55 protein-coding genes (2 of these 55 only partly in view) are annotated in these 56,235 nt (G+C 65.9%); 32 read left to right on the top strand and 23 right to left on the bottom strand.

The window, feature by feature from the left end:
• Positions 1 to 225, top strand: partial view of a hypothetical protein gene (locus AC56KZ_RS05565; protein ID WP_497161121.1) — the final stretch only. 615 nt of this gene lie to the left of the window's left edge; the window shows 225 of its 840 coding nt (coding positions 616–840); the start codon falls outside the window, past its left edge; its stop codon occupies positions 223 to 225.
• 4 nt (positions 226 to 229) lie between these two features.
• On the opposite strand, the gene AC56KZ_RS05570 is transcribed toward AC56KZ_RS05565, so the two are convergent.
• Genes AC56KZ_RS05570 through AC56KZ_RS05600 form a run of 7 tightly spaced genes read right to left on the bottom strand, consistent with a single transcriptional unit; the run spans position 230 to position 6,452 of the window.
• The gene (locus tag AC56KZ_RS05570; RefSeq protein WP_497161122.1) at positions 230 to 2,323 is read right to left on the bottom strand and encodes a flagellar biosynthesis protein FlhA; all 2,094 of its coding nucleotides are present in this window, start codon (positions 2,321 to 2,323) and stop codon (positions 230 to 232) included.
• Positions 2,320 to 3,459, bottom strand: a complete 1,140-nt coding sequence (gene flhB, locus AC56KZ_RS05575) for a flagellar type III secretion system protein FlhB (protein ID WP_497161123.1) — start codon at positions 3,457 to 3,459, stop codon at positions 2,320 to 2,322. The genes AC56KZ_RS05570 and flhB overlap by 4 nt, the downstream gene beginning before the upstream one ends.
• Positions 3,452 to 4,228, bottom strand: coding sequence for a flagellar biosynthetic protein FliR (gene fliR / locus AC56KZ_RS05580; RefSeq protein ID WP_497161124.1), 777 nt, complete (start codon positions 4,226 to 4,228; stop codon positions 3,452 to 3,454). Before fliR ends, flhB begins: the two co-directional genes overlap by 8 nt.
• Positions 4,229 to 4,234: 6 nt before the next feature.
• The gene (gene fliQ, locus AC56KZ_RS05585; RefSeq protein ID WP_497161125.1) at positions 4,235 to 4,504 is read right to left on the bottom strand and encodes a flagellar biosynthesis protein FliQ; all 270 of its coding nucleotides are present in this window, start codon (positions 4,502 to 4,504) and stop codon (positions 4,235 to 4,237) included.
• A 15-nt stretch (positions 4,505 to 4,519) separates the two neighbouring features.
• On the bottom strand, positions 4,520 to 5,296 hold the full coding sequence (fliP, locus tag AC56KZ_RS05590; protein ID WP_497161126.1) for a flagellar type III secretion system pore protein FliP: 777 nt from the start codon (positions 5,294 to 5,296) through the stop codon (positions 4,520 to 4,522).
• On the bottom strand, positions 5,293 to 5,625 hold the full coding sequence (locus AC56KZ_RS05595; protein WP_497161127.1) for a FliM/FliN family flagellar motor switch protein: 333 nt from the start codon (positions 5,623 to 5,625) through the stop codon (positions 5,293 to 5,295). The genes fliP and AC56KZ_RS05595 overlap by 4 nt, the downstream gene beginning before the upstream one ends.
• Positions 5,626 to 5,630: 5 nt before the next feature.
• Positions 5,631 to 6,452 carry a FliM/FliN family flagellar motor switch protein gene (locus AC56KZ_RS05600; RefSeq protein ID WP_497161128.1) on the bottom strand — a complete coding sequence of 274 codons (822 nt, stop codon included), beginning with the start codon at positions 6,450 to 6,452 and terminating at the stop codon, positions 5,631 to 5,633.
• Between the two features lie 411 nt (positions 6,453 to 6,863).
• Here AC56KZ_RS05600 and fliE point away from each other — a divergent pair, with 411 nt between their 5' ends.
• Genes fliE through AC56KZ_RS05685 form a run of 17 tightly spaced genes read left to right on the top strand, consistent with a single transcriptional unit; the run spans position 6,864 to position 20,299 of the window.
• Positions 6,864 to 7,199: a flagellar hook-basal body complex protein FliE gene (gene fliE / locus AC56KZ_RS05605; protein ID WP_497161129.1), complete on the top strand. Its 336-nt coding sequence runs from the start codon at positions 6,864 to 6,866 to the stop codon at positions 7,197 to 7,199.
• A gap of 31 nt (positions 7,200 to 7,230) precedes the next feature.
• Positions 7,231 to 8,943: a flagellar basal-body MS-ring/collar protein FliF gene (gene fliF, locus AC56KZ_RS05610; protein WP_497161130.1), complete on the top strand. Its 1,713-nt coding sequence runs from the start codon at positions 7,231 to 7,233 to the stop codon at positions 8,941 to 8,943.
• The gene (locus tag AC56KZ_RS05615; protein WP_497161131.1) at positions 8,924 to 9,943 is read left to right on the top strand and encodes a flagellar motor switch protein FliG; all 1,020 of its coding nucleotides are present in this window, start codon (positions 8,924 to 8,926) and stop codon (positions 9,941 to 9,943) included. Before fliF ends, AC56KZ_RS05615 begins: the two co-directional genes overlap by 20 nt.
• Positions 9,940 to 10,623: a flagellar assembly protein FliH gene (fliH, locus tag AC56KZ_RS05620; RefSeq protein ID WP_497161132.1), complete on the top strand. Its 684-nt coding sequence runs from the start codon at positions 9,940 to 9,942 to the stop codon at positions 10,621 to 10,623. Before AC56KZ_RS05615 ends, fliH begins: the two co-directional genes overlap by 4 nt.
• Positions 10,620 to 11,936 (top strand): flagellar protein export ATPase FliI, encoded by a 1,317-nt coding sequence (gene fliI, locus AC56KZ_RS05625; protein WP_497161133.1) that lies wholly within the window; start codon positions 10,620 to 10,622, stop codon positions 11,934 to 11,936. The genes fliH and fliI overlap by 4 nt, the downstream gene beginning before the upstream one ends.
• Entirely contained in the window at positions 11,933 to 12,397 is a 465-nt protein-coding gene (locus AC56KZ_RS05630; RefSeq protein WP_497161134.1) for a flagellar FliJ family protein, read from the top strand. Before fliI ends, AC56KZ_RS05630 begins: the two co-directional genes overlap by 4 nt.
• 35 nt (positions 12,398 to 12,432) lie before the next feature.
• A complete protein-coding gene (fliD, locus tag AC56KZ_RS05635) occupies positions 12,433 to 13,788 on the top strand; it encodes a flagellar filament capping protein FliD (protein ID WP_497161135.1) in 1,356 nt (451 codons plus the stop codon).
• A 10-nt stretch (positions 13,789 to 13,798) separates the two neighbouring features.
• Positions 13,799 to 14,188 (top strand): flagellar export chaperone FliS, encoded by a 390-nt coding sequence (gene fliS / locus AC56KZ_RS05640; protein ID WP_497161136.1) that lies wholly within the window; start codon positions 13,799 to 13,801, stop codon positions 14,186 to 14,188.
• Positions 14,181 to 14,498, top strand: a complete 318-nt coding sequence (locus AC56KZ_RS05645; protein ID WP_497161137.1) for a hypothetical protein — start codon at positions 14,181 to 14,183, stop codon at positions 14,496 to 14,498. Before fliS ends, AC56KZ_RS05645 begins: the two co-directional genes overlap by 8 nt.
• Positions 14,495 to 15,670, top strand: a complete 1,176-nt coding sequence (locus AC56KZ_RS05650) for a flagellar hook-length control protein FliK (protein ID WP_497161138.1) — start codon at positions 14,495 to 14,497, stop codon at positions 15,668 to 15,670. Before AC56KZ_RS05645 ends, AC56KZ_RS05650 begins: the two co-directional genes overlap by 4 nt.
• A 17-nt stretch (positions 15,671 to 15,687) precedes the next feature.
• On the top strand, positions 15,688 to 16,164 hold the full coding sequence (locus tag AC56KZ_RS05655) for a flagellar basal body-associated FliL family protein (protein WP_497161139.1): 477 nt from the start codon (positions 15,688 to 15,690) through the stop codon (positions 16,162 to 16,164).
• A gap of 13 nt (positions 16,165 to 16,177) precedes the next feature.
• Complete coding sequence (locus AC56KZ_RS05660; RefSeq protein ID WP_497161140.1) at positions 16,178 to 16,918, top strand: FliA/WhiG family RNA polymerase sigma factor; 741 nt, start codon at positions 16,178 to 16,180, stop codon at positions 16,916 to 16,918.
• Positions 16,919 to 16,967: 49 nt separating this feature from the next.
• The gene (motA, locus tag AC56KZ_RS05665) at positions 16,968 to 17,879 is read left to right on the top strand and encodes a flagellar motor stator protein MotA (protein ID WP_497161141.1); all 912 of its coding nucleotides are present in this window, start codon (positions 16,968 to 16,970) and stop codon (positions 17,877 to 17,879) included.
• Between the two features lie 3 nt (positions 17,880 to 17,882).
• A complete protein-coding gene (locus AC56KZ_RS05670) occupies positions 17,883 to 18,842 on the top strand; it encodes a flagellar motor protein MotB (RefSeq protein WP_497161142.1) in 960 nt (319 codons plus the stop codon).
• Between the two features lie 29 nt (positions 18,843 to 18,871).
• Complete coding sequence (flgM, locus tag AC56KZ_RS05675; RefSeq protein WP_497161143.1) at positions 18,872 to 19,144, top strand: flagellar biosynthesis anti-sigma factor FlgM; 273 nt, start codon at positions 18,872 to 18,874, stop codon at positions 19,142 to 19,144.
• Entirely contained in the window at positions 19,144 to 19,587 is a 444-nt protein-coding gene (gene flgN, locus AC56KZ_RS05680; protein ID WP_497161144.1) for a flagellar export chaperone FlgN, read from the top strand. Before flgM ends, flgN begins: the two co-directional genes overlap by 1 nt.
• A complete protein-coding gene (locus tag AC56KZ_RS05685; RefSeq protein ID WP_497161145.1) occupies positions 19,574 to 20,299 on the top strand; it encodes a glucosaminidase domain-containing protein in 726 nt (241 codons plus the stop codon). Before flgN ends, AC56KZ_RS05685 begins: the two co-directional genes overlap by 14 nt.
• A 4-nt stretch (positions 20,300 to 20,303) precedes the next feature.
• Here AC56KZ_RS05685 and flgA read toward each other — a convergent pair whose 3' ends face one another.
• Positions 20,304 to 21,023, bottom strand: a complete 720-nt coding sequence (gene flgA, locus AC56KZ_RS05690) for a flagellar basal body P-ring formation chaperone FlgA (RefSeq protein ID WP_497161146.1) — start codon at positions 21,021 to 21,023, stop codon at positions 20,304 to 20,306.
• Between the two features lie 74 nt (positions 21,024 to 21,097).
• On the opposite strand from flgA, the gene flgB reads away from it, so the two are divergent.
• From flgB to AC56KZ_RS05750, 12 genes are read left to right on the top strand one after another with little or no spacing between them, the layout of a single operon-like run.
• Complete coding sequence (gene flgB / locus AC56KZ_RS05695) at positions 21,098 to 21,463, top strand: flagellar basal body rod protein FlgB (RefSeq protein ID WP_497161147.1); 366 nt, start codon at positions 21,098 to 21,100, stop codon at positions 21,461 to 21,463.
• A gap of 5 nt (positions 21,464 to 21,468) precedes the next feature.
• Positions 21,469 to 21,873, top strand: coding sequence for a flagellar basal body rod protein FlgC (gene flgC, locus AC56KZ_RS05700; RefSeq protein ID WP_497161148.1), 405 nt, complete (start codon positions 21,469 to 21,471; stop codon positions 21,871 to 21,873).
• A gap of 2 nt (positions 21,874 to 21,875) precedes the next feature.
• The gene (locus tag AC56KZ_RS05705; RefSeq protein ID WP_497161149.1) at positions 21,876 to 22,544 is read left to right on the top strand and encodes a flagellar hook capping FlgD N-terminal domain-containing protein; all 669 of its coding nucleotides are present in this window, start codon (positions 21,876 to 21,878) and stop codon (positions 22,542 to 22,544) included.
• A gap of 42 nt (positions 22,545 to 22,586) precedes the next feature.
• Entirely contained in the window at positions 22,587 to 23,777 is a 1,191-nt protein-coding gene (locus tag AC56KZ_RS05710; RefSeq protein WP_497161150.1) for a flagellar hook protein FlgE, read from the top strand.
• Between the two features lie 13 nt (positions 23,778 to 23,790).
• Entirely contained in the window at positions 23,791 to 24,516 is a 726-nt protein-coding gene (locus AC56KZ_RS05715; protein ID WP_497161151.1) for a flagellar basal body rod protein FlgF, read from the top strand.
• A gap of 21 nt (positions 24,517 to 24,537) precedes the next feature.
• Positions 24,538 to 25,323, top strand: coding sequence for a flagellar basal-body rod protein FlgG (flgG, locus tag AC56KZ_RS05720; RefSeq protein ID WP_497161152.1), 786 nt, complete (start codon positions 24,538 to 24,540; stop codon positions 25,321 to 25,323).
• Positions 25,323 to 25,976 (top strand): flagellar basal body L-ring protein FlgH, encoded by a 654-nt coding sequence (gene flgH / locus AC56KZ_RS05725; RefSeq protein WP_497161153.1) that lies wholly within the window; start codon positions 25,323 to 25,325, stop codon positions 25,974 to 25,976. The genes flgG and flgH overlap by 1 nt, the downstream gene beginning before the upstream one ends.
• Positions 25,977 to 25,987: 11 nt before the next feature.
• Positions 25,988 to 27,112 (top strand): flagellar basal body P-ring protein FlgI, encoded by a 1,125-nt coding sequence (locus AC56KZ_RS05730; protein ID WP_497161154.1) that lies wholly within the window; start codon positions 25,988 to 25,990, stop codon positions 27,110 to 27,112.
• Positions 27,112 to 27,495, top strand: a complete 384-nt coding sequence (locus AC56KZ_RS05735; protein ID WP_497161155.1) for a rod-binding protein — start codon at positions 27,112 to 27,114, stop codon at positions 27,493 to 27,495. Before AC56KZ_RS05730 ends, AC56KZ_RS05735 begins: the two co-directional genes overlap by 1 nt.
• A gap of 60 nt (positions 27,496 to 27,555) precedes the next feature.
• On the top strand, positions 27,556 to 28,968 hold the full coding sequence (gene flgK / locus AC56KZ_RS05740; RefSeq protein WP_497161156.1) for a flagellar hook-associated protein FlgK: 1,413 nt from the start codon (positions 27,556 to 27,558) through the stop codon (positions 28,966 to 28,968).
• Between the two features lie 9 nt (positions 28,969 to 28,977).
• Entirely contained in the window at positions 28,978 to 29,889 is a 912-nt protein-coding gene (gene flgL / locus AC56KZ_RS05745; protein ID WP_497161157.1) for a flagellar hook-associated protein FlgL, read from the top strand.
• Between the two features lie 3 nt (positions 29,890 to 29,892).
• Positions 29,893 to 30,912: a hypothetical protein gene (locus tag AC56KZ_RS05750; protein WP_497161158.1), complete on the top strand. Its 1,020-nt coding sequence runs from the start codon at positions 29,893 to 29,895 to the stop codon at positions 30,910 to 30,912.
• 5 nt (positions 30,913 to 30,917) lie between these two features.
• Here the strand turns inward: AC56KZ_RS05750 and AC56KZ_RS05755 are convergent, their stop codons facing one another.
• The 15 genes from AC56KZ_RS05755 to aroG form a co-directional block, all read right to left on the bottom strand.
• Positions 30,918 to 32,669 carry an ABC transporter ATP-binding protein gene (locus AC56KZ_RS05755; RefSeq protein WP_497161159.1) on the bottom strand — a complete coding sequence of 584 codons (1,752 nt, stop codon included), beginning with the start codon at positions 32,667 to 32,669 and terminating at the stop codon, positions 30,918 to 30,920.
• A gap of 101 nt (positions 32,670 to 32,770) precedes the next feature.
• Positions 32,771 to 34,603 (bottom strand): translational GTPase TypA, encoded by a 1,833-nt coding sequence (gene typA / locus AC56KZ_RS05760; protein ID WP_497161160.1) that lies wholly within the window; start codon positions 34,601 to 34,603, stop codon positions 32,771 to 32,773.
• Between the two features lie 113 nt (positions 34,604 to 34,716).
• Positions 34,717 to 35,640 (bottom strand): tRNA pseudouridine(55) synthase TruB, encoded by a 924-nt coding sequence (gene truB, locus AC56KZ_RS05765; RefSeq protein WP_497161161.1) that lies wholly within the window; start codon positions 35,638 to 35,640, stop codon positions 34,717 to 34,719.
• Positions 35,637 to 36,086 carry a 30S ribosome-binding factor RbfA gene (rbfA, locus tag AC56KZ_RS05770; protein ID WP_497161162.1) on the bottom strand — a complete coding sequence of 150 codons (450 nt, stop codon included), beginning with the start codon at positions 36,084 to 36,086 and terminating at the stop codon, positions 35,637 to 35,639. The genes truB and rbfA overlap by 4 nt, the downstream gene beginning before the upstream one ends.
• Positions 36,087 to 36,189: 103 nt before the next feature.
• On the bottom strand, positions 36,190 to 39,009 hold the full coding sequence (gene infB, locus AC56KZ_RS05775; RefSeq protein ID WP_497161163.1) for a translation initiation factor IF-2: 2,820 nt from the start codon (positions 39,007 to 39,009) through the stop codon (positions 36,190 to 36,192).
• A gap of 46 nt (positions 39,010 to 39,055) precedes the next feature.
• Positions 39,056 to 40,621 carry a transcription termination factor NusA gene (nusA, locus tag AC56KZ_RS05780; protein WP_497161164.1) on the bottom strand — a complete coding sequence of 522 codons (1,566 nt, stop codon included), beginning with the start codon at positions 40,619 to 40,621 and terminating at the stop codon, positions 39,056 to 39,058.
• Positions 40,618 to 41,106 (bottom strand): ribosome maturation factor RimP, encoded by a 489-nt coding sequence (gene rimP, locus AC56KZ_RS05785; RefSeq protein ID WP_497161165.1) that lies wholly within the window; start codon positions 41,104 to 41,106, stop codon positions 40,618 to 40,620. Before rimP ends, nusA begins: the two co-directional genes overlap by 4 nt.
• A gap of 259 nt (positions 41,107 to 41,365) precedes the next feature.
• Positions 41,366 to 43,291, bottom strand: coding sequence for a 23S rRNA pseudouridine(2605) synthase RluB (gene rluB, locus AC56KZ_RS05790; RefSeq protein WP_497161217.1), 1,926 nt, complete (start codon positions 43,289 to 43,291; stop codon positions 41,366 to 41,368).
• Entirely contained in the window at positions 43,278 to 44,024 is a 747-nt protein-coding gene (gene scpB, locus AC56KZ_RS05795; protein ID WP_497161166.1) for an SMC-Scp complex subunit ScpB, read from the bottom strand. Before scpB ends, rluB begins: the two co-directional genes overlap by 14 nt.
• A 389-nt stretch (positions 44,025 to 44,413) precedes the next feature.
• On the bottom strand, positions 44,414 to 45,427 hold the full coding sequence (locus AC56KZ_RS05800) for a glucokinase (protein ID WP_497161167.1): 1,014 nt from the start codon (positions 45,425 to 45,427) through the stop codon (positions 44,414 to 44,416).
• Positions 45,428 to 45,559: 132 nt separating this feature from the next.
• Positions 45,560 to 46,495 carry a VTT domain-containing protein gene (locus AC56KZ_RS05805; protein ID WP_497161168.1) on the bottom strand — a complete coding sequence of 312 codons (936 nt, stop codon included), beginning with the start codon at positions 46,493 to 46,495 and terminating at the stop codon, positions 45,560 to 45,562.
• Positions 46,496 to 46,540: 45 nt separating this feature from the next.
• Positions 46,541 to 48,235, bottom strand: a complete 1,695-nt coding sequence (locus tag AC56KZ_RS05810; protein WP_497161169.1) for an ABC transporter ATP-binding protein — start codon at positions 48,233 to 48,235, stop codon at positions 46,541 to 46,543.
• Positions 48,232 to 49,242 carry an ABC transporter permease gene (locus AC56KZ_RS05815; protein ID WP_497161170.1) on the bottom strand — a complete coding sequence of 337 codons (1,011 nt, stop codon included), beginning with the start codon at positions 49,240 to 49,242 and terminating at the stop codon, positions 48,232 to 48,234. Before AC56KZ_RS05815 ends, AC56KZ_RS05810 begins: the two co-directional genes overlap by 4 nt.
• Entirely contained in the window at positions 49,239 to 50,177 is a 939-nt protein-coding gene (locus AC56KZ_RS05820; RefSeq protein WP_497161171.1) for an ABC transporter permease, read from the bottom strand. Before AC56KZ_RS05820 ends, AC56KZ_RS05815 begins: the two co-directional genes overlap by 4 nt.
• Before the next feature lie 4 nt (positions 50,178 to 50,181).
• Positions 50,182 to 51,240, bottom strand: a complete 1,059-nt coding sequence (gene aroG, locus AC56KZ_RS05825) for a 3-deoxy-7-phosphoheptulonate synthase AroG (protein WP_497161172.1) — start codon at positions 51,238 to 51,240, stop codon at positions 50,182 to 50,184.
• A gap of 498 nt (positions 51,241 to 51,738) precedes the next feature.
• On the opposite strand from aroG, the gene AC56KZ_RS05830 reads away from it, so the two are divergent.
• Positions 51,739 to 54,600, top strand: coding sequence for a TonB-dependent receptor (locus tag AC56KZ_RS05830; protein ID WP_497161173.1), 2,862 nt, complete (start codon positions 51,739 to 51,741; stop codon positions 54,598 to 54,600).
• Between the two features lie 96 nt (positions 54,601 to 54,696).
• Positions 54,697 to 56,235, top strand: the 5' portion of a protein-coding gene (locus tag AC56KZ_RS05835) for a TonB-dependent receptor (RefSeq protein WP_497161174.1). The gene runs 1,128 nt beyond the window's last position; 1,539 of the gene's 2,667 nt are visible here — the first part of the coding sequence; its start codon is at positions 54,697 to 54,699; its stop codon lies beyond the right edge, outside the window.

The raw sequence follows: 56,235 nt of genomic DNA on the forward strand, positions 1-56,235 counted from the left end.
GCGGCGACGCTGGCGCGCATGCGCGCAATGCAGAGCGCCTTCGACGCGGCGGTGCAGCGCGCCGGCCTGGTCGTGCAGCGCTGGAGTTTTCTGCATGGGGTGCTGGCAGGCGGGTCGACCGCGGCGCACGCGGCGCTCACCGAAGAGGATGTGGCCGAGGTGTTGACGATGCCGGTGTTTCGGGCGGTGGCGGAGATGGCCTTGTTGTTGCCGGCGCAGGCGTAAAGGTTCAGCCCACCGTCCCCACGATCGCCACTTCCCGGTTCTCGGGAATCTCGTTATACGACAGCACATTCAGGCCCGGCGCGAAGAGCTTCGCGTACCTGGCCAGCAGCGGGCGCACCTGCGGCAGCACCAGCAGCAGCGGCGGCGTGTGCTGCCCTTTCATCTGCTCGCGCGCTACCGGCATGTTGATCTGCAGTTGCGACAGCAGCTGCGGGTCGATCGGGTAGTTGTCCAGCGCGACCTTGCCGCCGCCGCTCTGGCGTGCCTGGTTCAGGGAACCGAGCAGCATGTTCTCGAGTTCGGCCGACAGGTTAAAGGCCGGCATGTCCTTCTTCTTGCCGAACAAATTCGAGACGATCTGACGCCGCAGCGCGCAGCGCACTTCGGCCGCCAGCAGGATCGGGTCCTTGGTGGTCTCGGAGGCGTCCAGCAGCGTGGTGCCGATCGCGACGATGTCTTTCAGCGACACGCCCTCGGCCAGCAGCACCCGGAACACCCGCAGCAGCTGGGTGTGGTTCAGGGACTTTTCCAGGGCGCTTGAGAGTTTCGGCGACAGGGCCGTCAGGCGTTCCATCAGTGCCGGTACGTCTTCGTGGCGGAACAGCTCGTGCAGGTGGTCGCGAATCACTTTCGAGCAGTGGGTGGCGATCACGCTCGGCACTTCGACCACCTGGTAGCCCAGGCCCAGCGCATGCCCCTTCTGGTCGGGCGTGATCCAGGTCACGGCCATGCCGAAGGCCGGCTCCAGGCCGGGAATGCCATCGAGTTCGCCGTATACATTGGGCGACGGGATCGCCATCAGGTAGTCGGCTTGCACTTCGCCCTCGGCCACGACCACGCCCGACAGGCTGACCGAATACTGGGACGGGCGCAGCGCCAGGTCGTCGCGCACGCCGATGGCGGGGAGCAGCACGCCCATCGATTCGGACAGGCTCTGGCGAATGCCCTTGATGCGCTTGGTGAGCTGTTCGCCCTGCGCCTTGTCGACCATGCCGACCAGTTTGTAACCGACCGCCACCGAAATCGGCTGCACCACCGGCAGCTGTTCCCAGTCGAGATCGGGCGCACGGTCCTCGCGCAGCGCCGCCTCGATCGCGGCCACGCCGGCAGTATCGGCCGGCTGCACCCGGTTGTTCAGGCGCCAGCCCGAATAGATCAGGACGGCGGCGAAGATGAAGAACACCGGTTTCGGCATGCCCGGCACCAGGGCCAGGATGATCATCACGCCGGCGGCGGCGAACAGGGTCGTCGGCTGGGCCAGCAGCTGGCTGCCGACCTGCTTGTCGAGGTCGCCGGCTTCGCCGATACGCGTGACCAGGATCGCAGCGGCGGCCGACAGCAGCAGCGCCGGGATCTGCGCAACCAGGCCGTCGCCGATGGTGAGCAGCGCGTACACGCGGAAGGCGTCGCCCAGCGGCAGGTCGTACATCAGCGCGCCGATGGCGATACCGCCGATCAGGTTGATGACCAGGATCAGGATCGACGCGACGGCGTCGCCGCGTACGAACTTCGAGGCGCCGTCCATCGCGCCATAAAAATCGGCTTCGGCGGCGACGTCTTTCCTGCGCTGCTGCGCCTTGTCCTGGTTGATCAGGCCTGCGTTCAGGTCGGCATCGATCGCCATCTGCTTGCCGGGCAGCGCGTCGAGAGTGAAGCGCGCCGAGACTTCGGAAATACGCTCGGAACCCTTGGTCACCACCACGAAGTTGATGATCATCAGGATGATGAACACCACCAGGCCGACCACGAAATTGCCGCCGATGACGACGTTACCGAAGGCTTCGACGACGGCGCCGGCCGCATGCGTGCCTTCATGGCCGTGCAGCAGGACCACGCGGGTCGAGGCGACGTTCAGCGCTAGCCTCATCAGCGTGGTCCCGAGGATCACGGTCGGGAATACCGAAAAATCGAGCGGGCGCCGCGCCGAGACGGCCACGATGATCACGATCAGCGACAGCACGATGTTGAAGGTGAACAGGATGTCGAGCAGGATCGGCGGCAGCGGCAGCATGATCATCCCCAGCAGCAGCAGGAGGAAGACCGGAGCCGAGTATTTCTGGCGCCGCAGTTCGGCGACGAAAGCGTTCAGGGAGTTCATGAAGGGGTTACCTCGCTAAGATGAGATGGCACGGCCACGTCAATCGGGAACCGTGGGGGCGCACCGCGCCGGCCGTCACGGAAAGCATTCAATTGCAGCACGTAGTTCAGCACCTGCGACACGGCCTGGTAAAGCTGGGCCGGGATCTGCTGCTGCACCTGGCTGGTGTTGTAGATCGCGCGCGCCAGCGGCGGCAGCGAGACGGTTTCGATCTTGTGTTTCGCGGCGATGCCCTTGATGTACTGGGCCATTTCGTCGACGCCCTTGGCCACCACATAGGGCGCCTCTGCGCGGTTGGTGTCGTATTTCAGGGCCACCGCATAGTGTTCGGGATTGACGATCACCACGTCGGCCGTCGGCACCGTCTTGTTCACGCTGCGCTGGGCCAGCGCGCGCTGCAACTGGCGCACGCGCTGCTTGACTTCGGGCCGGCCTTCGCTGGTCTTGTGCTCTTCCTTCTGGTCCTGCTTGCTCATGCGCTGGTTCTTCGCGAACTGGAAGGCCTGGATCGGCACGTCGAGCACGGCAAAGATCACGAACACGGATACCAGCGCCATCAGGCCGTCGAACATCATGCCCGCACCCACCCCGATCGCGTCCATCAGGGGCATGCGCTGCAGCTCGATGTAGCTGTTCACGCTCGACTGCATCACGTGCACCAGCACGTAGCCCAGCACGGCCGCCTTCGCGATCGAGGTCGCCACGCCGATCGCGTGCTTTTGCGAGACCAGGTTGCCGAGGTTCTTCATCGGGTTCAAGCGCTCGAACTTGGGCGCCATGTTTTTACCGGACATGACCCAGCCGCCGGGAACCAGGCCGCCGAGAACGATGGCGACCGGGATGACCGCCAGCGGCAGCACCATCTTGATCAACAACATGGCGGCGGCCATGAACACCACCGACATCGCGTTCTCGATGGCGCCTGTCTCGCCCAGGGGCACGAACACCAGCCGGAACAGCGCGCGAAACGACGCCAGGTAATCGGGCAGCATCAGCGCGAACAGCTTCAGGCTGACCAGGATGCCAATCGCCGTGGCCAGGTCGCGCGAACGCACCACCTGCCCTTCCTGCCGCGCCTTTTTCAGTTTTTGCGCCGAGGCCTTTTCGGTCTTGTCGCCGGTGCTGCTGTCAGCCATGGGCGGCCCTCATCTGTTGCTGCAGCATCTCGAGCACCTGGTTGGTCAGGGCGATGTAGTGTTCCGGGATGAACTTCACCAGCTGCACCAGCATCAGCAGGCCGAAAATCGTCACCAGCGAAAACCCCAGCGAAAACAGGTTCAGCGACGGCGCCACCCGGTTCAGGAAGCCGAAGCCGATCTGCACCACCATCGTCGAGAACACGATCGGCAGCGCCAGCAGCATGGCCGCGGCGAACACCCAGCCCACGTTCAGGGCCACCGTCTGCAGCATCATCGGCCCCAGACCCTGCCCCACCGGCCAGGCCTTGAAACTCTGCCCGAGCACGCTGGTCAGCACCAGGTGGCCGTCGATCGCGAAGAAGACAAAGATCGCCACCAGCGCCAGCAGGCTCGAAATCACGTCGGACTGCTGGCCGTTGACCGGATCGTTCATCTGCGCCATCGAAAAGCCGATCTGGCTCGAGGCGAGGAAACCGAGCATCGAAATGGCGGCGGTGGCGAATTGCAGGGAAAATCCGAGCACGCCGCCGATCACCGCCTGCTCGAACATGGCGACGACGCCGGCCAGCGAAAACGGGTCGGGCATCGGCATGTTGCGGGTCACCGGCAGCATCAGGAAGGCGAGCACCAGCGACAGCAGCGCACGCACCGGAATCGGCACCATGCCGTCGCCGATGGCCGGGGCCAGCGACAACATCGCCATGATGCGGCAGAACGGCCACCACAGCGCGGCGATCAGGGGCAGCAGGAAGCCGACCAGTTCCATGCCGGCTCAGGCAGCCAGCGTGGCGGCGCGCTGGAACACCGAGACGCAATAGTCCATCAGGTAGCCGGTCATCCAGTGGCCCGCCAGGATCAGTGCGACCAGCGTCACCAGCAGGCGCGGCAGGAAGCTCAGGGTCTGCTCGTTGATCTGGGTCGCCGCCTGGAACAGCGCGACTAGCAGGCCCATGACCAGGCCCGGCACCACCAGCACCATCACCAGCAGCATCACCACGCGCAGCGCTTCGGCGACCAGGTCGACCGCGACATCAGGTGTCATGTTGATTCCAGCTCTCTAATAACCGTGGATACTGCCCACGAGCGTGTTGACGGTCAGGGTCCAGCCGTCGACCAGCACGAACAGCAGCAGCTTGAAGGGCAGCGAAATGACCAGCGGCGACAGCATCATCATGCCCATCGCCATCAGCACCGACGACACCACCAGGTCGATGATGAGGAAGGGGATGAACAGCATCGCGCCGATCTGGAAGGCGGTCTTCAGTTCGGACAGCACGAAGGCGGCCAGCTTCACGGTAAAGGCGCGCTGTTCCGGCTTCATGCCCGGGGCTTCGCCGGCCAGGTGCGCGACCTGGGCCAAGGCGCTCTTGCTGGTCTGGGCCAGCATGAAGCGCGACAGCGGCACTTCAGCCGTGCGCAAGGCCTGCTCGAGGCCGATCTTGTTCTGGTCGTAGGGCAGGAAGGCTTCGTTCCAGACCTGCACCCCGATCGGGCGCATCACCAGCATGGTCAGGATCAGGGCGATGCCGGTGATCACGCGGCTCGGCAGGCCCTGCTGCAGGCCGAGGGCCTGGCGCAGCAGCGACAGCACGATCACGAAACGCGTAAAGCTGGTCATCATCATGACCAGCACGGGCAGCAGCCCGAGCAGCGTCATCAGGACCAGGATCTGGGACTTGACGCTCATCCCGGAATTGGCGCCGGGGATGACGCCGGCCAGCACGTCCTGGGCGCCCGCGGGAGCGGCGCACATCAGGGCAGCGGCAAGACCGGCGATCGCGGCGCTCAGGCGCACACCGCGGCGCACGCCGGCGCCGCCCATCGTCACCGTCATGATGCGATCAGGTCCAGGTTCAAACCATCGAGATCGATCACCTTCAGGCCGTACTGCTCGCCAGCCACCACGACTTCGGCGCGGCCGATCGGGGCGCCGTTGACCTTGATGACGAGCGGCTCGCCGGCCAGCGAGTCGAGCGGCAGCACGCTGGCCGGGCCCAGGTCCATCAGGTCCTGCAGCGAGATGCGGACCGAACCCACTTCCAGCGTCAGCGTCACCGGGATGCGGCGCATCATCTGCGGCAGGCGCGGATTGCGTTGGGGCGCAGCGACTTCCACGTTGTCATCGAGGAGGACGTCGACAGCCAGTTGCTCGTTCAGGTTCATGTCCATTATTCAGCGTCTTCAAAAGAGGTTAAACACAGCTTGCCCTTGTGCTCGGCGACAGAGGCCGTGAACAGGCGGGCTTCGTCGAGCAGGACGTCGGCGCGGCCGACCGTGACCGGGATCACGTCGCCGACCTTCAGGCCGAACAGCGCTTCGAGCGTCATTTCATGGTTCACCAGGCGCCCCTCGAGCTTGAGCTTGAGGTGCGCGCCCAGCGGCTCGGGCTGGCGCTGGGTGCGCTGCGGACGTTCCGGCTGCAGCGCCTGCAGGATCAGTCCCATCAGCTGCGGATCGGGCGCGATGAAGCAGCGCGCCGTCCGTTCGCCCTGCGGTTCGCGCAGGGTCACCATCAGGGCCCAGGCATTCTTGCCCGGCGTCGCGGTCCCGTGCGGAGCCAGCGGCGCCGGCGGCAGTGCGAGGCCGGCGGCGCTGGCCGCCACCCGTACGCGCTGCGCCAGCGCGTCAAGCAGTTGCTGGGTCAGGGTCAGGGCGAGGCGCTCCTCGGTGGCGGTGATGCGCTCGCCCTCCGGATCGCGCAGCAGCCTGGCCTGCCCCTTGTTGTAGCGTGCTTCGAGCAGGCCAACGAGCAGCGCGCGCTCGAACGCGACGCCGGCGCTGCCGTGGGCGGCGCCGAAATTCAGCCAGCGCAGCGTGCCGCCTTCCGGCGCACGGGCGAACTCCACCCCGTGCAGCGCGAAGCCGCCCCAGTAACGGCGCCATAGCGGCGCGGCCAGCATGGCGGCCAGATCATCGGCAAAGGCGGCCGCAAAGGCCGGCAGCAGATGCACGGGCCGTCCCAACAGGGATGGATCAAGCACCTGGTGCATTTGCTCCTGAGCAGTTGAATTGTTAATTTCCATATGTCGTCGAAATGCTGTCGGGATGCGATCTTATGCAGTCGGAATATTGATAAGCAGGAATCGTGTTTTTCATTCATTCCCTAAGGCAACAATTATACCCGCTTAAATCTGCCGAATCACTTGATATTCCTCTTTCAATTCTCCGTTGCCGTACGGTAAGATCGTATCTTGAATTGCGTCGCTCCTTGGAGAAATCTGCTGTCGCTACAAGGGAAATCGTCAAATCCGGAGCAGTTTGGAAGCGCGTTTTGATGCAAGCATGACATGAGCATATTTAACATTTGTTGCAATGACAATGACGCTCCAGCTCGCGATTGTCGTAAAAATGCGACTCCAGCTGTCACTCATACGCAACATTGACCGTACGGGATTTAACAAATGCAAACTGAAATGGCTGGTCTGATCAAGGCTGATCTTGCTGCACTAACAAATGATGCGCAACGCCTGGCCATTGCGCCGGCGGCGGATTCGAGCGCACAAGCTGGCGGAAACAATTTCTCTTTCGCCCAGACCTTGACCAATGCGGTGCGCGGCGTGGACGCCGAAGACCGGGCCGCCGCAGTGAAAATGGCGGACGTCGAGACCGGCAAGAGCGACGACCTGGTCGGCGCAATGCTGGCCAGCCAGCAGGCCAGCCTGTCCTTCTCGATGCTGATGCAGGTGCGTAACAAGGTCATGGGCGCCGTCGACGAACTGATCAAGCTGCCCGTCTGACGCAGCGACCATTACAGCGAAAACCATTCACGTGATCTCCAAACTCAAGACACTGTTCAGCGGCGGCGCATCCGGCGCCAAGCTGAGCCTGCCGCCAGGCCTGCGCAACAACCTCACTCCCCTGCTGGTGCTGGCGGTCGTCATCACTGCCGCCGTCATGATGTTCATGTGGCAGGACCAGGCCAACTACAAGCCGGTGTTCGGCGCGCGCGAAAAGGTCGCCGCCAGCGACATGATGGGCGTGCTGGAAGCCGAACAGATTCCTTACCGCGTCCATCCCGACAGCGGCCAGGTGATGGTCCCGAGCGCGGAACTGGGCAAGGTGCGCATGCTGCTGGCCGCCAAGGGCGTGACCGCCCAGCTGCCGGCCGGCCTCGAACTGATGGACAAGAACGACCCGCTGGGCGTGTCGCAATTCGTGCAGGACGTGCGCTTCCGGCGCGGCCTGGAAGGCGAACTGGCGCAGAGCATCCTGACGCTCGACGCGATCGCCTCGGCGCGCGTGCACCTGGCCATTGCCAAGACCAATTCCTTCGTCTCGGGCAGCTCGGACCAGAGTTCGGCCTCGGTCATCATCGCCACCAAGCCGGGCCGCACGCTCGGCAACGAGCAGATCGCCGCGATCGTCAACATGGTCTCCGGCAGCGTCGCCAGCCTGTCCCCGGCGCGCGTGTCGCTGGTCGACCAGGCCGGCAACTACCTGTCGTCGCGCGTCGACCTCGCCGAAGGTTTCGACGGTGGCGCCCAGGGCGACGCCGCGGCGCAGCGCGTATCGAACGAAGTGCGCGCCAACGTCACCGAGCTGCTCGGCCCCGTGTTCGGGGCGAACAACTTCAAGGTCAGCGTCACTGCCGACATCGACAACGACAAGATCGAGGAAACCCAGGAAAAATACGGCGAAGCCCCGAAGGTCACGAGCGAAGCGATGCGCGAAGAGATGGAAAAGAGCCGCCTCGCGATGGGCGTGCCGGGCACGCTGTCGAACCGCCCGCCGGTGGCCGCGGAGCCGGCCGCCCCCGGCGCCGCACCCGACGCCGCCGCTGCCGCTGCCGCTGCCGCCGAGAAGGACAGCGGCAACTCGCGCAAGAACGCCACCACCCGCCAGTACGCCTACGACCGCGCGATCACCCAGATCAAGCGTTCGCGCGGCCGCCTGCGCAAGCTGTCGGTGGCGGTGGTGCTGAACAATGCCAGCGCAGCCAACGCCAAGGCCGGTTTCACCCCAGCCGAACTGGGCAACATCGAAAAAATGCTGCGCGGCGGCCTGGGCATCGACGAGGCGCGCGGCGACGTGCTGGCCGTCTCGGCGCTGAGCTTCCCGGCCGTGGCCGCGGCCGAACCGTGGTGGCAAGAGCGCGACACGGTCGTCGACGCCACCAATTATCTGCTCTGGATCGTCGGCGCCCTGCTCGCCTACCTGCTGCTGGCCCGGCCGCTGCTGCGCACGGTGACCCAGAAGCTGGCCCCGGCCCTGCCGGCGCCTGGCGCCGCGGCGGCAAGCCTGCCGAACGCGGTCGCCGTCGAGGGCGCGACCCCGGCCCTGGCCGGAACCGCAGCGCTGCCCGCCGGCGCCGGCGCCGCCGCGATGGTGCCGCTGCTCGAAAACTACGATCTGCCGCCGGCCGGTTCCGCCGTGGATGTGATGGTCGATCACCTCAGGGTGCTGGCCGGCAAAGAGCCGGAGCGCGTTGCCGAAGTCGTCAAACAATGGGTGCAGAAGAAACATGGCCGAATTGAACAATAACGGCGCCGAAGGCGTCCTCACCCCGGTCGAACAGGCCGCCATCGTCCTGCTGTCGATCGGCGAAGAGCCGGCCGCCGCCGTGCTGCGCTGCCTCGAGCGCGACGAGCTGATCGAACTGACGCAAGTGATGTCGCGCATGAGCGGCATCAAGGTCGACTCGGTCAAGTATGCGGTGCAGAACTTCTTCGACGACTACCGTCAGCAAAGCGGCCTGCACGGCGCCTCGCGCACTTACCTGAAGCGCTCGCTCGACCTGGCGCTGGGCAGCGACATCGCCAACAGCGTCCTGAACACGATTTATGGCGATGCGATCCGCCCGATGATGGCGCGCCTGCAGTACGCGTCGCCGAAGTGGCTGGCCGAATTCATCTCGCACGAGCACGTGCAGATGCAGGCGGTGTTCCTCGCCTTCCTGCCGCCAGCCCTGGCCGGCCAGATCATCGAAGGCCTGCCGGAAGCGAGCCGCGACGTGGTGCTGCTGAACCTGGCGCGCCTGGACGAGATCGACCGCGACCTGCTGCGCGAACTGGAAGAGCTGGTGGCGCGCTGCCTGGCGGCGCTCGACACGCAAAGCGCCAGCGTCGAAGGCGTGCGCCAGGTCGCCGAAATCCTGAACCGCCTGCCGAACAACCGCGCCGGCATGGTCGAACTGCTGCGCGCCCACGATCCGGACGTGGTGTCGCAGATCGAGATGTCGATGTACGACTTCTTCATCCTGTCGCGCCAGACCGAACAGGTCATTGCGCGCCTGCTCGACGACATCCCGCTCGAGCAGTGGGCGATTGCGCTGAAAGGCGCCGAGCCGGCCCTGCGCGACGCCATCCTGTCCGCGATGCCCAAGCGCCAGGCGCAAAGCTTCGAAGACCTGATGCGCCGTTCGGGCCCGGTGCCGATGTCGCGCATCGAGCAGACCCGCAAGGACATCATGGCATCGGTCAAGGCGCTGGCCGACGCCGGCGAGATCGACGTGCAGCTGTTTGCCGAGGCTACCGCCGAATGAAGCAGTTCCGGCCTTTCCACTTCCCTCCCCTGCACCAGGTGCGCCTGGCCAATGGCAACGCGCCGGCGGCCGGCAGCGGTGCGCCCTCGCAGGACGACTGGGACAGCGCCCTGGCCGCCGGTTACCGCCAGGGCCAGCAGGATGGCTACGACGCCGGCTATGAAGCAGCGCGCGCCGAGGGCTATGCCGCCGGCCAGGCGCAAGGACTGGCCGAGGGCCAGGAAGAAGGCCGCGCACAGGCGCTGGCGCACCTGGAGCAAATCGGCAAGCCGATCGACGCCGCCCTGAAAGCCCTGAAAAAACTGAAAAGCGATTTCAAGACCGCCCAGCGCAAGGAAGTCGTCGACCTGGTCGGCAAGATCGCGCGCCAGGTGATCCGCGCCGAACTGGCGCTGCAGCCGACCCAGCTGCTGGCCCTGGTCGACGAGGCGCTGGCCGCGATGCCGCCGGCGCGCGACGCGATCGAAGTGCTGATGAATCCGGAAGAACTGAAACGCGTGCTGGAGCTCGATCCGAAGCGCGCCAAGAAATGGACCCTGCTGGCCGATCCATCGCTGGCGCCGGGCGAAATCCGCGTGAAAGCCGGCGACCATGAAGTCGACGCCGGCTGCCAGGGACGGCTTGCCGCCTGCATGGACCAGGTGCGCGAGGCCCTCGCCCCCGAAGGGGACGGGGAATGACGGCGCTGCTCGACACCCTGCGTTCGCTCGACATCGATGCGGTGCCGGTGGCCACGCCCACCGGGCGCCTGGTCGGAGCCCAGGGCTTGCTGCTCGAGAGCGTGGGCTGCAAGCTGCACACCGGCCAGCGCTGCCGCGTCGAACTCAATGACGGCGGCTGGCTCGATGCGCAGGTCGTGGGCTTTCGCGACAAGGTCTCTTACCTGATGCCGTTCAAAAAGGCGAACGGCCTGGCGACCGGCGCACGCGTGCTGCCGGAAAAGACGGCGGCCAGCCTGATGATCGGTCCGTCCTGGCTGGGCCGCATGGTCAATGGTCTCGGTGAAGAGATCGACGGCCTTGGCCGCCTGGGCGGCGACCAGCCCCTGAATTTCACGCCGCCGAAGGTCAATCCCCTGCGCAAGACGCCGGTCGACGAGCCGCTCGACGTGGGAGTACGCGCGATCAATTCGATGCTCACGCTCGGCAAGGGCCAGCGCGTCGGCCTGATGGCCGGTTCCGGCGTCGGCAAGTCGGTGCTGCTCGGCCTGATCACGCGCCAGACCGTGGCCGACGTGGTCGTCGTCGGCCTGATCGGCGAGCGTAACCGCGAGGTGCGCGAATTCGTCGAAAAATCGCTCGGACCCGATGGCCTCAAGCGCGCTGTGCTGGTCGTGGCGCCGGCCGACGAGTCGCCGATGATGCGCGTCATGGCCACCGAGCTGTGTCATTCGGTGGCGGCGCATTTCCGCGACCGCGGCCAGAACGTGCTGCTGCTGGTCGATTCGCTGACCCGCTATGCGATGGCGCTGCGCGAAGTGGCGCTGTCGCTGGGCGAGCCGCCGGCCACGCGCGGCTATCCGCCGTCGGTGTTTTCGAATCTGCCGCAGCTGGTGGAATCGGCCGGCAACGGCGAGAACCCGAACGGCAGCATGAGCGCCATTTATACGGTGCTGGCCGAAGGCGACGACCAGCAGGACCCGGTAGTCGACACCGCCCGCGCGATCCTGGACGGCCACATCGTGCTCACCCGCGAACTGGCGGAGCAAGGCCACTATCCGGCAATCGACGTCGGCCAGTCGATCAGCCGCTGCATGGCGCAGGTGGTCTCGCCCGAGCACAGCAACGCTGCGCGCAAACTGAAAGCGACGCTGGCGCGCCACGCACGCGTGCGCGACCTGATCCCGCTCGGCGCCTATACCCCCGGCGCCGATCCCGAAACCGACCGCGCCGTGCGCCTGCAGCCGCATATCGAAGCCTTCCTGTGCCAGGGCACGCGCGAAGGCGCGCCGCTCGATGGCTGCGTGGCGCAACTGCAGGGGATCATGCAATGAACCGCCGCGACGCCATCCAGAGCCTCGACACGCTGGTCGAGCTGCGCAGCATCGAAGTGGACAAGCTGCAAACCGAACTGGCGCGCCAGGAATCGACGCGGGTGCGCTACCAGGCCAACCTCGCGCGCCTGGCCTCGCTGGCCGAAGGCAGCGGGGCATCAGGTAACAGCATGGCGGGACAAAGCGCGGCGGGCAAGCTGGCGCCGGCGCTGGCACTGAACTGCGGCCACTACAAACAGGCCGTGTTCGCGATGGCCGACCACCACCGGACCGACCTCCAGCTGCACGAGGCGAACATGGCGGTGTCGCAGCGCCACCTGGCGCAAGCCTGGACGCGGCGCGAACTGCTCGGCAAGGTGCTCGGGCAGCAGCAGGATGCGCTGGCACGTGAGCAGGAACGCGCCGCCCGCAAGCGCGAAGACGAGATCGCCACGCAATCGTGGCTGGCAGGACGGGCGTAAAGACCCCGGGTGTAAAGACCCCTCAAGGAGAACCCATGGCAACTATCGGCACCAACTATGATCCGGCAACGACGGCGCAGGCACTGGCGGAAAGCTTCACGGCCGGGCAGCAGCAGATCGTGACGCGCCAGAGCGAAACGGCCAAGGCCGTCGAAAAGGCCCTGGCCACGCTCGGCACGGCGCTCTCCACTTTCCAGACCAGCCTGGCCGCGCTCACCGGCGTCAACAAGACCCTGTCGGCCAACAGCGCCACCTTCAGCGACACCGCTTTTGCCAGCGCCAGCGCGACGCCGACGGCGGCCGCCGGCACCTATGCCTTTTTTGTCGAGCAGGTCGCGGCCAGCCACAAGATTTCGTACAGCGGCATGACCGACTTCGCCGGCAAGGGCTCGATGACGCTGGGCGTCGGCGCCGCTTCGTTCACGATCGACCTCACCACCAAGGCCACCTGGACCGTGCGCGACCTGGCGGCGGCGATCAACAGCGCGACGGGCAACACCAGCCTGTCGGCCTCGGTCGTCACCACCGGCACCACCTCGGAACTGGTGCTGACGTCGACCGTCACGGGCGCGGCCAACACCATCAGCGTCAGCACCTCCGGCAACGCCGACGGTCCCTTGAAGACGAAACTGAACGCGGCGCCGAACCTGCTGTCGGCGGCGCAGGATGCCATCGTGCGCATCGGTTCGAGCACCGGCACGACCATTACCCAAGCCACGAATACCCTGAACGTGATCGACGGCGTGACAATGACGCTGACGAAAGCGCAGGCCGCCGGCAGCGCGCCCCTCACGCTCACCGTCGGGGCGGATGCCTCGAAGACCACGGCCAACGTGCAGGCCTTTGTCGATGCCTACAACAAGCTGAAGTCGTCGGTGGACGCCCTGGTCAGTTCTGGCGACCCTGCGAACGGCGCAGCCGCCGGCGCCTTCAGCGCCGACAGCGGCGTCCGCGCCCTGCGCGACCGTCTGATCAGCCTGGTGCGCGGCACGGGCGCCACCAGCCTGGCCGTCTACGGCATCATCGCCAACCGCGAAGGCACGCTGTCGGTCGACAGCACCCGGCTCACCAAGGCGCTGGCGGCCAACCCGACCGGGCTCGACACCCTGATCGGCAGCAGCGCGGGCAGTGCGCCGACCGGCATCGCCGGCAAGCTCGACACCTACCTGAAGATGTGGACCAAATCGACCGGCGGCCAGCTCAGCAGCCGGAAGGATGCCGTCACCAAACTGCAGTCCAGCCTGACCGATCGCCAGGCTTCGCTCGACCGGCAGTACGACAGCGCGTACTCGCGCTACCTGGCGCAATTCACCCAGCTCCAGGCCGTTCAGAGCAGCATGTCCTATAACACCTCGCTGTTCGACAATTTGTTCGCCAGCAATAAAGACTAAACTCATAGCCATGTCCTATCAAGAAGCCTACGGCAATTATCACGCTGTCAACCTCGACTCCCAAACCTCGCGCGCGACCCCGGTCGAGCTGGTGTTGCTGCTGACCGACGGCTTGCTCGACGAGCTGGCGCGCGTGCGCGGCCACATCGTCGGCAAGCGCTACGAGCAAAAAGCCAAAAGCATCGACAAGTGCTGCGAGATCATCAATGGCCTGTCGAGCTCGCTGGATTTCGAAGGGGGCGGCGAAGTCGTCGCCAACCTGGCCGAGCTGTACGACTTCTGCACGGCACGCCTGCAGGGCGCCGGCATCAACATGGACCCGGCCCTGGTCGATGAAGTGGTCGCCGTGTTGACGACGATCCGCCAGGGCTGGCAAGGCGTACAGGCGCGCAATGCCTAGGACCGCGGCGATCGGCCAGCTGGCCGCAGCGCTGGCGGACAGCGGCGCCGCAGGCGATTGGGAGCGCATTGGCGCCCTGGCCCATGCGCTGGCGCCGCAGCTGGCTGCCCTGAAAGCGGGCGGTCCGTGGAACGCGGGCGAACTGGCCGCGCTGGCGCAGCTGCGCACGGCCCATAACGAGGCGGCCACTGCCTGCGCCGAGGCGATCGAGACCCTGGGCGCACGCATGGCCGACATGCGCAACAACAAGGACGGCTGGATCGCCTACGCGCTCGCCAGCGACACCGAACCCGCCGGACAACCAGCATGAGCCTGAACCTGAATTCCATGAACGCACCAAGCCTGGCGGCCAAAACCGCAGCGCCCGCCGCCGGCGAGGTGGCCGCGCCGGCAAGCTTGCCGCCCGCCGCGCCGGCTGCCGATGCGGCGGGTGGACCGGCCGAGCGCCAGCTTGCCGCGAGCGATGGCGCGCCGGCCATCCCGGTACAGCCGGCGCTGGCATTCGCCCAATGGCTCGGCCTCGAACAAGTAGTCCCGGCGCCTGTGGAGGGCGCCGATGCGGTCGTCCCGGAGGGCGCCGCACCTGGTGTCGAGACGGTCGCCCTCGAGCAGCAGCCGAACGTCGACGCCCCTGTGCTGGGCGCGATGGGCATGCCGCTGATGCCGATCACCCAGGTGGCGCTGGCCGCCGCGGTCGCCGCGCCGCCCGCTGCCTTGGCCATGCAAGCGGTCGCCAAAGAAGCTGCGCCGGCCCTGGATACCGAAGCGTCGCCCGCGCCCGGGGCACCGCTTGCCGGCCGTGCCGAGCCACTCCTGCCGAGCGCCGCCGGCGCGCGCCTGCCAGCGCCTGCCGCGGTATCGATTGCCGCCGCCGCGTCCCCTGCCCTGCCGGCCGAGACCCCCGCAGCCGGAGTCGACGCGCCGCAAGACCAGGTCGCACCAAGCGTCGAGCGCGGCGCCGCCAACCCGGTCGCCATCGCCGCCCCTGCCCCGGGCAATGCCCAGCGTAGCGCGGACAGCCTGACCCTGGCCGGACCGCCCACCGCCTGGCGCCAGACCCTGCAGGAAGCGCTGGGCGACCGTCTCCAGCTCCAGATTGGCAAGAACGCCGAGCAGGCCGTGATCCGCCTTGAGCCGCCGATGCTGGGCCGGATCGAGATCGCGATCCGCCACAGCGCCGGTTCGCTCGAGGTCCACATTTCGGCCACCCACGGCGAAGTGCTGCGCCAGCTGCAGGCAGTGGGCGAGACCCTGCGCAATGATCTGGTCCAGCGCCAGTTCAGCGACGTGGCGGTCAACATCGCCGCCGCGCCGCGCGCAGCTGCCGCCGGCAATACGAACATGTTCGCCGGCGACGGCAACAGCCGCGGGCGCCAGCAGGATGGCGCACAGGACGAACAACAACCGGGCAATGCCCTGGCCGAAGCCAACACCGGCGCCTCGCCGTTCTCGCTGGACGGCACTGGCAAACGACGCGCCTGATTAAAAGATAAAAACAAATGAACAACAAACTCAAGATGATGCTCGGCGCGCTTGCCGTGCTGCTGGTCGGCGCGGCATCGGCCGGTGGCGCGATGTGGTGGATGGGGTCGCAGGAGCCGGCCGTTCCGGACGCCGTGGCCAAGCAGGAGGCGAAGAAGAAGGAAAAGTCGGACAAGCCGGCCAAGTACGTCACCCTCGACAAGGTGATCGTCATGCTGCGCCGCGGCCCGAACGAAGCGACCGCCCACTACCTGTCGACCGACCTGGTGTTGGCGACGACCGCGGACCAGGAAAAGCAGGCCAAGGAACACCTGCCGCTGCTGCGCGCGGTGGCCGTGCGCGCCCTGTCGGCGCATACGCTGGCCGACGCCTCGAGCATGACGGTCGAGCAGTTCGCCGCCCAGTTGAACAAGACTTTTGACGCCAGTTATGCCAGCGAAGAACGCGACAAGCCGTTCGACGAAGTCATGATCGGCAAACTGATCATCGAATAAGTCCGGGGACCACGTGGCCTATTCCGCCGATTACCTCGACACCGCCGGCGCCGGCGAATACCAGGAGGCTGCCATCGCCTCGGGCATGAGCGCGCGCGAAGAGCAGCAGCATCTGGTGGCCTACGCGCCGCTAGTCAAGCGCATCGTGCGCCAGCTGAACTCGCAGGTGTCGGGAACGATGTCGCGCGAGGACATGGAACAGATCGGCCTGATGGGCCTGCTCGAAGCGCTGCGCCGCTACGGCGCGCCCGACACCGGCTTCGGCAGCTTCGCTTCGCTGCGCATCCGCGGCGCCATCCTCGACGAGCTGCGCCGCCAGGACTGGCGCCCGCGCGCCGTGCGCCAGGACGCGCACCGCGTGCGCGACGGCCTGCGCGCCCTCACCCGCACCCTCGGACGCGAGCCGACCCCGCAGGAAGCCGCCGATTCGCTGGGCATGACCCAGGAAGCCTATTTCGAGCACCTGCTCGACGACAGCGCGGAAGAGATGCTGAGCTTCGACGAAGTGCTGCAGGAAGCCCACGAGGGCGCCAACAACACGCCGGGACCGGAAGAAGCCTTCATGGTGCGCCGCAGCCTGGAGCAATCGCTGGCCGGCCTGTCGGAAAAAGAGCAGCGCGTGATCCAGATGATCTACGAGTTCGAGCTCAGCTACAAAGAGATCGCCGCCGTGCTCGACCTGTCCGACGCCCGCGTCTGCCAGCTCAACAAGAGCGCGCTGGCCAAGATGAAAGCCGCCCTCGGGCCGCGTTGAATAGAGAAACAAGAGAAACAACCATGATCACCATCCTGAAAGGCCCGTCATGCAGCAATTAATCGGTATCCTCATCGTGCTCGGCTCCGTATTCGGTGGCTTCGCGCTGATGGGCGGCACGGTCACCGCGATCTGGCACCCGATCGAGATCCTGATCATCGTCGGCGCCGCCTTCGGTGCGCTCGTGATCGGCAACGAAAAGCACGTGCTGACCGAAATGTCGCACCAGCTGAAAAAGATCGCGTCGCGTAAAAAGCACGATTCGGAATTCCAGCGCCAGCTGCTGCTGCTGATGTACGAGCTGCTGCAACTGGCCTCCGGCGGCCTGAAGGCGCTCGACGCCCACGTCGAGGCGCCGCGCGAGAGCGCGATCTTCCAGCGCTATCCGCGCATCCTGGACGAGCCGAAGCTGCTGGCCTTCATCGTCGACAACTTCCGCCTGATGGCGATGGGCAAGATCAACGCCCACGAACTCGAAGGCGTGCTCGAGCAGGAACTCGAAGCCATCCACGAGGAACTGACCCAGCCATCGAAATCGCTGCACAAGATCGCCGAAGGCATGCCCGGCTTCGGCATCCTGGCCGCGGTGCTCGGCATCGTGCTGGCGATGTATTCGGTGTCGGAAGGCGCGGACTCGGGCGCGATCGCGGAAAAAGTCGGCGCCGCCATGGTCGGCACCTTCATCGGCATCTTCTTCTGCTATGGCCTGCTCGACCCGCTGTCGAACATGATGAAGCAGCTCGTCAACGGCGAAGCGTCGACCATGGAAACCGTGAAAGTCGTGCTGTGCACCCACGTGGCCGGCAAGCCCGCGCTGCTGGCGATCGACGCCGGGCGCCGCCTGATCCAGCTGAATACGAAGCCCAGCTTCGCCCAGCTGGAACAGTGGATCAATGCCATGGGCGGCGACGACGAATCGCAGGTCAAGCGTCGCCGCACGACCGACCGGATGACGGGGTAAATCGTGTCGAAGCTGAACGACAAGCATCACGAACAGACCATCGTCAAGCGCGGCGGCGGCAGGCATGCCCACGACGAGCACGGCGGCGCCTGGAAAGTCGCGTTCGCCGACTTTTGCCTGGCCTTGCTGGCGCTGTTCCTGGTGCTGTGGCTGATGGCCGCGCGCGAAAAGGAAGCGGCCCAGAACATGCTCAAGGAACTGACCGCCGGCCAGCTGGAAGGCCCGGGCAAGCGCCCGGACATCGACAGCAGCCCGAGCGGCAGCCTGATCGAGCGCTTCCCGACGATGCATGACGGCAGCGGCCAAGGGAAGGATGGTCAGGCCGCCAAGGTCTCCTACGATTCGCCGGCCGATCTCGCCGCGCTGTCGAAAAAGCTGGAAAAGATGAGCGAAGAAGCCGGCCTGGCGGCCAACCTGGAAGCCACGGTGACACCCTTCGGCCTGCGCGTGATGCTGCACGATACCGACAAGCAGGGCATGTTCATGCGCGGCAGCGCCCTGCCCACCGGCCGCTTCGCGCGCCTGCTGCAAAAAATGGGCCCGCTGTTCGCTCAAATGGAAAACCAGATGCTGATCGTCGGCCACACCGACTCGGTGCAATACAACTTCGCCAACCACACCGGCATGTCGAACTGGTCGCTGTCCTCGAACCGTGCAATGGCGGCGCGCGCCCAGCTGCTTACCGGCGGCATGCGTGGCGACAGCGTGCTGCAAGTGGTCGGCATGTCCGACCGCGCGCCGATCGACACGGCGCACACCGCCGCCGCCGTCAACCGCCGTATCGAGCTGATGATCCTGACGCGCGCGCAATCGCGCAATGTCGCCGCGATGTTCGGCGCGCCCGGCGCCACCCAGCCGCTGGCCGACGGCGTGTCGATCAGCGCCGCCGGCAAGCAGGAAACTGCGCAAGACGGCAGCGGCGACATGAAAACGCTGCGCGGCCAACTGGCGAAGCAACCATGACGATTCAATCGAAAACCCGAGGTACCCGCATGAAAATCACTGGAACCGGCGCCGCCGTCATGACGCCAGCGATCGGTGGCGCCACCACTGCCCCTGCCCCCGCTGCACCGGCCGCATCAAGCGGCAGTGCGTCCCCGCTGCAATCGGAAGTGCTGCAGCCGGCCGTACAGGCCCTGCGCGCCATGCCCGACTTCGATGCCGCGCGCGTGGCCGAACTGCGCGATGCCCTGGCCAAGGGCGAGCTGCCTTTCGATCCGTCGCGCCTGGCCGGCCTGATCCAGCGCTTCCACGGAGGTCATTGATGACCGGCGCCGCGGCGACCCGCATGACGCGCCAGCAGGCCTCTGCCGCCCTGGCGCAGGGCGTCGACCTGGATTTGACGGCAGCAGGCGAGATCCTGGCCCTGCTCGAGCGCCAGTTCGAGGCGGCCCTGCGCCACCAGGGCGCGCAACTGGCGCTGCTGGCCGAACAACTCACGCCCGCGCTCGACGCCATGGACGCACGGCGCCTGCAGCGCGTGGCGCTGGTGCGCGCGCTGCTCGGCAGTGAGGGCACGATGGCCGGCTTCATCGCCGCCCAGCCGGAGTCCAGCCGCGCGCCGCTGGCAGCGGCCTGGAGCGAGCTGGAACGCCTGGTGCTGGCCTGCAAAGCTGCCACGCTGCGCAACGGGAACCTGCTGGCCGATCAATTCACGACCATGCAGCGCGTGCTGCAAGGCGGAGACGGCACCTATGCGCCACGCTGATTTTTCGATCCCTGCCCTGCCGGCGACGCTGCCGACGGCGCCGACCCGTCCCACCGCGGCCAGCGGCGGCGGCGGCAATTTCGGCCGCGCCTTTCTTGAAGTGCAAGGCGACGTGGCCAGCTTCATCCAGGATGGCGGCCCCGCCAGCACCCAGCTGACGCCGGAGGGCAGCATCTGGCATGCGCGCAGTGCCGCCGCGGTGCTGGCCGCGCCCGACGCCGACGGCTCGACCAGCAACAGCGACGAACAGCAGGCGTTCCTGGACAGCATCGCCCCCTGGGCGAAGGAAGCGGCCGAGAAGCTGGGCGTGACGCCGGAACTGGTGCAGGCGCACGCCGCGCTCGAATCAGGCTGGGGCCAGCGTCCGATCCCGGGCACTGGTGCCGCCGGGGAAAGCAGCCACAACCTGTTCGGCATCAAGGCCGGCGCCAGCTGGAATGGCGCAGTCAGCGAAACGGCCACCACCGAATATGTCGGCGGCGCCGCCGTGAAAACCAGCGCCCGTTTCCGCGCCTATCCGGACGGCGCCAGCGCCTTCCGCGACTATGCCCAGATGCTGCTGGAAAACCCGCGCTATCGCGCTGCGATCGGCGCCGGCAGCGACGCCAATGCGTTCGCCCAGGGCCTGGCAAAAGGTGGTTATGCGACCGATCCGGCCTATGCCGCCAAGCTGGCGCGCCTGGCCGGCAAACTGCAAGGCGCCAACGGCTGATGGGTCAGCGGCTGGTACGCGGCATGTCGATCGGTTCGACGGTGCCTGGCGCGCTCACCCGCATGCGCACTGTCTGCCCGCTGGCGCTGTTGCGCACCCGCACGGTTGCGCCACGGGCGCCGGCATCGAGTGCTTCGCCGGCCGTGCTGACCTCCACGCCATCGATGCGCGCGACCATCACAACCGCGTCTCCACGCTTGACCAACACCGGTACGCTTAACGAATTGTTACGTACAACGTCGCCTGCGCGCAACATTCTGCGGCTGGTTTGCCCTATCGCATGGCCCGGATCGATAACTGGATCAGCAATGCTGGTAATGTCCCGTTGCTCTACGGTAACATGAGCATCGGTAATCATTTCGTTGGCGGCGACCGGCGACGCCACCACCACCACTGCCGCCGAAATGCGCGCCCGGACAATGTATTCCTGGCGGCTGGCGCCGGGTCCCGGGCAGCGCACCGCAAAGCGCATCCGGCTTGCTTGCCGGGTGTCGAGCGTGTCGACAGCGACCGGTCCGCTGCACGAAGGCGACACGCGGGGCGGGACCACGGTCAGTTCGAAGCGGGGCTCGGACAGGCCGGCGGCGGCAGCCTGTTTCTCCAGCTGGGCGCGGGCAGTTGCCTCGACCTGCTGAAGGATGGACTGCGTGGACGGCGCAGCCAAGGCCGGCAAGGCGGCAAGCAGGACGGGAAGAAGAGCACGACGGGCGGCACGACGAATCATTGGGACAAACCCCGGCAATCAAAGATGGTCCCATTCTAACGAAACACTGGCAGTTCACGACGGAGGACAAGCGAATGACGATCAATTTTAAGGACGCACTGGGAGTGCATGCCGATGCGCTGCATGTGCGCGCCGAGCGCACCAAGGTACTGGCCGCGAACATCGCCAACGAAAGCACGCCCGGCTACACGGCGCGCGACCTCGACTTCGGCGCCGTGCTGCAAGACCGTATCGAAGCCGAAGCCAACGACGGCATGCCGTCGCTGAGTGAAGGCGAAGCCCTGTACCGCGTACCCTTCCACCCCAGCGCCGACGGCAACACGGTGGAGATCGGCGTCGAGCAGGCCGCGTTCTCGCAGAACGCGTCGGACTTCCAGACCAGCCTCACCTTCATCAACATGAAGCTGCGCGGCCTGGCCAAAGCAATCAACGGTCAATAACCCCTATGAGCTTCAAGGACATCGCCAGTATTGCCGGTTCCGCGATGGCGGCGCAGTCGGTGCGCCTCAATACCATTGCCTCGAACCTGGCCAACGCCGACACCGCCGCCGCTTCCGAAGCCGAAGCCTACCGTGCACGCAAACCGGTGTTCGCCGCCATCATGGAAAACGACGCCGGCGGCGGCGTGCAGGTGCTCGACGTGGTGCAAAGCGCCGACCCGGTGCGCAAGGTCTTCGAGCCGGGCAATCCGCTGGCCGACGCCGATGGCATGGTCGTCTATTCGAACGTGAACTCGGTCGCCGAGATGGCCGACATGATGTCCGCCTCGCGCGCCTTCGAGACCAATGTCGAGGTGCTGGGCCGGATCAAATCCATGCAGCAGTCGCTGCTGAAACTGGGCGAAAGCTGATCATGTTAACGAATAACTCACTCGCCGCATCCAACAACACCACCGGCGCCGGCGCCGTGTCAGGCAACCCGGACGTCTCCGCCAGCAAGGACATGTTCACCAAGCTGCTGGTGGCCCAGATCCGCAACCAGGATCCGCTGGCGCCGACCGACCCGAGCCAGTTCGTCAACCAGCTGTCGCAGCTGTCCCAGACCGAAGCGCTGCAAAGCCTGTCGAAAACCACCAGCGCCAGCGCCAGCGTGCTGCAAAGCCTGCAAGTGCTGGCGATGGGCGGCCAGGTCGGTTCGACCGTGACGGTCGCGACAAGCCAGGTGCGCGTCGACGGCAGTGCGATCGAAGGCAGCATCACCTTGCCCGCGGCCGGCGCCAGCACCGTGGTGCTGACGGGCGCCGGCGGCCAGGAGCACACGATGTCGCTGCCCTTCCACGGCGCAGGGGCGCAGCCATTCACGCTCGACCCGGCTGCGCTGGGCATGGCGCCGGGCAGCTATTCGATCGCGGCCAAGGCGGCCGACGGCACCCGCCTGCCCGTCGACATCGCCGGCCGCGTCGACAGCGTGCGTTTGTCGGGCAACGGCAGTGTCGTATTGCAGGTGGCCGGCGTCGGCGAAGTCGACCCGTCCGCCATCACTGGTTTCAACGGCAAGGCCGCGCCGGCCGCCACTCTCTAAAAATTCAGCATCAACTAAGCAGGATCAACTAAGGATCACGCCATGAGCTTCAACGTCGCCCTCTCCGGTATCCAGGCCATCAACGAGCAGTTGGAAGCCGTTTCGAACAACATCGCCAACTCCAGCACCTACGGCTTCAAGAGCAGCCGCGCCAACTTCTCCGCCATGTACGCGGGCGACCAGGCGACCGGCGTGCAGGTGGGCTCGCTAACCCAGAACATCGGCCTGAACGGCTCGGTCGAATCGACCGGCCGTTCGCTCGACGCCGCCATCGACGGCCGCGGCTTTTTCGTCAGCCGCGACACCACCGGCGCCCTGTCGTACAGCCGCGTCGGCATCTTCGCGGCCGACAAGGGCGGCAACCTGATCGACGCCGCCGGCCGCAAGGTGCAAGGCTACGGCCCGACCGTCAACGGCAACCTCGGCGTCATGGGCGACATCAAGATCCCGACGGGCCAGATCGCCGCATCGGCGTCGACCAACGTCAACTACACCGGCAACCTGTCGGCCAGCTGGGCAGCGCCGGCGGTTCCTTTCGCCCCCACCGACCCGAAAAGCTACAACATGGTCAAGCAATCGGTCCTGTTCGATTCGCTCGGCGCCCAGCACACCGTCTCGCAATACTTCGTCAAGCAGGCCGGCAGCAACGACGTGACCGTGCATTACGGCTTCGACGGCGCGCCTCCGGCTGCCGGCGCAACGGGCACGCTCAATTTCGACGGCAAGGGCCAGTTGACCAGCGCGCCGCAAACCGGCGACCTGACCCTGGCCACCACGAACGGCGCCGACGACATCGTCTTCAAGGTCGACTACACCGGCACCACGATGTTCGCCGGCGACGCGACCACCACCAACAACAGCACCGACGGCTATGCCTCGGGCACCTATGTCGGCGTCGAACTGGCCGATGACGGTTCGGTCGTCGCGCGCTACAGCAACGAGCAGAAGCAGACCGTGGGCACCATTGCCCTGGCCACCTTCGGCAACGAAGGCGCCCTCACCGCCACCAGCGACACCAGCTGGCAGGCCAACGCCGCTTCCGGCCTGGCGCTGTACGGCACCCCGGGCGTCGGCCTGTCGGGCAAGCTCAATACCGGCGCGCTGGAAGGCTCGAACGTCGACATCACCTCGGAACTGGTCGGCCTGATGACTTCTCAGCGTAACTACCAGGCGAATTCGAAGGTCATCACGACCGAGAACCAGATGATGCAGTCGCTGATGCAGGCCCTGTAATCAAGGGATCGCCATGGATAAGCTGATCTACACCGCCGTCTCCGGCGCTGAACACACGCTGCGCGCCCAGCAGGTCCACGCCAACAACCTGGCGAACATGGACACGCCGGGTTTTCGCGCCAACCTCGAGCTGGTGACTACCCAGACGCTGGGCGGCTATGGCTATGACGACGTGCACATGGCCAAGACCCAGGCCGACGCCATCTCGACCAAGCCGGGCACCGTGCGTGAAACCGGCCGCGCGCTCGACGTGTCGATCAACGGCGGCGGCTATTTCGCGGTCGAATTCAACGGCCAGGAAGCCTATACCCGCGCCGGCGCAATCGACATCGACGCCAATGGCGCGCTGTCGGTGGCCGGACGCCCGCTCCTCGGCGAAGGCGGGCCGATCGTGCTGCCGCCGCACTCGGCGGTGGAAATCGGCACCGACGGCACGATCTCGGTGATGGGCGAAGGCGCGACCACGATGCAGGTGATCGACAAGCTGCGCCTGGTGAACGCCGAAGGCCCGGAACTGACCAAGAACGAAGCCGGCCTGATCGTCGCGCGTAACGGCCAGGGATTGGAGGCCAACGCCAACATCACGGTGCGCTCGCGCGCCCTGGAAGGCAGCAACGTGTCGGCGATCGAAGAGATGGTCGCGACCATGGCCCTGAACCGCAGTTTCGAGCTGCAGATGAAGCTGTTCCAGGCCAGCGACGAGATGAATGAAGCCGGCAACCGCCTGCTCGGCGCGTAAGCAAAACCCAAGGAGAATCTCATGAATCCAGCAATGTGGATCAGCAAGACCGGTGTGCAGGCCCAGGACGCCAAGCTGCAGGCGATCGCCAACAACCTCGCCAACGTGAATACCGTCGGCTTCAAGCGCGACCGCGTCGTCTTCGAAGACCTGCACTACCAGGTCGATTCGCAGCCGGGCGCGCAGAGCGCCGACAACACCGTCTCGAACGGCGTCCAGCTCGGTAACGGCACGCGCCTGGTCGGCACCCAGAAGGTGTTCACCAACGGTTCGCTGCAAACGACCAGCCAGCAGCTCGACGTCGCCATTTCCGGCGGCGGCTTCCTGCAGGTGCGCCGCCCGAACGGCGACGCCGGCTTCACCCGCGCCGGCCAGCTGCAGATCGACGCCAACGGCACCCTGGTCAATGCCCAGGGCCTGCCGCTGGTGCCGCAGATCACCGTACCGAACAACGCCACCGCGATCACCATCGCCGAAAACGGCACCGTCTCGGCCACCATTCCCGGCAGCGCCGCGCCGACCGAACTGGGCGCCCTGACGCTGACCAGTTTCGTCAATCCGGCCGGCCTGCTGGCCCTGGGCGAAAACCTGTTCTCGGAAACCGCCGCCAGCGGCGCGCCGACCGAAGGCCGTCCGGGCGAAGGCGCCCTGGGCAAACTCAAGCAAGGCGCCCTCGAAGGGTCGAACGTGCAGGTCGTCGAAGAGATGGTCGACATGATCGCCGCCCAGCGCACCTACGAGATGAATACCAAGGTGCTGTCGGCCGCCGACAACATGCTGCAATACCTGGCCCAGGCCGCACGCTGATGAAACGGTTCAAGCTCGCAGCGGCCCTCGTCTCCCTGCTGCTGGCCGGCTGCGCCTCGCGCGCACCCGTCGTGCAGGCCGACGAGGATGCGGTCCCGATCGCGCGCACTACCGCGCGCGGCGTCTCGGGCGGCGTCTTCAGCAACGACGCGCTGTCGCTGACCTCGGACGCCCGCGCTTACCGCGTCGGCGACGTGGTCACCGTGATCCTGCAGGAGACGACGCAGGCGAGCAAGCGCGCCGGCACCAGCTTCAACAAGGAATCGTCGGTGGGCGTGTCGCCACTCGGCCTGCTCGGCAAGACCTTCCCGAAGACCGCCATCGACGTCTCGGCCGAACGCGGTTTTTCGGGCGATTCGACCAGCACCCAGCAAAACGCCCTGTCCGGCGCGCTGACCGTGATCGTGCAGGAAGTGCTGCCGAACGGCCTGCTGCGGGTGGCCGGCGAAAAAACCATGACCCTGAACCAGGGCGAAGAATTCGTGCGCCTGAAGGGCTATGTGCGCGCCGCCGATGTCGACGCCGACAACCGGGTCTCGTCGCTGCGCGTGGCCAATGCCCGCATCGCCTACTCCGCCAAGGGCGTGCTGGCCGACGCCAACTCGGCCGGCTGGCTGATGAAGTTTTTCACCGGCCCGCTGATGCCCTTTTGATTGGGACTGACATGATTCAAATTCGCAGCACTGCCCTCTTCAGCCGTATCATTTTCACCGCCGCCCTCGGCCTTGCGGCGGCCATGCCGGCACATTCCGCGCAGGCGCTGCGCAACCTGGTCAGCATCGAGGGCGTGCGCGAAAACCCGCTGGTCGGCTATGGCCTGGTGGTGGGCCTGAACGGCTCGGGCGACTCGACCCAGGTGAAATTCGCCAGCCAGTCGGTCGTCAACATGCTCAAGCAATTCGGCGTCAAGCTGCCGGAAGGCCAGGACGCGAAAAACAAGAACGTGGCCGCCGTCATGGTCTCGGCCGTGTTCCCGCCGGGCTACCGCCGCGGCCAGGCGATCGACATCACGGTGTCGTCGCTGGGCGACGCCAAGAACCTGCGCGGCGGCACCCTGCTGCTGACGCAACTGCGCGCGGCCGACAACGAAGTCTATGCGCTGGCCCAGGGCAACCTGGTCGTCGGCGGCCTGGCCGCTTCGGGCAAGAGCGGCTCCTCGGTGACGGTGAACACCCCGACCACCGGCCGCATCCCGAACGGCGCCATGATCGAGCGCGAAATCGCGACCGACTTCGCCACCCGCCCGCAAGTGCTGCTGCGCCTGCGCCACCCGCATTTCGAGACCGCGACCAACGTCGTCGAGGCGATCAACCGCCGCTTCGGCCAGATCGCCACCACCGCCGACGGCACCAGCGTCGAAGTCGTCGCCCCGTCGGACCCGACCGCGCGCGTCGCCTTTGTCGCCAAGCTCTCGAACCTCCAGGTCGAATCAGGGATCGAAGTGCCGAAGGTCGTGTTCAATTCGCGCACCGGCACCGTGGTGATCGCCGACGGCCTGCGCGTCAAATCCGCCGCCGTCACCCACGGCGCGCTGAAAGTCGTAATTTCCGAAAGTTCCAGGGTCAGCCAGCCGGCGCCGCTGTCGCGCGGCCAGACGACCGTCACGCCGCAGTCGCAGGTCTCGGTGGAGCAAGGCTCGGGCCAGATGTTCCGCTGGCCGGCCGGCGCCAAGCTGCAAACGATCATCGACGTCGTCAACAGCCTGGGCGCCTCGCCGGACGACATCATGGCAATCCTGCAGGCGCTCGACCAGGCCGGCGCCATCGAAGGCGAACTGGTGGTGATCTGATGGAAACGAAAAACACCCTGCTTCCCCTGCCCGGCCGCGCCAACGCGGCGCCCGCCACCATTGCCCCCGCCGCCGAAGGCACGCTCGACCCCGCCTTCGTCGCGCAAGCCACCAAGGCCGCGGTCGAATTCGAAAGCTTTTTCATCTCGCAGATGTTAAAGGACATGCGCGCCACTACCCGCGAAATGGCCGACGAGGACAGCGTCTTCAAGGACCGCGTCAACCAGGACATGCAGGACATGGCCGATGGCATCCTGTCCAAGCAAATGGCCGGACAGCGTGCTTTCGGCGTGGCGGACGCCATCCTGCGCCAGTTGTTGCCCGCTGCCGTGCCGCCGGCACCCGCCGCCCTTCCCGCACGCACAATCGCCGGTAAAACTTAATAATCCAAAGCAACTGGTCGCCTGTATACAGTAGGCCCAGTTTCCGAGAAAGACCCCGCCATGACCATCCTCAACAACGCACTGTCGGGCGCGCTTGCTTCCCAGCTCGCACTCTCCGCCACCAGCCAGAACATCGCCAACCTGCAGACCAAGGGGTACACCCGCCAGGCCGCGCTGCTCACCGCGGTCGGCGCCGACGGCAGCGGCAAGGCGGTCGGCAACGGCGTGCAGGTCAGCTCGCTGATCCGGTTTTCCGATGGTTACAAAAGCCAGCAGATGTGGCGCGCGGCCTCCGAGACCGGGCACTATTCGCAGACCCAGCCCTACCTGACCCAGCTCGAGCGCGTGATGGGCGACCAGACGGCCAGCCTGTCGGTCGCGGTCGACGGTTTCTTCGCCTCGCTCAACGCAGCCGCCGGCGACAGCGCCACCTCGACCCCGCTGCGCCAGCAGGTGCTGACGGCCTCGAACCTGCTGGCCCAGCGCTTCAACAGCCTGGACGGCGTCTTCAACGCCCAGCTCAAATCGGTCAGCCAGCAACGCGGCGCGATCGTCGAGTCCGCCAACGCGAACATCGGCAAGATCGCCGCCCTGAATGCCCGCATCACCCAGGGCAACGCCGTCGGCGCGCCAGTGTCGAGTTTGATCGACGCGCGCGACCTCGCCATTGACGAACTGGCCGGCCAGGTCGGCCTGGAAGTGTCGGAGCAGCCCGGCGGCGTGCGCGACATCTCCTTGAAAACCGGCCAGGCGCTGGTGATCGGCAACATCGCCGGCAAACTGACGGCCACCGGCAGCACCGTCAACCAGAAGTTCACCCTCGAATTTGCCTCCACCAGCTTCGGCCTGGATGCCCCCAGTCTCGGCGGCCAGCTCGGCGGCTTGAGCGTCTACGAGCGCGATACCCTGCTGCCGATGTGGCAAGGCGTGGAAGACATTGCCAAGGGCCTGCAGGCGGCGGTCAACGCGCGCCAGGCCGAAGGCTACCAACTGGCGGCTTCGGGCGCGCCTCCGAAAGGCACGGATCTGTTTACCTTCGACGCGCGCATCGAGGGATCCAGCGACGAGCCAGGTTTCACCATGGGCGTGGTCGCCGGTTTCCAGACCCATCAGCTGGCATTCTCGAGCGACCCTGACGCGGGCACGCAAGGCGACACGGGCAACCTGCAAAACCTGCTGAATATCAACCGCCTGCAGATCGACGTGAAGAGCATCGGCCTGGTGTCGCTGGGCGATGCCGACACCCAGCTGGTCGGCAAGCTCGGCGTGATCAGCCAGCAGAACCAGGCCGCGCTCGCCACCGCCGGCACCATGCGCACCCATGCGGAAGAAGACTGGCAATCGACCAGCGGCGTGAACCAGGACGAGGAAGCGATCAACCTCGTCGAATACCAGAACATGTACCAGGCCAACATGAAAGTCATGTCGGTCGCCAACTCCCTGTTCGACGCCACCCTGGCGATGATGGGTTAAGGAGTAATCATGCGTATCGCCACCGCCCAGTACCAGTCGAACATGAACACCTCGCTCCAGTTGAACCAGGAGCGGCTCAGCAAGCTTACCCAGCAGATGGCCGAAGGCAAGCGCCTGCTGGTGCCGTCCGACGACCCGATCGACAGCGTGCGCATTTCGCGGCTGCAGCGCGAGGAAGCGGCCCTGACCCAGTACAGCGACAACATCGGCACCATGAAGATCCGCCTGACCAAGACCGAAGGCTATATGAGCGGCATGGTCAACGACATCCTGGCCGGCCGCGACCAGCTGGTCTGGGCGCTCGACGGCGCCAACACGCCGGGCGACCTGGAAGCCATGATCACCCCGCTGAAAGCGCTGCGCGACAGCCTGGCCTTCAGTGCCAACACGGTCGACCAGGAAGGCAGCTACCTGTTCTCGGGCACCAAGACCTCGGCCAAGCCGATGAGCTACGACGAGGGCGCGGCGCTCGGCCAGCGCTACCAGTTCGGCGGCAACACCAAGGAACAGCACGTGGTGGTCGGCAATGGCCTGACCCAGGTTGCCAACGTCGACATGGATGGCCTGCAAACCCTGCTCAACGACCTCGACGTCGCCATCGACTGGCTCGACAAGGGCAACCTGAGCGTCAACGATCCGGCCACGCGCAGCAAGCTGGCAAGCGCCCTGGGCAGCTTCGACAGCGGGCTCGACATGGTCTCGACCAAGATCGCGGTCCTCGGCGGCACCCAGAAGATCCTCGACACGCTGGCCGCCAACCACGGCAACGTCAGCCTGTCGAACAAGATGGCGATCACCGACATCGCCCAGCTCGACATGGGCGTCGCCGCCACCGAACTGAACGGCTATACGACGGCGCTCCAGGCCACCTACAAGGCCTATGGCCGGATTGGCAGCCTGTCCTTGTTCTCCGCGCTATAATCGATGGAGACCACGATCCGCACCACGACTGCGCAAGCGCCGATCGGCGGCGCCGGCATCGGCCCGGCCAGGGCCGCGCCTGCACCGGTACGCACGCAGCCTGTCCCGAGCGAGCTGCCGGAGGCGCGCCCGGCCAGCCGCGTCGCTGGCCAGCCACCCGTGCGCCGCAGCCGAATCGACTGGGACGCCAGCCTGCAGAGCAATGTCGCCAGCGCCCAGCAGGCCCGCGATTACCTGAACCAGGTCGCCACCGAACTCGAATCGGTGAAAGCCGCCCTCAGCGCCAAGCTGGCCGGCATGAAAAGCGGCGCGCGCCAGCTCGAAGCCCAGGCGCGCCAGCTCGGCGCCACGATCGCCGCCCGCACGGCCCGCGCCGGCGGATCGGTCGACGCAGGACTGGCGTTTTCCGATGGCGCGCCCGCACAGCAGCGCTTCCGCATCCAGGGGCTCGAAATCGGCATGCTGCAGGCCAGCGCGCCGCTCTCGCTGGCGTTCTCGATCGGCGGCGCCGGCGGTCCGCAACTGGCGGCAAGCATCGAACCGGGCATGACGCCCGAAGAAATCACCCGGCGCCTCGACCGCACCCTCGCCCCGCTGAACGTGCGCGCCGGTCTCGACAGCGACAACCGCATCACCTTCACCACGGCCGAAGCAAACTGGCCGGCGGTGCGCGACAGCATCGCGATTTCCGGCCGCGGCCGTGTCGCCACCGAAGCGCTGTCGCCCGACCTGAGGCTGCAGGAAATGGACACCAGCAACGCCGATGCGCTGCGCCAGAACCTGCGCGAAGTCGTGCAGGCACTCGACCGCGTGCACCGCTCCCAGGCCGCCGCCAGCGCCGCCCTCGCCGCCGCCTCGCTGCGCGCCGTCCAGCCGCAGATCAGCCCGGAAGCCCTGTCGGCCACCATGCAGGACTTCGCCACCACCGCCGCCAGCCACGATTACAATTCGCTGCTGGCGATCACCTCGGCCCTGGTGGGCGTCAGCCGCGAGCGGGTGCTGGCGCTGCTCGGGATGCGTTAGCTTTCCTACTCCGCCGGCACCGGCCTCTCCCCGATCTGCTGGCGCCACATCGCGTAATACAGGCCACGCGCGTCGACCAGCTCGGCGTGCGTGCCGCTCTCGACCACACTGCCCTTTTCCAGCACGAAGATCGTATCGGCATGCATCACGGTCGATAGCCGGTGCGCGATCAGGATCGTCATCTGGGCCGCGCGCCGCGAGATCTCGCGCACCGTATTCGTGATCTGTTCTTCGGTGATCGAATCGAGCGCTGAAGTGGCTTCGTCGAAAATCAGCAGCGCCGGCTGGCGCACCAGCGCCCGCGCGATCGACAGGCGCTGCTTTTCCCCGCCCGACAGCTTCATGCCGCGCTCGCCGATCACGGTATCGAGCCCCTCCGGCGAGCGTTCGAGCAGGTAGGCGCAGGCTGCCTGGCGCATCGCCGTCACGATCTCTTCGTCGGTCGCGTCGGTCTTGACGAAGCGGATGTTGTCGCGGATCGTGCCGGCGAACAGATAGGTCTCCTGGGTCACGAAGCCGATCTGGCGCCGCACGCGATTGAAGCGCAGGTCGGTCGTCGGCACGCCGTTGTACGACACCTCGCCGGCGTTCGGCGTGTACAGCCCGACCAGCAGCTTGACCATGGTCGACTTGCCGGAACCCGAGGGCCCGACAAAGGCGACCGTCTGCCCCAGGCTGGCCGCGAACGACACTCCGGCCAGCGCGTCCTCGGCCGCGCCCTTGTGGCGAAAGCGCACGTCGGCAAAGCGCAGCTCGTGCAAGGCGCCGATATCGACCGGATCCGGCGGACGCCGCTCCACCGGCTTGTCCATCAGGGTCTTGAAATTGATCAGCGACGCCTCGGCCTCGCGGTGCGCCAGGATGATGTTGCCCAGCTCCTGCAGCGGCGCGAAGATCGACACCGAAATGAACTGCATCGCGATCAGCTCGCCCGTGGTCAAGACGTCGCGAAAGATCAGCCACAGCAGCGCGAACAGGATCGCCAGCCGCAGCAGGCTCAGTGTCGAGCCCTGCAGGAAAGACAGCATCCGGATCCGTTTGACCTTCTCCATTTCCAGTGCAAAAATCGCATCGGTCTGGCCGCGCAGGCGCCGGATTTCCGGGAAAGTGAGTCCCAGGCTCTTGATCAGTTCGATATTTCGCAGCGACTCGGTAATGAAGCCGGAATTGCGGTTCGTCTCGCGCACGATCGAGCGCTGCTGGGTCTTGATCTCGCGCGACAGCAAACCGGTCAGCCCACCCAGCACCAGCACACCGACCAGGAACACCGGCACCAGCAGCCAGTGCTTGGTCACCGCATACCAGGTCAGGAAGCTCACGCCGACCAGCGCCGCAAAGGCCGTGTTGATGAAGGTGTTGATCAGGCGCTCGCTGTCGGCCCGCACTTTTTGCAGCAAGGAGAGCATCTCGCCGCTGCGCAGGTCCTCGAATTCCTGGAATTTCAAACGCAGCAAATGCCGCAAGCCGTCGTTGAAGATCGCCACGCCCAGCTTTTGCACCACCAGCCGCGTCACGTATTCCTGCAAGGCTTTCGCCAGGCGCGACATCACCGCCACCAGCACCGCCAGGCCCAGCAAACGCATCACATAGGGCATCAGCTCGGCATCCGGCAGGCGCTTGGGGCCGGTGACGCTGTCGATGATGGTGCCGAAGATGATCGGATCGACCAAGGCCAGCACCTGGGAGGTGGCGGCGAATACCAGGGCCAGCAGGCCGAGGCGCCAGTGAGGTTTCAGGTAGATCCAGAGGATGCGCATGGGCCATGTTACCAACCAAGCACAGTAGCGCCGCGCACCGATGGGCAGGCGTAAAAAAACCCGCTGCGAACAGCGGGTTTCTCGTTACAGCCCTGGACGCATTACGCGTCGCGGTTGGCCTTCTTGCGCTCGTGCTCTTTCAGGTAGCGCTTGCGCAGGCGGATCGACTTCGGCGTGATTTCGACCAGCTCGTCGTCCTCGATGAACTCGACAGCGTACTCGAGCGACATCTGGATCGGCGGCACCAGGCGCACGGCTTCGTCGGTACCCGACGAACGCACGTTGGTCAGCTGCTTGCCCTTGATCGGGTTGACGACCAGGTCGTTGTCGCGCGAGTGGATGCCGATGACCATGCCTTCATAGACCGGATCGTTGTGCGACACGAACATGCGGCCGCGGTCCTGCAGTTTCCAGATCGCGTAGGCGACGGCGGCGCCGTCGTCCTGCGAGATCAGCACGCCGTTACGGCGGCCGGCCATCTCGCCGCGGGTGTTGTCGACCGGTGCGTATTCGTGGAACACGTGGCTCATCAGGCCGGTGCCGCGGGTCAGGGTCATGAATTCGCCCTGGAAGCCGATCAGGCCACGCGCCGGAATCAGGTACTCGAGACGCACGCGGCCCTTGCCATCCGATTCCATGTTCTGCAGGTCGCCACGACGGCGGCCCAGTTCTTCCATGACGCCGCCCTGGTTGACTTCCTCGACGTCGACCGAGAGGTTCTCGAACGGCTCGTGGCGCACGCCATCGACCATCTTGAAGACCACGCGCGGACGCGACACGGCCAGCTCGAAGCCTTCACGGCGCATGTTTTCCAGCAAAATCGTCAGGTGCAGCTCGCCGCGGCCCGAGACTTCGAAGACGGTGTCGTCGTCGGTCGGCGACACGCGCAGGGCGACGTTCGCTTTCAGTTCGCGGTCGAGGCGCTCGCGCAGCTGGCGGCTGGTGACGAACTTGCCTTCGCGGCCGGCCAGTGGCGAGTTGTTGACCATGAAGTTCATGGTCAGGGTCGGCTCGTCGACGGTCAGCATCGGCAGTGCTTCCGGCATGTCCGGCGAGCACAGGGTCGAGCCGATACCGATTTCGTCGATACCGTTGATCAGGCAGATGTCGCCGGCGACGGCTTCGTCGACCAGCACGCGCTCGAGGCCCTTGAAGTTCAGCACCTGGTTGATGCGGCCCTTGATCGGGGTCGAATCCGGGCCGTTCATGATGATCACGTCCTGGCCGGTCTTGATGGTGCCGCGGTTGACGCGGCCAATGCCGATCTTGCCCACGTACGACGAGTAGTCGAGCGAGGTGATCTGCATCTGCAGCGGGCCTTCCGGATTGTCGTCACGGACCGGCACGTGTTGCAGGATGGCGTCGAACAGTGGCTTCATGTCGCCGCTGCGGACATCTTCGGTCAGGCCGGCATAGCCGTTCAGGCCCGACGCGTAGACGATCGGGAAGTCGAGCTGGTCATCGGTCGCGCCGAGCTTGTCGAACAGCTCGAAGGTCTGGTTGATGGCCCATTCGGCGCGCGCGCCTGGACGGTCGACCTTGTTGACGACGACGATCGGCTTCAGGCCCAGGGCCAGCGCCTTGCGGGTCACGAAGCGCGTTTGCGGCATCGGGCCTTCCTGCGCATCGACCAGCAGCAGCACCGAGTCGACCATCGACAGCACGCGCTCGACCTCGCCACCGAAGTCGGCGTGGCCCGGGGTATCGACGATGTTGATGTGGGTGCCTTCGTACTCGACCGCGCAGTTCTTCGACAGAATCGTAATGCCGCGCTCTTTTTCGAGATCGTTCGAGTCCATCACGCGCGTTTCGACGGCCTGGTTCTCACGGAAGGTGCCGGACTGACGCAGCAGCATGTCCACGAGGGTGGTCTTGCCGTGGTCAACGTGGGCGATGATTGCAATATTACGAATTGCGCGTTTGGTATTTGACATAGGATTTCAGCGTGGATTTTGCGTGATGTACGGATGTGTACGGTGCTGCCAATTTCGGAAACCGACTAGTATAGCAGGTTAATGTGACCTTACCTCTTAAAAGGTCTGCCTTTTCAAGAGCTTGTGGCCGCGATCAGCCGCTCCGGCGCCAGAACGGAATACTCTTGCAGGTTCGCCGTTCCCAGCAGCTTGCCTTCCAGGTAGACGCGCACCCTGCCCGGTTCGGCCGGCACGGTGACGGCTTCCTTGCCCAGCGCCAGGCGCTGGCCGTTCAGGAAGCGCTTGGCCAGTTCCGGGGTGAGCTCGACCGCCGGAAAAGTCGCCAGCAGCGCGTCGACCGGCGCCAGCAGCGACAGCGGCTCGGCGTGCGCCTGCAGGTCTTCCAGCGTGATCATCGTCTCGGCCGTCAGCGCGCCGACTCCGGTCCGCCGCAGCGCGTTCAGGTGGGCGCCGCAGCCGAGCGCGGCGCCGATATCCTCGCCCAGCACGCGCACATAGGTGCCCTTGCTGCAGGTAACGCGGATCTTCAGCATCGGGGCCTCGTAGCCGACCAGTTCCAGGGCGTGGATCGTCACCGGCCGCGCTTCGCGCTCGAGCGTGATGCCTTCGCGAGCGTATTCATAGAGCGCCTTGCCGTCGCGTTTCAGGGCCGAGTACATCGGCGGCACCTGCAGGATCGGGCCGCGAAAGCGCGCCAGCGCGGCCTCGATCTGCTCGATCGTGACATCCACCGGCAGCGTCTCGATGGCCTCGCCTTCGGTGTCGCCGGTAGTCGTCATGATTCCCAGGTGCACGGTGGCGTCGTAGGTCTTGTCCGCTTCCAGCAAGTCTTGCGAGAACTTGGTCGCCTCGCCGAAGCACAACGGCAGCAGCCCCGTCGCGAACGGGTCCAGTGTGCCGGTGTGGCCGGCCTTCTTCGCGTTCATGACGCGCTTGGCGCGGATCAAAGCGTCGTTCGAGGACAGGCCGACCGGCTTGTCGAGCAGCAGTACGCCGTCGACGGGGTCACGCGGTTTTTTTGGCGGGCGGGCGTTCACTCGGCGTCGTCGTCCGTCTCGAGCGGCTTGGCCGGGGCCGCGGGTGCAGGTGCCGGGGTGTCGTCCACGAAGTCGGCGGCGCGCACGGCGTTCGCCTGGTCGATCAGGGCCGACATCTGCAGGCCGCGCGAGGTCGAGGTGTCGTGCACGAAGTGCAGGCGCGGCAGCGTGTGGATGTGCAGGCGCTTGCCCAGCATGTTGTGCAGGTAGCCGGAAGCCTTGTTCAGGCCGTCGAGCGTCGATTTGACTTCTTCCTTGCTGTCTTTCAGCAGGGTGAAGTAGACCTTCGCGTGCGCGTAGTCGGGCGTCAGCTGGACTTCGGTCAGCGTGATCATGCCGACGCGCGGGTCCTTCAGTTCGTAGGCGATCAGTTCCGACAGGTCTTTCTGGATCTGGTCGGCGACGCGCAGGCCGCGCTGGGGGATGGTTTTACTGTGTTTTGCCATGGTGTGTGCTGTCTGTTGTTCTGGTGATGGTACAAGGTTCGAAAAAAAACGCCACCGGCTGGACTCGCGTCCGGCGGATGGCGTTTCCTGCGCTACGCGTTGACTACAGCGTACGAGCCACTTCGGTCACTTCGAACACTTCCAGGACGTCGCCGACCTGGATTTCGTTGTTGTTCTTCAGCGACAGGCCGCACTCGAGGCCGGCGCGCACTTCTTTCGCATCGTCCTTGAAACGCTTGAGCGAGTCGATCTCGCCGGTCCAGATGACGAGGTTGTTGCGCAGCAGGCGAACCGACGAGCTGCGGCGAACCACGCCATCGGTGACCAGGCAACCGGCGATCGCGCCCACTTTCGAGACCAGGATGACCTGGCGAATCTCGACCTGGCCGGTGATGGTCTCGCGCTTTTCCGGCGCCAGCATGCCCGACAGCGCGGTGCGGATTTCGTCGATCGCATCGTAAATGATGCTGTAGTAACGAATGTCCACGCCGTTGGCTTCGGCCAGCTTGCGGCCCTGGGCGTCGGCACGGGCGTTGAAGCCGATGATGACCGCTTTCGAGGCCACCGCCAGGTTGACGTCCGACTCCGTGATGCCACCCACGGCGGCGTGCACGACCTGCACACGCACTTCCGAGGTCGACAGCTTCTGGAGCGAACTGACCAGTGCTTCCTGCGAACCCTGCACGTCGGTCTTGATGATCATCGGCAGGTTCTTGACCTCGCCCTCGGCCATCTGCTCGAACATGTTTTCCAGCTTCGCTGCCTGCTGCTTGGCCAGCTTCACGTCGCGGAACTTACCTTGACGGAACAGACCGATTTCACGCGCCTTGCGCTCGTCGGCCATGACCATGACTTCTTCACCGGCAACCGGCACTTCGGTCAGGCCCTGGATCTCGACCGGGAAGGACGGACCGGCGGTTGCAACCGACTTGCCGTTTTCGTCCAGCATCGCACGGACACGGCCATACGCCGAACCGGCCAGCACCACGTCGCCGCGGCGCAGGGTACCCGACTGCACCAGGATCGTCGCGACCGGGCCGCGGCCCTTGTCGAGGCGGGCCTCGACGACCAGGCCACGGGCCGGCGCTTCGATCGGCGCCGTCAGCTCCAGCACCTCGGCCTGCAGCAGCACTTGCTCGAGCAGGTCGTCGATACCGGTACCGATTTTCGCGGAGACCGGCACGAATGGCGACTCGCCGCCGTATTCTTCCGGCACCACGCCTTCGGCGACCAGTTCCTGGGTCACGCGGTCGAGGTTGGCGCCCGGCTTGTCGATCTTGTTGATCGCGACAACCAGAGGAACGCCGGCGGCCTTGGCGTGAGCAATTGCCTCTTTAGTCTGCGGCATCACGCCGTCGTCCGCCGCCACCACCAGGATGACGATGTCGGTAGCCTTGGCGCCACGGGCACGCATGGCGGTGAACGCCTCGTGACCCGGGGTGTCGAGGAAGGTGATCATGCCGCGCGGCGTGTCCACGTGGTATGCACCGATGTGCTGGGTAATGCCGCCGGCTTCGCCCGCGGCGACCTTGGCGCGGCGGATGTAGTCCAGCAGCGAGGTTTTACCATGGTCGACGTGGCCCATGACGGTCACGACCGGTGCGCGCGAGGTCGACTCGAACTCGGCGTGCTCGCCCTGGTCGGCCAGCAGCGCTTCCGGATCGTCCTCGGCGGCAGCGAAGGCCTTGTGGCCCATCTCTTCCACCAGGATCATCGCGGTTTCCTGGTCCAGCACCTGATTAATGGTGCACATCTGGCCCAGCTTCATCAGTTGCTTGATGACTTCCGACGCTTTGACCGACATCTTGTGGGCCAGCTCGGCCACGGTGATCGTTTCAGGAACGTGGACGTCCTTGACGATCGCCTCGGTCGGCGCCTGGAAATTGGTTTCGCGGTCGTCGTGCGACGAACGGCGTCCGCCGCTGCGGCCACCGCTGCGCCAGCCGTCACGGCCGCTCGGCGCGCTCGGGGCGCCACGGCCCTTGGCGCCGCTCGGCGCGCCGCGCTTCTTGGCGTCGTCCGACCAGGTCGAGGACACGTTCGCCGACTTGATCGACTTCTTGTCGGCCGGCTTCTTGTCGCCCGGCTTGGCGGTGCCGTCGGCCGGCTTCTTGTCGGCAGGCTTGTGCAGCGTGCCGGCAGGTGCGGCCGGCTTGGCCACAACCGGCGCTGGCACCGGTTCCGGCGCCTTGATCACGCGGCGCGGCTGCGCCATCATCATCTTGATCTGGGCTACTTCGTCGGCCACGGCCTTGCGTGCCTTCTCGGTCGCCGCGGCGCGCTCGGAAGCGACCTTGGCGGCTTCTTCGGCCTTGCGCTTGGCGTCGTCGGCAGCGGCCTGCTTGGCCTGCTCGCCGGCAGCCGAACTGGCGGCGGCGGTGGCGGCGGCGACGCGCTTGGCGGCTTCCGCGGCATCGCGCTTGGCCTGCTCTTCGTCGGCCTTGGCCTGCTCGGCACGTTCGGTTTCGAGCTTGACCAGGCGTTCCTGCTTTTCACGCAGGTCCGCTTCCTGGCGAGCGACGAGCTCGGCATGACGGCGCGACTCTTCCTCGCGGCGTGCGATTTCGGCTTCGTCCATCACCGGCGGGACAGCTGCAGCAACCGGCGCCGCAACGACGTCGTCGCGCTGGACGAAGGTGCGCTTCTTGCGCACTTCCACCTGGATCGTGCGCGATTTACCGCTGGCATCGGCCTGCTTGATCTCGCTCGTTTCCTTGCGGGTGACCGTGATTTTCTTTTTCTCGGTCGCATCCACTGCGCCATGGGCGCGGCGCAGGTGATTCAGCAGCTTATCCTTATCATCCTTTGACAAGGGATCTGACGTCGAACTCTTTTCGACGCCGGCAGAACGCAGCTGCGTCAGCAGCAAATCTGCAGGCATCTTCAGTTCGGTGGCAAATTGGGCTACGTTGTTACTCGCCATTCAGTCCTCTTTTCTATGTGTCGCGGAGATGATAAAGATTTGCAAATTATGCCTTGGCCGTTTCTGTCAGACTCCAGGCTTTCGCCTGCAGTGCCTTGACACGGTCATCATATTTACTGTCGACCAGCTTCATCTCATCGTCGGTCACATCATTAAATTCGTTCTTGATCAGTTCACGGGCACGCTCCGACGACAGGGCCAGGATGGCGCCGAATTCGTCATAGGCAAGTCCGGCAAAGGCTTCCACCGTCTTGATGCCGGCCAGTCCAAGCTTGCCGGCGACCGTACGGTCCATGCCTTCCATGTTCACCAGGTCTTCGTCCATGCCTTCCAGGCCTTCTTCCGAAGCGATTGCTTCCGTCACGAGGGCATCGCGGGCACGGGTACGCAGTTCGTTGACCGTTTCTTCGTCAAACGATTCAATTTCCAGCATTTCGGAAATTGGTACGTAGGCGATTTCTTCCAGGCTCGAGAAACCTTCCTCAACGAGGATGTCCGCCACTTCCTGGTCGACGTCGAGCTTTTGCATGAACAGGATGCGGATCGCAGCCGTTTCCTGCTCCACCTTGTTGGCCGATTCCTCGGCCGTCATGATGTTGATCTTCCAGCCGGTCAGTTCCGACGCCAGGCGCACGTTCTGGCCCGAGCGGCCGATCGCGATGGCCAGGTTTTCTTCGTCGACGACGACGTCCATCGCGTGCTTTTCTTCGTCGACCATGATCGACGAAACGTTTGCCGGAGCGAGGGCGCCAATCACGAACTGGGCCGGATCGTCCGACCACAGCACGATGTCGACGCGCTCGCCGCCGAGTTCGCCGGTCACGGCCTGCACGCGCGAACCGCGCATGCCGACGCAGGTACCGATCGGGTCGATCCGCTTGTCCGAGGTGAACACGGCGATCTTGGCGCGCACGCCGGCGTCGCGGGCCGCGGATTTAATATCCAGCAGGCCCTGCTCGATTTCCGGCACTTCCAGTTCGAACAGCTTCATGATGAATTCCGGCGCGGTACGCGACAGGATCACCTGCGGGCCGCGCATATTGCGGTCCACGCGCAGGATGAAGGCGCGAACGCGGTCACCGATACGCAGGTTTTCTTTCGGGATCATCTGGTCGCGCGGCAGGCGCGCTTCGATCTTGCCCGACTCGACGATTGCATCGCCGCGTTCCATGCGCTTGATGGTGCCGGTCACGAGCGAGTCGCCGCGCTCCAGGAAGTCCTGCAGGATCTGCTCGCGTTCGGCATCGCGCACGCGCTGCAACACGACCTGCTTGGTGTCCTGGGCAAAGCGGCGGCCGAAATCGACCGATTCCACCGGCTCTTCGATATATTCGTCGACTTCGATATCCGGAATCTGTTCTTGTGCTTCGAAGTGCAGGATTTCCTGATCCGGCAATTGCATGCCGGCTTCATTCGGAACCACATGCCAACGGCGGAAGGTTTCGAATTCGCCCGTGTCGCGGTCGATGTTCACGCGAATGTCGACTTCGCCTTCATAGCGTTTCTTGGTAGCCTGGGCCAGAGCGAACTCGAGCGCCCCGAACACCACTTCCTTATCGACGTTTTTTTCGCGCGCAAGCGCATCAACCAACAACAAAATTTCGCGACTCATGCTTTGCGACTCCTAAAATCCACCTGCGGCACCAACCGTGCCTTATCCAATTCGGCCAGCGTAAATTCCAACAACGCCGGCCCATCCTTGCCTTCTATTTCCAGACCGATCTTGTCGCCTTCCGGGGCGACCAGGACACCGGTAAAGGTTTTCCTGTTCGCGCTACCCGGCATGGCAACGCGCAGCTTCACCGTGCACTCGTGGCCGGCGAAACGTTCAAAATCGACCAGGGTGCGCACCGGGCGATCGAGCCCGGGCGACGAAATTTCGAGACGCTCGTAATCGACATTCTCCACGGTGAATACGTGCGACAACTGGTGACTCACCGTTGCGCAGTCCTCGACCGTGATGAGGCCCTTCTCTTCCGCGACAGCAGCCGGAAAATCGATAAACACGCGCAATACCCCGCGCTCGCCCCGTTCCACATCAACGAGGTCGTAGCCGAGGCCACTGACTGTCCTGGCGATCAAATCAAACTGCTGCACGACACTTCTCCAGTGCTTTAAAACGATTTACCAAAAAAAAAATGGGCATCTGCCCATCTTTTTGTATTTACAACCCAACCAGATGAAAGCACTTGCACCAAATTAATACTCGGGAAGGACTTCTATTAGGCTGCGGATTATAACGTATTCGAGGGCTCGCTGCAATCGCCATACCATTTTATGAGCAAGACAACAACGGCTGCGCACGCTACTGCAAAATTGACGACTATGCAACGAATGCGCGGCCCCCGCGTGATCGTCAACCCCGGCGGCCACGGCGCGGTGCGCCCGGTTCGGCGTTGCGCGGACCCTGGCCGCCGCGGCGGGCGCCGCCGGCGTTACCGAAGCCGAAGGTGGTCTGCAGCGGATCGGGCTGGCGCGGACGGCTGCTGCCGGCCGGGTTGCTGCCCGGACGGCCCGATGAGGCGCCGCCGGCGAAACCGCCCGGCTTGCCGCGTCCCTTGCCGCCAGCGCCACCGGCGCCGCGGCCGGCCGGGCCGCCATCGCCGCGCGGCGGCGCACCGACACGCGCCGCCTGCGGACCGAAGGGGTCGACATTGCGGTTGGCGTCGGCGCGGTCGATGCGGTTGCCGTCGGAGCGGCGCGGGTCGAGCTGGCCCTTGCCTCCACCCTTGCCGGCAGGAGCGGCGCCGGCGCCCTTCTTCTCGATGCCGAAAGCCGACATGAAGCTGCGCACGTCGTTTTCTTCCAGCTCTTCCCAGCGGCCGCGCTTCAGGCCGGACGGCAGCGTCATCGCGCCGTAGCGGGTACGGATCAGGCGCGAGACGGTCAGGCCGACCGCCTCGAACATGCGGCGCACTTCGCGGTTGCGGCCTTCGCCGATTACCACGCGGTACCACTTGTTGATGCCTTCGCCGCCGCCATCGACGACCTTGGTGAAGCTCGCCGTGCCGTCGTCGAGCTCGACGCCGGCCAGCAGCTTCTGGCGCATGCCTTCTTCGAGTTCGCCCAGCGTACGTACGGCGTATTCGCGGTCGATGTTGTAACGCGGGTGCATCAGGCGGTTGGCCAGGTCACCCGAGGTCGTGAACAGCAGCAGGCCCTCGGTATTGAAGTCGAGGCGGCCGACGGCCAGCCACTTGCCGGTCTTCATGGTCGGCAACCGGTCGAACACCGACGGACGGCCTTCCGGATCGTCATGGCTGACGATTTCGCCGGCCGGCTTGTGGTAGACCAGCACGCGCGGCGGCTTGCTGGTATTTACCTTGCGCTGGATGAGCTTGCCGTTGATGCGCACGGCGTCGGTCGGCAGGATGCGCTGGCCGATGTGGGCCGGCTCGCCATTCACCGACACGCGGCCGGCGACGATCAGGTCTTCCATGTCGCGGCGCGAACCGAGGCCCGCTTCGGCCAGCACCTTGTGCAGCTTGGGCGCGTCGTCGTCGGCGGTCAGGTCGCGGCGCACCTGTTTGGCCGCATGGCCGCGGCCGCCTTCATTGGCGTCGAAGTCGTCAGAGGTGACAAAGGAGAACACGGCATCGGCTTCCGTCGGCTTGCCGGCGCCCGGCCTGCCCGGCTGCTGGCGGCCATTCGGCTTGCCGCCCTTGCCCTGCTGGGGACGATTGCCTTGCTGGCCGCTCGGCTGCCCGTCACGCGGATTCTTTTGCTTGCCCCTGGCGTGGCGGCCTTCGCGGCGCTGCTCGCCCGTCGCCGGGAGGGAAGCACCCTCGCCCGCGTCGGCCGGCGCTGCGGCATGGGGCGCTTCCGGCAAGCCCTCGACCGGGGCTGGCTGGCGCGCTTCGCGCACGACGCGCTGTTCGCGCATCTGGCGCGGGCCGCGCGGCTTGCGCTGCCCGTGCTCCTGGCGCGCGCCCTCGGCCCTGGCCTCGGCATCAAGCGCCGGCGCGGCCGCAGCCGTCTCGCCTGCGGGAGCGGCTTCGGCGGCATGCCTGGCCGCGGCGGCAGGCCGGGCCTTGGCCGGACGCGGCTTGCGCGCGGCGGCTACGGGCGCGTCCGGGGCGTCGCCGGCGGAAGCGGGAGCGGGCGCGTCGGCGTCCGCCGCGGCGGCTTTGCCACGGCGCTTCGGCTTGGCCTCGGCGGGTGGCGCGCCGGCGTCGCCGCCGGCGGCGGGCTTGCTGCTGCGCTTCGGCTTGGCTTTCGCGGTCGCCGCGTCGTCCCTGCCCGGTTCGGCGGAAGTGGTCTCGGTGGTGTCAGTTGGATTCATCATTCGTTTCGTTGTTGTGCTGACCGGGTACCGAGCCAGAGGCCGGTTGCGGGTCATGAATCGGTACTTCAACGGGTGAAGTAACTTGTTCGTCGTCGGCAGGCGCGACAGCATCCGCCCCGCCAACATTCTGAAAATTCTGTTCCAGCGCCAGTTCCAGCGCTTCCAGGCTGCGCCCGTCCTGGGCGTCGGCAATACTGTCCAGGGGCGGCAGCTGGCTCAGCGAGGCCAGGCCCAGGTCGTCGAGAAAGGCCTTGGTCGTCCCCAGCAAAGCGGGCCGCCCGACCACTTCGCGGTGCCCGAGAACATCGATCCAGCCGCGGTCCTCGAGCATCTTGATCGTCTGCGAGTTCACCGCGACGCCGCGGATTTCCTCGATATCGCCGCGCGTCACCGGCTGGCGGTAAGCGATGATCGCCAGCGTCTCGAGCGTGGCGCGCGAATACTTCGGCGGCTTTTCCGGCGTGATGCGGTCCAGGTAAGGCTTCATCTCCGGCCGGCTCTGGAAACGCCAGCCCGACGCCAGGCTGACGATTTCGATGCCGCGGTCTTTCCAGTCGTGGCGCAATTCTTCCAGCAGCAACTTGATGGTGTCGAAGCCGACCACGGGTCCGGCCTGGCGGGCGCCGCCATCGACATCGACGAACAGCTTTTTCATGCCGTGCAGGGACAGCGGCTCGCGCGCGCACAGCAAGGCGGTCTCGAGGACCCGCTTGGCCTCATCAGTCTTCATGCTCGATGTCGTCAGGGTCGTGCCAAGAAAATAACAAACAAAAATCGCTCAACGAGCCGCGGCCGCCACGGACGGAAACGGCTGACCTTGAAGCGCGGGTACTGCTCGTTGAAACAGGAATCAGTGGCCCGCGCTTGGACGCGACGGGCGGAATACGATGGCGGGACAGGACCCGGCCACAAGGCTGCCCGCGTGTCAGGCGGGCTGCCGGTTGGTGGTTTTCAAGCGAAACGCGGGGCTCGGCATGTGGCTTGTGGCGTGGCTTCGAGGCGTAGCTCTGGGGCGCAGCATGACGGCAATCGACAGCGTTTCTTCCAACTGCGGCTCATTGTACCCGATAAAACACAGGAACGGCCATTTGCGCAAGGGGCTTGCGCAGCCGCGTCGGCTCAGGAGCCGAGTCTGTCCGCCAGGATTGCCGACACGCCAAGGAAGGCCGGATACTCGGCCGTGATGACATAGGTCGGCACCGCGGCCAGCCAGGGTTCGAAGCGGCCCTTCTGTTCGAAGCGGCGCCGGAACGGCGAGCTGGCGAAGCGTTCGCCCAGGCGGGGAACGATGCCGCCGCCGATATACACACCGCCCTGGGCGCCGAGCGTCACGGCCAGGTTGCCGGCAACGGTGCCGAGCATGCCGCAGAAGACGTCGAGCACCTGGCTCGACAAGGCGCATTCGCCGGCCAGCGCGCGCCGCGAAATCTCAGGGGCGCTCAAGGCCAGCGGCGCCAGCCCTTGCACATGCGACAGTGCGCGGTGGATCAGTTCGACGCCGGCGCCGGACAGGAAGCGTTCGGCCGACACGTGCTCGAACTCGCGCCAGGCGTATTGCAGGATCGCGACCTCGAGCTCATCGGCCGGGGAAAACGTCACGTGGCCGCCCTCGCCCGCCAGCGCGCTCCAGCTGCCGCCGGCCGGAACCAGGCCCGACACGCCAAGGCCGGTGCCCGCGCCGAGCAGGCCGAGCGGCGCGCCAGGACGCGCGCTGCCGGCGCCGACCTGGACTTTATCGCCATCGCGCAAATGCGGCAGCGCCCGCGCCAGCGCGTAGAAATCGTTGACCACCACCAGCGTCTCGAAACCGGCCTCGCGCTGCAGGGCCTCGATTGAAAACTGCCAGTGGTGATTCGTCATGCGCACCAGGTCGCCGTCGACCGGGTTGGCGATCGCGACCGCCGCATGCCCGACCTGCCCGATGGCGGCCACCGCCGGCATGGCCAGATAGGCGCGCATCGCGGCGGCCAGCGTCGGATGGTCGTCGCAAGCGAGCACCTGTACCTGTTCGACCCGTCCGGGCGCCAGCTCCAGCGCAAAGCGCGCATTCGTGCCGCCGATATCGGCAAGCAGGCGCGGTGCGTCATAAGGGGCAGTCGAGGAAGTGATGTTTGCAGGCAAAGAAGCAGTCATTGCAGGAGACGTGGCTGTGGATCGCCAAGCTTACTGGATTTCTTTACGGACTTACAAGAGGATTTTGTAGTTTAGCTACATCGGGTGGAGAGTAAATACGGCGCCCCTCCCCGTTGTGCACGAGTAGTCCGACTACGCCGACGATGCCTGCCCCGTCGCGCGATGCGCATGCCAGGCATCCAGCCCGCCTTGCAGGGGCCGCGCGCGGTAGAAGCCATTGGCGAGGAAAGTCCTTGCCACCTGCGCCGCCGTGACGTCGTTCGGGCACGAGCAATACACGACGATGTGGCGATCCTTGTCCAGTCCGGCCATCAGCTGTGCCGGTTCGCAATCGCTGTAGAGCAAGGCGCCGGCGATCGCCGAGTCGAGCTCCTGCGCCGTCGCGCTGCGTGCATCGATGACGAGGGGGTCGTGACCGCCATCGATCAGCGCCTGGAGCTCGAGCGTGCCGATGCGAGGCACTGCCAGGGTGGTGCGATGACGACGGCGCTCGACATATTTATAGAGGAGGAAGAGCCCGAGCGTAATGCCAAGCACGGCCAGGGCGGTGCCGCCCAGCGTTTCCAGGGTCAGCAGCACGCGGTCGACGCTGTCATGGAAGAGCGCGCCGAGGGCAAGACCCGTACCGCTCCAGAGCAGCGCGCCGGTGGCGGCGAAAGCGAAGAACACACGCGGCGGTGTGCCGAGCGCCCCCGACATCGGCGCGGCGATGGTGTTGAATCCGGGGATGAACTTCGACACCAGCAGCGACTTGGCGCCATAACGGCGAAAGCGGTCTTCAGTCTGGTTGACGCACGAATCGGGGGAAAGTGAGATACGGCACAGCAGGCGCAGCACGCGCTTGCCGTAGTAACGGCCGGCACAGAACCAGAACAGGTCGCAGATCAGGCAGGCCGTCACCGCGGCGAGCAGGCACAAGGGCCAGCTGACGCCGCCGTCGACCGACAGGGCGCCACCCACCACCAGGATCGGAAAGGCGGGAATCGGCAGCCCGAACTGCTCGACAAGGACGATGCCGAACACAATCAGCACACCGTAGGTCTGGAGCAGGTCGATAAACTGGGACATCGCGCCAGTGTAGTCCAAATCGCCGGATGCCACCGGCGGGCGACCTTATCGGCCGCCGGGTATCGCCGCCAGCAGCGCACGGGTGTAGGGGTGCTGCGGATTGCGGTACAGCTCGTCCGAATCGGCCAGCTCGACGACGCTGCCCTGGTGCATCACCATCACCTGGTCGGCGATGTATTTCACTACTGACAGATCGTGCGAAATGAAGATATAGCTCATCCCGTATTCCTCCTGCAGGTCTTGCAGCAGATTCAGGACCTGGGCCTGGACCGAGACGTCGAGCGCCGACACCGATTCGTCGCAGACGAGGATCTCGGGTTTCATGGTGAGGCAGCGCGCAATCGCGATACGCTGGCGCTGGCCGCCTGAAAATTCGTGCGGATAGCGGTGGAAAGCCGCTTGCGGCAAGCCGACGCGCCGCAACAGCTCGCAGGCCATCGCCACGCGCTCGCCGTCGCCGGCGCCGATCCGGTGGATCCGCATCGGCTCGAGAAGGATCTGCCCGACCGTGAAGCGCGGGTTGAGCGAAGCGTAAGGGTTCTGGAAAATGATCTGGATGCGCCGCTTGTAGTGATGGTAGTCGCGCTCGGACATGCTCAACAAGTCCTTGCCCTCGAACAGGACACTGCCGCCGGTGGCGCGGTGCAGCCGCAGCAGGGTCAGGCCGACGGTGGTCTTGCCCGAACCGGATTCGCCGACCACGCCCAGGGTCTTGCCGCGCGCCAGCGTAAACGACACGTCCTGCACCGCCTTGAACTCGCGCTTTCGGAACAGGCCGTCGCGCAGGTAAAAGCTTTTGGCGAGCTTGCGCACGACCAGCAGCGGTTCATCGCCGGGCGCGCTGCCGCGCGTGCGCTGGGGCATGCCGGCGGCCGGGGTGCCGCCATCGCCGCTGAGATAGTCATCGATCACCGGCAAGCGCATCGGGCGCTCATCCAGTTTTGGCCGGCAATGCAGCAGGGCCCGGGTATACGGATCGCGCGGGGCGCCGAACACCTGGTGCGCGCTGCCCTCCTCGCGCACCTCGCCATGGCGCATCACGATCACGCGGTCGGCGATCTCGGCAACCAGGGCGAGGTCGTGGGTAATGAACAGCACCGACATGCGGTGCTTCTTTTGCAGCGAGGCGATCAGCTCCATGATTTGCTTCTGAATCGTCACGTCGAGCGCCGTGGTGGGCTCGTCGGCGATGAGCAGCTTCGGCTCGCAGGCGATCGCCATCGCGATCATGACGCGCTGCTGCTGGCCGCCCGACATCTGGCTCGGATAGGCGTCGATTTTTTGCGCCGGGTCGGGAATGCCGACTTCTTCCAATAAGGCCAGGGTGCGCACGCGCGCTTCCCGCTTGCTCATCCCCATGTGCAAGCGCAGCACCTCGCCGATCTGGAAGCCCACCGTGAACACCGGATTGAGCGAGGACATCGGTTCCTGGAAAATCATGGCGATGTCCTTGCCGCACAGCGCACGGCGCGCGGCCGCAGGCAGGCGCAGCAGCTCGCGGCCCTCGAACAGCACGCTCGATCCCGGGTCCACGAGCGTGGTGTCCGGCGGCAGCAGGCCCATCACCGCAAGCGAGCTGACCGACTTGCCGCTGCCCGATTCGCCCACCAGTGCGACGGTGGCGTTGCGCGGCACGTCGAAGGAAACGCCGCGGATCGCCTCGGCCGTGTTCTTCCTGTCGATGCGGAAGGCAATCCGCAGGTTGCTGACCTGCAGCAGCATGTTCGGGTCTGGGCTCATTTTAATTTCGGATCGAGCGCATCGCGCAGGGCATCGGTAAACAGCGAAAAGGCGGTGACCAGCAGCGCCATCGCACCGGCGGCGGCGGCCAGCTGCCACCATTTGCCCAGGATCAGTTCATTCTGTGCTTCGTTGAGCATGCTGCCCCAGGACACGGTTCCGACCGGCACACCGAAACCGAGGAAGGACAGGATCACTTCGGCCTTGATGAAGCCGACCACCAGGATCGACAACTGCACCAGGGCCACGTGCGAGACATTCGGGAAAATGTGCGAGAACATCTTGCGCCAGTGCGAGGCGCCGATGGCGTCGGCCGCCATCACGTATTCGCGCGCCTTGTGCTTGATGTACTCGGCGCGGATCAGGCGGTAAGGCCCGGTCCAGCCGGTCAGGCCCAGGATCAGGACAATGGTCAGCACACCCTTTTGCTGGAGCACGGCGGCCACCGTCAGGATCATCAGGATCGACGGGATCGAGGTAAAAATGCTGTAGAACCAGTTGAACAGGTCATCCACCACGCCCCCGAAGTAGCCGGACAGGGCGCCGAACAGGGTGCCCAGCGCCACCGCGACGAAAGCCGCCACCAGTCCCACCACGATCGAGGTCTCGCCGCCTTTGATGGTTTTCTTGAGGACGTCGTGGCCCCATTTGTCGGCCCCGAAAGGCAGGGTCTGCGCTTTAGGGCGCGGCGGCGGCAATGCCCCGAGCTCGGCCTTCAGGGCGGCCAGTTCCGCCGCCAGCGGATCGAAGGCATTCGGGGGGCTTGGGCGCAGCGGCTGCGCCAGCGCGGCCAGGGCCGGATCGGCGCCGATGAAACCTGGCGGGGCGTAGGTGACGGCCACCTCCTCTTCCCAGTCGGCGGCCAGCAGGCCGCTACCAGAGAGCACCAGCATCGCCAGGAACAGCCCGACCACGCCCAGCGCCAGCATGGCGATGCGGTCGGCGCGCAGGCGGCGCCAGGCCAGCGTCCACAGGCCGGGCGACGCCAATTGGTTCGATGGGCTCATGTCAGTTGCACGCGTGGATCGACCGCCCGGTACAGCAGGTCGGCCAGCAGGTTGAACACCATCGTGGCGGCGGCCACGTAGACGGTAATGGCTTTGATCACGGGAAAATCGCTGCGCTCGACCGCCAGGATCACTTCGCGCCCGATGCCGGGAATGCCGAAGAAGCGTTCGAGGAGAAAGGCGCCGATCAGCAGCGCCGGCAGGTTGGCCATGACGTGGGTGATGATCGGGATCGCGGCATTTCGGAGCACGTGGACCCAGACGATGCGCCGCTCGCCCAGGCCCTTGGCGCGCGCGGTGCGCACGTAATCTGCGCCGACTTCGTCGAGCACGAAGCTGCGGTACAGGCGCAGGGTCGGCGCGATCGAGACCGCCAGCCCGATGATGATCGGCAGCAGTGCATAGCGCAGCAGGTTTTCGCCCAGGCTATTGCCCCAGCCCTGGACCGGAAACAGGCCGAGTTTATACGCAAAAAAATACTGGAAGACGATGATGTAGACCAGGATCGAAATCGACATGCCGACGGTGCAGGCCACCATCACGGCGCGGTCCGTGAGCGAACCGCGCACAAACGCGATCGCCAGCGCCAGCGCGATCCCGAAGACGGTCTCAAGCAGGGTCAACGGTATCAAAACGGTCAGCGACGGCCCCAGCCGACTGGCGATGATCTGCGCCACCGGCTCGCCCGTGCTCCAGGCGTTGCCGAAATCGGAAGTCAGGATCTGCTTGACGAAGATCCACAGCTGCACGCCGTAGGGCTGGTCGATGCCGAGCTGGGCGCGGATATTCGCGATCGCCGCCGCATCGGCCATCTTCCCCGCCAGCAGATAGGACGGATCGCCGCCGACCCAGTTAAACAGCAGGAACACCAGCAGGATCACCCCCGCCATGGTCGGCAGCATCTGCCACAGGCGCCGCAGGATATAGGCCGGCATGCCCCTAGTCCTGGCGCAGCCGGCGCTGGCGCACGGCCGCGGCCAGGCCGTCGAGCACGCCCACGCTGGCTTCCCAGTCGATGCAGCCGTCGGTGACCGACTGGCCATAAGTCAGTTCGGCGCCCGGCACCAGGTCCTGGCGCCCGCCCAGCAGGTGCGATTCGACCATCACGCCGACGATGCGCCCGTCGCCGCCCGCGACCTGGCCGGCGATGTCGGCGCAGACGGGTATCTGGTTCTCGGGCTTTTTCGAGCTGTTCGCATGCGAGGCGTCGATCATCAGGCGCGACGCCAGGCCGAGGGCGGCGATCTGGCGGCAGGCCTCGTCGACGCTGGCGGCGTCGAAGTTCGGCGTCTTGCCGCCACGCAGGATGATGTGGCAATCCTCGTTGCCGGCGGTCGACACGATCGCCGAATGCCCGCCCTTGGTCACCGACAGGAAATGGTGCGGCTGCGAAGACGCCTTGATCGCTTCCACCGCGATCCGGATGTTGCCGTCGGTGCCGTTCTTGAAGCCGACCGGGCAGGACAGGCCGGAAGCCAGTTCGCGGTGCACCTGCGACTCCGTGGTGCGGGCGCCGATCGCGCCCCAGCTGACCAGGTCGGCGATGTACTGGGGGCTGATCACGTCGAGGAATTCGGTGCCGGCGGGCAGGCCCATCTCGTTGACGTCGCGCAGCAGCTCGCGCGCCATGCGCAGGCCGTCGTTGATGCGGAAGCTGTTGTCCATGTAGGGGTCGTTGATCATCCCCTTCCAGCCGACCGTCGTGCGCGGCTTTTCGAAATACACCCGCATCACGATTTCGAGGTCGCCGGCCAGGCGGCGGCGCTCCCCGGCGAGGCGGCGCGCATATTCCATCGCCGCCTTCGGATCGTGGATCGAGCACGGGCCGATCACCACCATCAGGCGGTCGTCCTGGCCGTGCAGGATGCGGTGCAGCGCGATGCGCGCGGCGCTCGCCGTCTCGCCGGCAGCCGGTGTCACCGGAAACTCGCGGATCAGGTGCGAGGGCGGCGTCAGTTCCTTCATTTCGCGGATGCGTAGATCGTCGGTGCGGTGCATGCGGTACTCCGTTTGCTTGGGAAATAAAAAAACCGCCATCGCTGGCGGTTTTCGGTCTCTCGGTCTGGTCGCGCGCTGCGCGCTCGTTACGTAACCCCTGCCGCTATTCCACCGCCTGAAGGCCGGAATGGCGGAACCAAAAATAGCGGGTAAAGAACAATACGTTGCGCATGGGCGGATCCGGAGAAGGTCGAAACGACTATACCGCCAACCCGTGAAGATTGGCAAGCTCTTTGTCCCCCCCGGCGTTTTCCCATGTCCGCCGCATAAACACCGGTTTCGCAGCAAGCAGTTGCGTCAAACCGACAGCCCGCGCAGCGGAAGGCAGACGATTGACTGATATCACACGTCCCATTGTCAGCAATGCAAAAGTCTGGGCAAGCCCCCGTCCGGCCTGCGCACATATTTGTACTTGGTCAATTTCTTCTGCTCCAGTGTTTGAGCTGAGACCAAGCAGCAGTCCAGCAGACAGGGAATTTAATTTACTTGGAGTCGGACATGATTGAAACCCTGTTATCCAGATCGGTGCGCCGCATGTTCGCCGGGGGCGGCGCGATAGGACTGGCCCTGCTGTCCCAGCCCCAGGCCGTCGCGCAGGAAGCGGCCGAGCGGCCGGTTGCGCGTGTCGTCGTTACCGGCAGTAACATCCGCCGTGCCGAAGCCGAAACCGCCTCGTCGGTGCTGACCGTCAACCGCTCCGACATCGAGCGCTCGGGCAAGAGTACCGTGTCCGAGCTGCTGCAAACCCTGGCCGTGGACAACCAGGGCTCGGTCCCCACCTCGTTCAGCGGCGGCTTCGCCGCCGGCGCCTCGGGCATCTCGCTGCGCGGCCTGGGCACGGCTTCGACCCTGGTGCTGCTCAACGGGCGCCGCATGGCCCCCTACGGCCTGGCCGACGACGGCCAGAAAGTGTTTTCCGACCTGAACGTGATCCCGACCGACGCGGTGGACCGCATCGAGATCCTGAAGGACGGCGCTTCGGCCATCTACGGTTCCGACGCCATCGCCGGCGTCGTCAACATCATCCTGCGCCGCGATTTCAAGGGCACCACCGTGCGCGGCCACCTCGGCATCACCGAGGAATGGGACGGCGAAGAACAGAACCTTGCCATCACCCACGGCTTCGGCGACCTCGACGCAGATGGCCACAACGTGCTGCTCAATTTCGAGTTCAAGCGGCTCAACGACATCTGGCTGCGCGACCGCGCCGACCGCGACTACATCGGCCGCATCGACCTGCGCAACTGGGGCTTCTCGGCCCAGGAAGCGCTCGGCGGCACCGGCGCCATCACCGGGCCGAACGCCGCCGGCAGCGCCATCAACGGCAACGTGCGCAACCCGGCCACCAACAACTACTTCAACCGCGGCAGCCTCGATCCGGCCTCCGGCTTCACCCGCACCTTCCCCGGCGCGGCCTGCGCAAACTTCACCAGCCAGCCCCAGGGCGACCCCGGCGGCGGCTGCCTGATCGACTCGACGCTGGCCTACAACCAGATCCAGCCGGAACAGGAAAACTACAGCATCTTCGGGCGCGGCACCTTGCGCATCACGCCGGAGATGGAAGGCTACACCGAGCTGAACCTCTACAGCAGCAAGTCCGGTTCCTCGACCACGCCCAACAACGTCAGCGCCAACGTCGGCTTCCCCGGCGGCCCGGTCAGCAATGCGGGCGTGCAGTTCGGCCCGTCCCACCCCGACAACCCGTATTTCGGCACGGCCGCGCGCCTGCGCTACCTGGCCGGCGACGTCGGGCCGCGCAGGTCGAAGATCGACTCCTTTTTCGTGCGCGCGCTGGCCGGCGTGAAGGGCACCCTGCTCGGCTGGGAATACGATACCTCGCTGCTGTTTTCGCGCAGCACCGTCAGCAACGAACGCTACGGCTACCTGCAGCGCGACGTCACCTTCGCCATGCTCGACCCGAGCCCGCAAAACATCGCCGCCGCGCTCGGCACCAGCCCGGCCTATGCGGCGCTGCCGATCGGCACCGTCTGGCGCATCGCCGAAAACGCGGGCCTGAACAGTCCGGGGGTCTACGCGGCGATCGCCCCGATGATCTCGAACGATGCCCAGACCAAGATCATCCAGGGCGACGTCAAGGCCACGCGCGAATTCGGCAAGCTGGCCGGCGGCGCGATCGGGGTGGCGGTCGGCGCCGAATGGCGGCGCGAGGAAACCGAGCTCGAGCCCACCACGGGCACCGAGCGCGGCAACGTGATCGGCCTCGGCTATTCGGCCTACAGCGGCGCACGCAACGTGTTCACGCTGTACGGCGAAGCGCTGGCGCCGGTGCTGCCGGGCCTGGAGATTACCGGCGCCCTGCGCTGGGACCGCTTTACCGACGTCGGCGACGCCTGGACACCAAAAGCGGGAGTGAAATGGCAGCCGGCGCGCCAGCTGGCGCTGCGCGCCACCTTCGCGAAAGGCTTCCGCGCGCCGAGCGCGGCCGAAAACGGCGTGGGCGGCCTGGCGGCATTTTCCACCGCCGGCGACCCGCTGCGCTGCGGCCTGGGTGTCCAGGCCGCCTGTAACCCGGCGGCCGTGGCCCTGATCACCTCGCCCAACCAGAACCTCTCGCCCGAGCGTTCGAAGAGCTTCAACGTCGGCGTCATCTGGGACCCGCTGCCGCGCACCAGCATTTCGGTCGACCTCTGGCGGATCAAGCGCAGCAACGAGATCAACCAGGAGCTGGTCGACGCCGCCATTGCCGGCGGCCGCGTGGCGCGCGACCCCTCGACCGCCCAGCCGGGCATCGCGGGGGACCCGGGCGCGATCACGGCGGTGCTGACGAACTACGTCAACTCGGCCTCGACCGAGGTGCAGGGCCTGGACATCGACGCCCGCCACACGGTGCGCCTGCCTAACGGCTGGGGCAATATCCTGCTCGACGCGAAATGGACCTTCCTCGACAAGTGGGAGCGTACCGAACAGGACGGCAGTTCGCGCGACTTCGCCGGCACCCACGGCAACTGCGACGTCAGCAACTGCGTCGGCACCCCGGACCACCGTGCCAACCTGCGTGCGGCCTGGGACCGCGGCGACTGGCGCGTCGCGCTCAACGCCAACTACCGCGGGGCCATCGACAACACGCTGTTCAAGAACGATCCGGCGGGCTGCGCCAGCCATTTCGCCAATGGCAACGATGCCCCGACCGGCTGCGAACTGTCCTCGTTCACCAGCTTCGACCTGGTGGTGCGCTGGAAGCCGCGGCCCGGCTGGGAAGTGTTCGGCACGGTCGAAAACCTGTTCGACAAGGTCGCGCCGCTCGATCCCCTGACCTACGGCGCCCAGGCCTACAACCCGCTCGACTTCGCGGGTGCGGTAGGACGCAGCTTCACGCTCGGGGCGCGCTACACGTTCTGATGCGATACCGGCCGTCTCGGGCGCCCCAGCCAGGGACGGCCTCCCTGCTTGTCGAGCCGTACAGAGCAACCACATCATCGCTATCAGGAGCCGGAAATGAATGAAACATGTTTATCCCGTTCCGTGCGCCGGCTGTTCGGCGCCGCCGCCGGCCTGGGCCTGCTGGCCTGCCCATTTGCGCTGGCGCAGAACTCGGTCGGCCAGCCGATGGCGCGCGTCGAGGTGACGGGTTCGTCGATCAGGCGGATTGCTGCGGAAACCTCGCTGCCGATCACCACCATCCGCGCCGCCGACTTCGCCAAGCAGGGCCTGGCGACGGCGCAGGAGGTGCTGAACACCATTCCAATGAACCAGAGCTCGACCGTCAGTTCCTCCGCGGTCGGCGCCGGCACGGGCGGGGCCGCCGAGGCCGATCTGCGCGGCCTGGGCGGCGACAAGACGCTGGTGCTGCTCAATGGCCGGCGCCTGGCGAACCATCCCTACGAGGGGGCCACCGTCGACCTGAACATCATCCCGGTGGCGGCGCTGGAGCGGGTCGAAGTGCTGCGCGACGGCGCCTCGGCCATCTACGGCAGCGACGCCATCGGCGGCGTCGTCAACTTCATCACCAAGCGCTCGGTCAAGGGCGGCGCCCTCACCTTCGAGGGCTACGAGCCGCTGCGCCGCGGCGGCGGCAACGAGCAGCGGCTGAACCTGTCCGGCGGCCTGGGCGAGCTCGGCAGCGACGGCTGGAGCATGTGGGGCGTGCTCGACTATCACCAGCAGAGCGCGCTGCGCGCGACGGACCGCAGCTTCGCGCGCACCGGCGTGCGGCCCGATCGCGGCATGAACGAAGTCAGCCGGACTACCTTCCCGGCCAACTTCTTTTCCGACCTCGGCGTCGCCGGCAATCCGTATTACGCCAGCGGCTGCAGCGTGGCCGGTACTTCGCCCGACACCGCGCCGGCAACGGACGATCCTGTCTGCGAATTCGACTACACCCAGTATATCGACCTCATCCCCGAGACGCGCCAGTACAGCGCGATGGGCAAGTTCAACCGCCAGTTAAGCCCGGAGCACCTGGCCAGCCTTGAAGTCATGTGGAGCCGCAGCACCAATGAAGCAGGTGTAGCGCCGCCGCCCATGTCGAACCTGGGCATCACCATGACGGCCGCCAGCCCGTATTACCCCGGCAACGGCACGGTCCCCGCTTTTCCCGGCCTGAGCCGCGAAAACCTCGACATCAGCTGGCGCCCGCTCGAATCCGGGCGGCGCCTGAACTACGACAGCAGCCGCAGCGTCCGTGTGCAGGCCAGCCTGGAGGGCAGCCTGGCCGGATGGGACTACAACACCGGGATCTCGCACTCGCAGGGACGCGCGCGCAGCTCCTTCCGCGGCGGTTACCTGGTCGACCAGCGCATCATCGATGGGGTCGGCGCCGGCATCCTCAATCCCTTTGGCCCTCAGAGTCCTGCAGGCGCCGACTTCCTGGCCAATTCCCTGCTGCTGGGCGAATACGTGCATGCGCGCACTACCACCAGCGCGGTCGACGCGCGCGCCAGCCGCGAACTCATGGCGCTGCCCGCAGGTCCGCTGGGCTTTGCCCTGGGCGCCGAGTTCCGGCGCGACCGCGCCAAGTACTTCGTCAACCGCGAC

It is taken from the genome of Telluria sp. LT2P34, from assembly GCF_059685915.1.

Excerpts from the sequence above, each read along its gene's own strand:
- AC56KZ_RS05570 (WP_497161122.1), bottom strand. The coding sequence starts at position 2,323 with ATGAACTCCCTGAACGCTTTCGTCGCCGAACTGCGGCGCCAGAAATAC.
- flhB (WP_497161123.1), bottom strand. The coding sequence starts at position 3,459 with ATGGCTGACAGCAGCACCGGCGACAAGACCGAAAAGGCCTCGGCGCAA.
- fliR (WP_497161124.1), bottom strand. The coding sequence starts at position 4,228 with ATGGAACTGGTCGGCTTCCTGCTGCCCCTGATCGCCGCGCTGTGGTGG.
- fliQ (WP_497161125.1), bottom strand. The coding sequence starts at position 4,504 with ATGACACCTGATGTCGCGGTCGACCTGGTCGCCGAAGCGCTGCGCGTG.
- fliP (WP_497161126.1), bottom strand. The coding sequence starts at position 5,296 with ATGACGGTGACGATGGGCGGCGCCGGCGTGCGCCGCGGTGTGCGCCTG.
- AC56KZ_RS05595 (WP_497161127.1), bottom strand. The coding sequence starts at position 5,625 with ATGAACCTGAACGAGCAACTGGCTGTCGACGTCCTCCTCGATGACAAC.
- AC56KZ_RS05600 (WP_497161128.1), bottom strand. The coding sequence starts at position 6,452 with ATGCACCAGGTGCTTGATCCATCCCTGTTGGGACGGCCCGTGCATCTG.
- fliE (WP_497161129.1), top strand. The coding sequence starts at position 6,864 with ATGCAAACTGAAATGGCTGGTCTGATCAAGGCTGATCTTGCTGCACTA.
- AC56KZ_RS05615 (WP_497161131.1), top strand. The coding sequence starts at position 8,924 with ATGGCCGAATTGAACAATAACGGCGCCGAAGGCGTCCTCACCCCGGTC.
- fliH (WP_497161132.1), top strand. The coding sequence starts at position 9,940 with ATGAAGCAGTTCCGGCCTTTCCACTTCCCTCCCCTGCACCAGGTGCGC.
- fliI (WP_497161133.1), top strand. The coding sequence starts at position 10,620 with ATGACGGCGCTGCTCGACACCCTGCGTTCGCTCGACATCGATGCGGTG.
- AC56KZ_RS05630 (WP_497161134.1), top strand. The coding sequence starts at position 11,933 with ATGAACCGCCGCGACGCCATCCAGAGCCTCGACACGCTGGTCGAGCTG.
- fliD (WP_497161135.1), top strand. The coding sequence starts at position 12,433 with ATGGCAACTATCGGCACCAACTATGATCCGGCAACGACGGCGCAGGCA.
- fliS (WP_497161136.1), top strand. The coding sequence starts at position 13,799 with ATGTCCTATCAAGAAGCCTACGGCAATTATCACGCTGTCAACCTCGAC.
- AC56KZ_RS05645 (WP_497161137.1), top strand. The coding sequence starts at position 14,181 with ATGCCTAGGACCGCGGCGATCGGCCAGCTGGCCGCAGCGCTGGCGGAC.
- AC56KZ_RS05650 (WP_497161138.1), top strand. The coding sequence starts at position 14,495 with ATGAGCCTGAACCTGAATTCCATGAACGCACCAAGCCTGGCGGCCAAA.
- AC56KZ_RS05655 (WP_497161139.1), top strand. The coding sequence starts at position 15,688 with ATGAACAACAAACTCAAGATGATGCTCGGCGCGCTTGCCGTGCTGCTG.
- motA (WP_497161141.1), top strand. The coding sequence starts at position 16,968 with ATGCAGCAATTAATCGGTATCCTCATCGTGCTCGGCTCCGTATTCGGT.
- flgM (WP_497161143.1), top strand. The coding sequence starts at position 18,872 with ATGAAAATCACTGGAACCGGCGCCGCCGTCATGACGCCAGCGATCGGT.
- flgN (WP_497161144.1), top strand. The coding sequence starts at position 19,144 with ATGACCGGCGCCGCGGCGACCCGCATGACGCGCCAGCAGGCCTCTGCC.
- AC56KZ_RS05685 (WP_497161145.1), top strand. The coding sequence starts at position 19,574 with ATGCGCCACGCTGATTTTTCGATCCCTGCCCTGCCGGCGACGCTGCCG.
- flgA (WP_497161146.1), bottom strand. The coding sequence starts at position 21,023 with ATGATTCGTCGTGCCGCCCGTCGTGCTCTTCTTCCCGTCCTGCTTGCC.
- flgB (WP_497161147.1), top strand. The coding sequence starts at position 21,098 with ATGACGATCAATTTTAAGGACGCACTGGGAGTGCATGCCGATGCGCTG.
- flgC (WP_497161148.1), top strand. The coding sequence starts at position 21,469 with ATGAGCTTCAAGGACATCGCCAGTATTGCCGGTTCCGCGATGGCGGCG.
- AC56KZ_RS05705 (WP_497161149.1), top strand. The coding sequence starts at position 21,876 with ATGTTAACGAATAACTCACTCGCCGCATCCAACAACACCACCGGCGCC.
- AC56KZ_RS05710 (WP_497161150.1), top strand. The coding sequence starts at position 22,587 with ATGAGCTTCAACGTCGCCCTCTCCGGTATCCAGGCCATCAACGAGCAG.
- AC56KZ_RS05715 (WP_497161151.1), top strand. The coding sequence starts at position 23,791 with ATGGATAAGCTGATCTACACCGCCGTCTCCGGCGCTGAACACACGCTG.
- flgG (WP_497161152.1), top strand. The coding sequence starts at position 24,538 with ATGAATCCAGCAATGTGGATCAGCAAGACCGGTGTGCAGGCCCAGGAC.
- flgH (WP_497161153.1), top strand. The coding sequence starts at position 25,323 with ATGAAACGGTTCAAGCTCGCAGCGGCCCTCGTCTCCCTGCTGCTGGCC.
- AC56KZ_RS05730 (WP_497161154.1), top strand. The coding sequence starts at position 25,988 with ATGATTCAAATTCGCAGCACTGCCCTCTTCAGCCGTATCATTTTCACC.
- AC56KZ_RS05735 (WP_497161155.1), top strand. The coding sequence starts at position 27,112 with ATGGAAACGAAAAACACCCTGCTTCCCCTGCCCGGCCGCGCCAACGCG.
- flgK (WP_497161156.1), top strand. The coding sequence starts at position 27,556 with ATGACCATCCTCAACAACGCACTGTCGGGCGCGCTTGCTTCCCAGCTC.
- flgL (WP_497161157.1), top strand. The coding sequence starts at position 28,978 with ATGCGTATCGCCACCGCCCAGTACCAGTCGAACATGAACACCTCGCTC.
- AC56KZ_RS05750 (WP_497161158.1), top strand. The coding sequence starts at position 29,893 with ATGGAGACCACGATCCGCACCACGACTGCGCAAGCGCCGATCGGCGGC.
- AC56KZ_RS05755 (WP_497161159.1), bottom strand. The coding sequence starts at position 32,669 with ATGCGCATCCTCTGGATCTACCTGAAACCTCACTGGCGCCTCGGCCTG.
- typA (WP_497161160.1), bottom strand. The coding sequence starts at position 34,603 with ATGTCAAATACCAAACGCGCAATTCGTAATATTGCAATCATCGCCCAC.
- rbfA (WP_497161162.1), bottom strand. The coding sequence starts at position 36,086 with ATGGCAAAACACAGTAAAACCATCCCCCAGCGCGGCCTGCGCGTCGCC.
- infB (WP_497161163.1), bottom strand. The coding sequence starts at position 39,009 with ATGGCGAGTAACAACGTAGCCCAATTTGCCACCGAACTGAAGATGCCT.
- nusA (WP_497161164.1), bottom strand. The coding sequence starts at position 40,621 with ATGAGTCGCGAAATTTTGTTGTTGGTTGATGCGCTTGCGCGCGAAAAA.
- rluB (WP_497161217.1), bottom strand. The coding sequence starts at position 43,291 with ATGAATCCAACTGACACCACCGAGACCACTTCCGCCGAACCGGGCAGG.
- scpB (WP_497161166.1), bottom strand. The coding sequence starts at position 44,024 with ATGAAGACTGATGAGGCCAAGCGGGTCCTCGAGACCGCCTTGCTGTGC.
- AC56KZ_RS05800 (WP_497161167.1), bottom strand. The coding sequence starts at position 45,427 with ATGACTGCTTCTTTGCCTGCAAACATCACTTCCTCGACTGCCCCTTAT.
- AC56KZ_RS05805 (WP_497161168.1), bottom strand. The coding sequence starts at position 46,495 with ATGTCCCAGTTTATCGACCTGCTCCAGACCTACGGTGTGCTGATTGTG.
- AC56KZ_RS05810 (WP_497161169.1), bottom strand. The coding sequence starts at position 48,235 with ATGAGCCCAGACCCGAACATGCTGCTGCAGGTCAGCAACCTGCGGATT.
- AC56KZ_RS05815 (WP_497161170.1), bottom strand. The coding sequence starts at position 49,242 with ATGAGCCCATCGAACCAATTGGCGTCGCCCGGCCTGTGGACGCTGGCC.
- AC56KZ_RS05820 (WP_497161171.1), bottom strand. The coding sequence starts at position 50,177 with ATGCCGGCCTATATCCTGCGGCGCCTGTGGCAGATGCTGCCGACCATG.
- aroG (WP_497161172.1), bottom strand. The coding sequence starts at position 51,240 with ATGCACCGCACCGACGATCTACGCATCCGCGAAATGAAGGAACTGACG.
- AC56KZ_RS05830 (WP_497161173.1), top strand. The coding sequence starts at position 51,739 with ATGATTGAAACCCTGTTATCCAGATCGGTGCGCCGCATGTTCGCCGGG.